This is a genomic window from Ignavibacteriota bacterium (assembly GCA_013285405.1).
Classification (GTDB): domain Bacteria; phylum Bacteroidota; class Ignavibacteria; order Ignavibacteriales; family Ignavibacteriaceae; genus IGN2.
Window position 1 is genome coordinate 57672 of sequence record CP053446.1, and the last position, 57671, is coordinate 115342.

Sequence of the window (57671 nt, forward strand, 5' to 3'; positions counted from 1 at the left end):
ATTAACGTTTCACTTATTTATCAATGTAGAATCAATTATGCCGCAGACAACAGTAGAAACAGTAACAATAATTAAACAACATAATTCTAACGCACAACTTATTGTTGAAACTGCGCTGAAGGATCGAAAGGGTTATAAATATCTTCGCGAACTTTGTGAATTAGGACCAAGACTGAGCGGCTCAGAAAATTCTTTAATTGCAATCAATTGGGCGTATGACAAAATGAAATCGCTTGGATTCGATAAAGTTTGGTTGCAGCCTGTTATGGTTCCTCATTGGGAACGAGGTAATATTCAAAACTGTACAATTCTGGATCAAAATAAAGAACTCGAATTACTTGCTTTGGGTGGAAGCGTTGCAACTCCGGTTGATGGAATAACCGCTGGTGTAATTGAGTTAAAATCTTTTGGTGAACTTGTTCAGCGAAAAGCGGAAGTAAATGGAAAAATTGTTTTCTTCAGTCGCGCTCTTGATGAAAGCAAGATAAATACTTTTGCAGGTTATGGTGGCGCAGTTGATCAAAGAGTTAAAGGTGCTATTGAAGCTTCAAAATACGGAGCTGTTGCAGTTCTGATCAGATCAATAACTACCAAGCATGACAACGTTCCTCATACGGGTGTGATGGATTACAATGATTCAATCCCAAAAATTCCTGCTGCTGCATTGGGTTATCTTGATGCAGATTTTTTAAGCGATGAATTAAATAAAAATCCCGGCTTAAAAATAAATCTCAAGCTGGATTGCAAAACTTTACCTGATGTGGAATCATTTAATGTGATCGGAGAAATTAAGGGAACTGAATTGCCTGATGAAATTGTTTTAGTTGGTGGTCATTTTGATAGCTGGGATGTTGGATGTGGTGCTCACGATAATGGTGCAGGATGTATTCAAACTTTGGAAGCACTCGATCTGATCAATCGGCTTGGTATAAAAACAAAGCGGACAATCAGATGTGTTTTATTTATCAATGAAGAGAATGGAACCCGCGGTGCGATTGAATATGCAAATTTTGCCGATACTTCTTCTGATCTTCATCTGGCAGTTCTTGAATCAGACCGTGGTGCATTTACTCCTATAGGATTTTATGTTGAGACTGATTCAACTGAAATCATCAACAGATTCCAGACCTGGATTCCCGTTTTAGAAAAAGCCAACATTGAATGGATACGAAAAGGCGGAAGTGGTGTTGATGTTCAGAAAATAAAAAATGCAAAACTGCACCTTGGTTACGTTCCGGATGATCAGCGATATATGGATTATCATCACTCAGCTAACGATGTTTTTGATGCCGTTCATCCGCGTGAGTTTGAACTTGGCGCTGCTGCAATTGCGATAATGGCTTACTTACTTAGTGAAGAAGGATTGGAATAATATGCTGAATTTATTTCAGTATCTAATTACTAAATGCATAATATTCTGAAACAAGTTCAGGAGATAAGATCAGCTGCAATTCTCCCGCTTTTAACTGCGCTTTCAATAGTTGATGGCAGACCTGTATCAACCCAATCACCGGCTAATATTAAATTTTTAATTGTATTTTTTTGTGAGGGTCTGTCAGCTATCACATCAATTGATGGAATAAATGTCGCACGTTTTTCTTTTATGATTTTATACCTGGTGATTGATTCCTGGTTCAGATTAAAAAATTTTTTCATTTCATTTTTTACTATCTCAAATAATTCGTCATCCTGTTTATTAACAAGCTCATCTGCATCACTGATAACAATGTTTAAATGACTTCCTTTGTTGAATATCCAATGCAACGGTGAATTGATAAATCCAAAAAATCCTTCGGGAAGATTATTGCTGTCCAGCCAAAGATGAATGTTAAGAATGGAAGAATATTTAAAATCAGGAATCTGGCTTATGTCTTCAATTCCAATAGTTCTTGCAAGTGAAAAAGGAGGGATAGCTGAGACAACAAAATCAAAATCTGAATAATTATTTTTTATTGATTCCAATCCGATGACTTTATTTTCAGAGATAATTATCTTTTCAACTGCTTCCGATGTTTTTATAACTCCCCCATTTTTATGAATAAACTCTTCAGCATTATTGCAATAAGATTCACTCAAACCATACTTCGGTAATATAATAGTTGCTGATTTATTCCCTCGTAAAAATATTTGTTTGAGAACGTCAACAAAAATTTTTGCAGATGCTTTCTCAATACTTGTATTCAATGCACCCACAGCGAGTATTTTCCAGAATGAATCTTGAATATTATTTGACTGACGTTCTGACTCAAGCCATTCGCGAATAGTTATTGTGCTGAATTTATCCGATGATAAGAACGGAAGTTTTAGAAATAATTTTAATAAACTGATTCTTTCATTTATACTCAAAGCTTTGTAATTCAATAAACCGAGCATCAAATTAAAAGGATAAAAATTTGAAATACTTTTTATTTCAGATAGTTCAAATCCTTCCTTCACAAATTTCACTTCCAGTTTTTTTTGAAAGTAAAAATTATCGGTCGCACCTATAAGTGAAAGAAAATTGAGTGTTTCATTATAACAGCCCATCAAAATGTGCTGACCATTATCAATTATGGAATTTGTTTCTTTATCTTTGAAAGAATATGCTCTGCCGCCTAATTTTGGTGAAGCTTCAAGAAGTGTAACTCTGAAATTATTATTTGAGAGATATGCTGCTGCGGAAAGCCCTGCAAAACCACCCCCGATCACGATAACTTTTTTCTGCATCAATCAGAATAATTTTAAATCAATAGACAAGACTATATTTTGCCCAGACTCCAAGTGATATTCCAACTTTTTTCACAGTAGAAATTTTTATTTCTTTATTATAAACATCGTAATCTGCCTCTGCAATTTTATTCAGCATCCTGTAATAAATATGCTGCATGGCTCTGGCTGCAAACATTGTTTTTTTGTCTTCACGATCGAGATAACTTGTGGCAACGTTAAAATAACCTCTTGCACGTTCAACCTGGAATTTCATCATCCGCTGAAAATCATCATTATAATTACAATTCAAAATATCTGATTCATGATAATTGAATTTCAGGAGATCCTCATTTGGAAGATATATCCTTCCTCTTTCGGCATCCTTTTTTACATCACGTAAAATATTTGTAAGCTGAAGTGCTATTCCCAGATTAACAGCAAAATCTTTTGCAGATGGATGACGATATCCAAATATTTCTATACACATTAATCCGACAGTTGATGCAACATTGTAGCAGTAATTTTGTAAATCATTAAATGTCAGATATCGTTTCTGCCGAAGATCCATTTCCATTCCTTTAAGCAGATCAAAAAATGGCTCAAGTGGGATTTTAAATTTCTGAATTGTTCTGGATAGTTTATTAATCAACTGATAATCGGAATGACCATTGAGAGATTTCTCCAGTTCAATTCTCCATTTACGGAGTTTTTCAAATTTAAGATTATCATCAACTGAACCTTCATCAACAATATCATCGGTTTCACGACAGAAAGCATAAACAGTATTCATTGCATCGCGCTTTTCAGCAGGTAAAAGATTAAATGCATAATAGAAACTGCTTTTACTTTTTTTTGCTATTTCTTTTGCGATATCGTTCATATTAAAAACGTTTTTAATAATAATTTCAGATAATCCGACTTCTTTAAAATTGGTCTTTTTGAAATTATATCAAAATCAGCGCCGCGGATTTTAGCAAGAATTTCTTCGCCGCCTTTTATTGTCCAGGCTATTTCATACCTAAATCTACCGGTAAGTAATTTTAGCAAAGCTTTGCCTTCATCAAACATCGTCTGTGTTCTGTTCACAGTGAATTCTATAAGCGACTTCAAGTTATCATTAATTTTTTTCATCTCAAACATTTTTTCATTGACATTAAATTTTAACATTTCATCAAGCGGATAGTAAATTCTACCCTTTTGAAAATCAGTCTTAGTATCCTGAATAAAATTAGTAATTTGAAGTGCTGTACAAATTCTATCCGAATAATATATCGCATCACTTTCAGTTATATTGAAAAGTTCCAATAATATCCTTCCAACAGGATTAGCAGAATTTGAACAGTAATTCAATACCTCATTAAAATTATTATACCGGCTTTTCGTCACATCTTGTTTGAATGCTTTTAAAAGATTAAAAAAATTATCTTGAGTTAATTTTCTTTCTATAATTGAATTTCGAAGTGCCAGTTCTAAATTATTACCAGAAGAATTTTTAAGTACAGAAATTAATCGGTTCTCAAAATCTGAAAGTTTCCGAAGTCGTTCTTGCGTTGTTAAATTTCCTTCATCAGCAATATCATCAGCAGATCTGGCAAACCAATAAATGATTGAAATATCTCTTCTGTATTCTTTAGGAATTAATAAAGAAATGACAGGAAAATTTTCGTAATGTTTCTTTGCAAGTCTGATTGACTCTGAATAACCAGCAGCAATGGAGTCAGATAAATTTATAATAACCTCTAAAGAACTTTATATTCAAAAAAATTTGTTGCTTTAACCTAAGAAATATTTTCATTTAGCAAAAAAGGAGTTTATTTTTGAACAAGATGAATCGCCATTTATAGTAAAATGAGCATCAATTATTTATTTTTTGTCTGAATATTTTGATCCAATTTGTTTGGTAAGTGACAATTATTTTGGATTAAGTAAATATTGAATCTTAATGTTAAGGAATAGTGTTCAATAAAAATGGAGCCTTAATGGATGATTTCGAAAAGAAAATAGAAAACGACGTTGTTGTAGAAGTTGTGAATCTGACACGTGCAACGTTGAAGGAAGCTATTGAATTTAAAAAAATTCTGGATGACAATTTAGAGAAAAAATTCAGAAAGCTGGTGGTAGATATCAGTCAATGTGAATTCCTGGATTCCACTTTCCTGGGAACGCTTGTTTATGCTAAAAGATCTGCAATTAAGATTGGCGGCGATTTGAAAATTGTCGAGCCACCATCAGTATTTAAAGCATTAAGAGAAAAAACTTCAACTCTCCAGGTTTTTGATACTTATAAATCACTTGATGAAGCAATCAAAAGCTTTTAATTACCCGCAAAAGTTAAAATAGAAAAAGTGAATTAAGAATGATGCCCGGAACAGGACTTTCCCGAAGGGATTCCTTCGGAAGAACCTGCAAGTTGCTAGTTGGGAAGAATTTTTTGTGCCCGAAGGGGGACTTGAACCCCCACCCACTTGCGTGGACTAGCTCCTGAAGCTAGCGTGTATACCAATTTCACCATCCGGGCAAAGGAATGTATAATTTATAATGGAGTCTGTAAAATAATTTGTGTAAATGGGAATTAGTATTAAAGAACATTTTTTAATCTCTGGTCAAAAATAATAGATAAATGAGATAAAGCAACAGCCCAGTTCTGCACGGGCATAACAGTCCACTTTTTTGATATATCTCTGTAAGCTAAGTAAAGCATTTTTTTCAGTGCTTCATCATTGGGAAAAATGCTTCTCTGTTTTGTTACCTTTCTAAACTGACGATGCACAGCTTCAACAGCATTGGTAGTGTAAATGATTCTTCTGATTTCATCCGGATACTTGAAAAACGTAGAAGCGTGAACCCAGTTCTGTCTCCAGGTTCTGATTGATAGAGAATATTTCTTGCCCCAGTTTTCTTCCAGATTGTCAAGAGCAATCAGAGCTGCTTCTTCTGTTGGTGCTGAGTAAACTAATCGAAGTTCCTTCCATAAATGATTTCTGATCTTTGCTTGCAATATATCTCAGAGTGTTTCTGATTAGGTGAATGATACAGAGCTGGATTTCTGTTCCCGGAAAAACTGTATTGATTGCTTCAGGAAAACCTTTCAGTCCATCAACACAAGCAATAAGGATATCCTGGAGACCACGATTCTTTAATTCAGTTAAAACACCAAGCCAGAAGTTTGAGCCTTCAGCTTCGCTTACCCATAAGCCCAGAAGATCCTTTTTACCCGTAATATCAAGCGCCAGACAAGTGTAAGCTGCTTTATTAGTTACCTTTCCTTCGCTGGTTACTTTGTAATGGATTGCATCGAAAAATACTATTGGGTAAACCGATTCAAGTGGACGGTTGTGCCATTCTTTGGCAAGGTCAATGATCTTATCGGTTATCTGTGAAACCAGCGATGCACTTATATCCAATCCATAGAACTCCTGAACGTGTGATTGTATATCTCTTGTGGTCATTCCCTTTGCATACATTGAGATAATTTTATCTTCAATCGGTCCCAGGGTTCGCTCATACTTTTTTACTACAATAGGATCAAATGAACCGTTGCGATCTCTGGGTACTGTTAGCTCAATTTCTCCGTTATCATTCTTCAGCGTCTTGTGGGTTTTACCGTTACGACTGTTACCTGTGTTTTTACCAGCAGGTGAGTATTTTTCATAACCCAGGTGTTCGGTAAGTTCAGCATCCAGCATTCCCTCTAAAGAGGCTTTGATGATCTTCTTGATGGCTCCTCCTTCTCCCATCAAGTCTTGATATGTTTTAGCTTTTTTAAGATCGGCTTTTAACTGCTCGATCATCTCTGGAGTAAGTTCCATTCTGTAAATCTCCTTCCTGACTACCAAAAGGTAGTTCGGATAATGGTTAAAAGTAATTAGTTTTTTGTGAAATGAAAACCCCGAAGGATTTTCGCCAAGCTAAGTGCTGCTTCGCTACGCTTCGCAGCACTTAGCTAATTTCTTACTTTAACCATTTACACAGAATTATTTACACTCCCTTATAATGTAAAATTATGAATTAAACCATTCAATTTTGAATTTTAGATTTTAAAGAAATAATTATACATTATACATCGTAAATTATAGATTGGACTCACCATCCGGGCAATTTGATTACATTTTTTTTAAGAACTCTTTTCCAACTCCTGACTTAAAATATTTTTCTCTTTTCCTCGCTTCTTCTCTCGTTGCCTGATCTTCTGTATATATTAATTCAAACGGTCTATATGCTCTTGTTGTTTTTTCGTATCCCCTATTATGTCTCTCAATTCTTTCCTCTATATTCGATGTCATACCTACATAGATATATTTTCTTATCTTACTTTTTATTGCATATACTTTATACATAAGCTAGCGTGCCTGCCTGTCGGCAGACAGGTATTCCAATTTCACCATCCGGGCTTTTTGATTATAATTTTTTTAAGAACTCTTTTCCAATTCCTGACTTAAAATATTTTTCTCTTTTTCTTGCCTCTTCTCTTGTCGCCTGATCTTCTGTATATATTAATTCAAACGGTCTATATGCTCTTGTTGTTTTTTCGTATCCCTTATTATGTCTCTCAATTCTTTCCTCTATATTCGATGTCATACCTACATAGATATATTTTCTTATCTTACTTTTTATTGCATATACTTTATACATAAGCTAGCGTGCCTGCCTGTCGGCAGACAGGTATTCCAATTTCACCATCCGGGCAAAGGAATGTATAATTTATAATGTAAAATTATGAATTAAACCATTCAATTTTGAATTTTAGATTTTAAAGAAATAATTATACATTATACATCGTAAATTATAGATTGGACTCACCATCCGGTTTCACCTGTTCGTTCTTCTTTTATAATCACATTTTTATCTGTGTGAATTTCGCAGGTCATAGGAACATTTTTGCTGTTTACAATATCGTAAACTAATTCAGGACAATATTGATTAGCCACTCTTGTATCACCAAGTTCCATTGTTTTCTTACAAAATGCAATTGTATCAATTCCTTCAACAGAATTAAAATAACCAACGGGTATTTTAATATCTTTGTAAGCAGCTTCCATAAACATTGCCCAAATAGGTAAAGCAGCTCTTGCACCCTGTCCGTACCAATCAGTAAACTTGACTCTGTGATCATCAAAACCAACCCAGCATCCTGCAACGAGTTCAGGAGTATAACCAACAAACCATGCATCTGAAAAATTTTGTGTAGTACCGGTTTTACCGGCTGCAGGATATTGATAGAATCTTCGTACTCCGGCTCCGGTACCGTATGAAACCACATCCGACATCATACTCTGCATGATTGATGCTGTCTGCGGAGAAATCGCCTGAACATATTCAGGAACAAATTGCTCGACTAAAATTCCATTTTTGTCTTCAACTTTTATGATTGAGATTGGTTGAACATGAATACCTTCATTAACAAATGTTCCAAATGCAGAAGTCATTTCCAGCGGAGTAACTTCAGAAGTCCCAAGCGCAATTGCAGGATAAGGATCAATTTTAGATTCTATTCCCATTCGTTTAGCAATTTGAACAACTTGTTTTGGTGGAGCTATATCGCTTATTGTCATTCTACCGGTTACTACATTGAGAGATAATGCTAGAGAATATCTCATTGTTTCGTACGCAGTATATTCGTTATCAGAATTTGACGGACTCCAGCCATTGTAATCAAATTTTTGATTAAGAATTGTATAAGCCGGGAAATATCCGTTCTCAATTGCTGTTGCATAAACCATCGGTTTAAATGAAGAACCTGGTTGTCTTTTTATTCCGGTAACATGATTTAGCCCTCTTCCGAAATCCTGGTTTGTTCCTCCAACCATTGCTTTTATCTGACCGGTAAATGGATCAATAACAACAAAACCAACTTCAATTTTAGTTGCGACAGATTTTACAGAATCAATAAAACCCTCATCCTTTTTTAATCTGTTATATATTGCTGCTTTGTCTTTCGATGTACCTGCATTTTTATATTCATTTGTTTTTTTAATTGCATTGTCAACAAGTTCAGATAACAAATCCTTATTTCGGTTCCAGTTCCAGTTTTTGTCAAATATCTTTTGATAGTCCTGAATATGTTTTGCAGCAACCTCGTTGGCAATTTTTTGCATCCGAGAATCAATTGAAGTGTAAATATTCAATCCATCTCTGTATAAATCGAAACCATGTTTATCTGCAATTTCCGACATCTGAATGCGAATGTATTCCAGGTAGTGAGGGGCGATCGTTCTCATAACACTGGGTTTTTCAGAGGCAAGTGTAATCGGTTCTTCCTTTAATTTATCGTATTCATTTTTATCAAGAAATCCCACCGAAACCATATTATACATTACAAGATTTCTTCTTTGTAAAGCATTATCATAACGATTGACAGGATCAAAATCTCTGGGTGATTTAAGCAATGCTACGAATAAAGCTGCTTCAGGTAATGTTAATTCACTTGCACTTTTACCAAAATAAACGCGACTTGCTGCCTCAATTCCGTACGCACTTCTTCCGAAATATGAAACATTCAGATACAGTTCTATTATTTCATTCTTAGTAAAATTTTTTTCAATCTGAACCGCAGTCAGCCATTCGCGGACTTTTCTTATTGCTTTATCGAATTGTGATTCATGGGTAACTTTAAGATCATACAGATTCCTTGCAAGCTGTTGAGTTATAGTACTCGCACCTTCCGCAAGTGAAAGTGAGAATATATTTTTTATCATTGCTTTGATGAATCTTGTAACATCTACTCCCCAATGGTCATAGAATTTTCTGTCTTCAGTAGCAACCAAGGCTTTTATCAAATAGTCCGGAAGTTTATTTATGTGAGTTTCAATACGATTCTCAATAAAAAACTGCCCCAACAGTTCACCATCGGCGGTGAACACTTTACTGGCGAGTTGTGGTTTTGGATTTTCGAGTTCTTCAAGCGATGGGAGACCGCTAAAAATAAAAGCAATAAGGCTCCCGAGAAGAACGAGAATAACAGCACCAGCTATTAGCCACGTTTTCTTTTTATTATTGGTTGATTTCATCTTCTTATTTCTATAAGCTGAATCGTTAAAATACTTTTCGAAATTTATCTCACCCATAACCCCAATCAATTAAAAATAAATTCTACAAAATTACTATCTCAAAATTTTTATTTTTAAATACACCGTAACACGGTTTATCAATCCACGAACCCAGGTTGATATAATTACCGTGTTTATACTTTTGCCAAATGTGCTTGTGTAAATGCCCGAATAACACGAAGTCATATCCCTGATCAATTTTTTTCTTTGCAGCTTCGTATAATCCATCAACTTCACCGTAATCTTTTTTATCGGTATATGCACGGCTTGATTTACTCGTCCTGCTTGCAATACTTATTCCTAAATCAGGATGAAGTAATGAATAAAGCCACTGAAAAAATTTATTTCTTAAAATCCACTTGAGAATATTATAACCGGTATCATTACTGACTAAACCATCACCGTGTGCGATAAAAAATTTTTTATCATTCAATTCAATTGATAATGGATCATCATACATAGTTGCGTTAAATTCCTTCTCAAAAAAATCACGATGAAGGAAATCATGATTACCAATAAAATAATGAAGTTTGATATTCTTCTCGCTCAGATCCTTTAAAGCTGAAAGCGTTCTGTAAAATCCTTTTTGATAAACCCTTTTGTATTCAAACCAGTAATCAAATAGATCGCCAACTATAAACAATTCATCACAATGAGTTTCTGCATATTTCAGAAAGCTGACAAGTTTTTTTTCTTTTTTCTCCTCTTCGGATTTGCTTTGTAGTCCTAGATGAATATCAGAAATAAAGAAGTAAGTTTTTTCCACAGGTTCAACTAATTAATATTATTCTGAACAAAAGTAATTATATACGAATGGAAATAAAACTCACTCATTTATGTTCCGGGCTAATCTGAGCCAGAAGCCAATTGTCAGGATCAAGGTCAACGGATACAGGAAATTCCTTTACAGGTATTTCCAGAAGAGTATCCTTTGTGGTAATATTATATCTAAATTTATTAAACGTTGAATCAGTATAGCTCAATTTTATTTCCAGTGGAAAGTGAAATACCTCATAATCTTCCTGATTCTGTTCGAGTTGAATCCTGACTAAATAATCATTTCCTGTATTACTGTTTTCTGTTTTGTACTTCAGTTCAATCTGTCCTTCGCCATAAACCCACTGATCAAAAAATTTGTTCAGATTTTTACCAGTTACATTTTCACATACTTGTTTAAAGTCATTAGTTGAAGCATTTGAATATTTAAAAGATTCGTAATAATTTCTTAAAATCTTGAAGAAGGTGGAATCACCAACTTCCCAGCGAAGCATGTGAAGAACCCAGGCACCTTTATCATACATAGTCCGTGTAAATAAAAAAGGTCCGGGTTGTGCTAACGAACCTGAGAAATTATTACTATACTTGCTCAACATTGTAGAACGCAGTGCTTCTTCGCCAGATACTTCTTCATAATAAAGAGCTTCACAATATGATGCAAAACCTTCATTAAGCCAGATATCTTTCCAGCTTTTCGGACCGACTGCATTGCCCCACCACTGATGCGCAAGTTCGTGAACAAAAGTATCTTCAAAAAATTTTTTCCCACTGATCATGTTTGATGAGACGCCGGTGATTGTCTGATGTTCCATTGCGCCAGCATACCAAAGAAATTCTGCGACTCCATATTTTTCTTTTATGAATGGATATTCGCCAAATAATTTTGAAAAAACTTCTAGCATTTTCACTTGATTTGAAAAATCTGCTTTGGCATTATCAAGTTTATCCGGAAGAACATAGTAATCTACATTCATTGTGTCATTACCATCATGAGAAATGTACTTGTCAGAGAAATGTTCATAATTTGAAGAATAAATTGCAACAAGGTATGTTGAGATCGGATATTCTGTTTTCCAATGATATGTTTTTCTGCTTCCTGTTGTTTTTACATCAACCAGTACACCATTTGAAACAGACACCATTCCCGAATCATTTGTAATTTTTATTTCGAGATTTGTTTTATCGTAAGGAGTATCGTTGCACGGAAACCATGAAGATGCAAAAGTAGGCTCGCTCAGATTGTAAACAACTGATGTTCCATTTCTCACTCCGAAAACAAAACCATCCAGACCAGCTTTCTCAGGTGTTCCTTCATAATCAACTACAATTTCAAATTCATTTTGAAAAGTAGAATCATATTTAATTGATAATCTTGTTCCTTCATTTTCATATTCAACAGACTTATCATTTAGAGTAATTTTATTAATCCGGAAATTATCATAAAAATTTAAATCTATGGTTGGTATTGTTTGATCAAGTACTTTTCCTGATAAAACAGCTTGTGCAATGAACATTTTATTTTCAGGATATAGATCAAATGAAAGGTCATATTTTGTAATATCGATTTTTCGTTGGTTCGGGGTTATATAATCTTCGTCGATTTTCTGAAAGTAGGTATAGATATAGGTTAGTTTATAGAATTGTATTTTATAATAAACAGCTCCCGGTAAAATTAGAATAAGAGTTATCAGAAATATTATCAGTATTACTCTTTTCGTTTTCACTTATACAATAATCCGTCCCATCTGCGTTAAAATGAAATAATGACCAATCTGAATTTACAACTTTTATGTATTAACTATTAGAGACTTCTGCAAAATTCTAATTTGTTATATTAAAAGACCAGTCTGCCGGCAAGGCAGGAGTGAAATATCTCGTTTTTAAATTGAAAAGAGACTCTTCATCTGGCAGCTGCCGGACTCAGAGTGACACATCGATAATAATTCGGAAGTCTCTCTTATCTTAAATTGTCAATCAGACCATATTTATATATTTTTACGAAGAAATTAAAGGAGAGAAAATGGCCATTCATGGTTCGTCATTATTAAGAGATACAATAACAATGCTTTTAGCGGGAGGTCAGGGTGAAAGACTTTATCCGTTGACAAAAGTGAGAAGCAAACCTGCAGTAATCTTCAGCGGAAGATACAGGATAATTGATTTCGCACTTTCAAATTGTCTGAACTCAGAGTTAAGAAGAATTTATGTTCTCACACAATACAAATCTGATTCTTTAAATCAACATCTCTTTGAAACCTGGAGCATTTTTAATCCTGAACTTGGTGAATTTGTTTATTCAATTCCACCTCAAAGAAAACTTAACAATGACTGGTATCTTGGAACTGCAAATGCTATTTACCAGAATATGAATCTCTTTTCATCAGAAAGAAAAGCAAAGCAGGTTTTGATTCTCAGTGGAGATCACATTTACAAAATGGATTACCTGAAATTGCTTCAATATCATGTAGATAATAAAGCTCATCTATCAATGGCATGTATTGAAGTTCCCAAGGATGAAGCAACCAGATTTGGAATTGTGAGCGTTAACGCTGAATACAAAGTTGATTCTTTTATCGAGAAACCGAAAAATCCTCCTGGTATTCCTGACAATCCTGATTTTGCTTTTGTGAACATGGGTATATATGTTTTTGATGCCAATACGTTGAGAGAAATATTTAAAGAGATGGAAGAAAAACATATTCCATCAAATGATTTTGGACAGGATGTAATCCCTTACATGGTAATGACCGGAAGAAATGTTTATGCCTATAAGTTTGTTGATGAGAATAAAAAATCGCGGCCTTACTGGAAAGATATCGGAACGATTGATAGCTACTTTTCTGCAAGCATGAATTTACTAAGTGTCAATCCGGACTTCAATATGTACGATGCGAATTGGCCAATAAGAGGATTTCGATATCAATTTCCACCTGCAAAAACTGTATCGCACGAAGGCGAACGTGTTGGGCGAAGTCTCAATTCACTTTTATGTGATGGCTGTATAATTTCCGGCGGTCTTGTCGAACGTTCGATACTTGGACCAAATGTTAAAGTAAACAGTTTCTCGTACGTTACTGATTCAATAATAATGGATAATTGCAACATTGGAAGACATGCAAGAATCAGAAGAGCAATCATAGATAAAAATGTAAATGTTCCCGAAGGATATGAAATAGGATTCGATCTGGAATCTGATAAGAAAAAATTCACAGTAACTGAAAGTGGTATTGTTGTTATTGGTAAAAATGAGATTTTGCCGAAGAAATAACTTTAAGCAAATATTTTGTCATCATATTTTTTTCGATTGAAATAGTCACTAATTTTTTCAAGATTCATCGCAAGAAAAAATTTAATTTGTATTGATGAATCCTGAACTTCAAAATAAATTGTCCAACCTTCCCGGTAAACCCGGCGTTTACCAGTTCTTTAATGACAAGAAGAAAGTGATCTACGTTGGTAAAGCAAGTAATCTACGGAGCAGAGTAAAAAGTTATTTCCATTCGAAAAATCAAAATGCAAAAACTGAAGCGTTAGTTAGAAAGATTTCTGACCTCGAACTGTTTGTTACAGATTCAGAAGTTGAAGCGCTCGTCCTCGAAAATAATCTCATCAAAGAATTAAAACCGAGATACAATGTCAATTTAAAAGATGACAAATCCTTCCCATTCATTAAAGTTACAAATGAACCTTTTCCAAGAATTTTTTCTACAAGAAGAGTAATTCGTGATGGTTCAAAATATTTTGGACCGTACACAAGTGTAAAAAATATGAAATCAGCTTTGAGGATGATCAATCAGGTCTTTAAGATCAGAAGCTGTAAGCTTGACATTACTGCCGAATCAATCGCAAAGAAAAAATTTAAAGTGTGCCTTGATTATCATATAAAAAAATGTGATGGACCGTGTGAAGGTCTCGTAAGTCAAAAAGATTATAACGAAATGGTGGATGAAGTTGTAAAAGTTATCCGTGGACGAACAGATGATCTGATAAAAGAGTTGAATGAAAAGATGAAATCTTCTTCAGTTAATATGGAATTTGAAAAAGCTGCCGAGATTCGCGATAAGATTGAACAGTTGAAAATCATTTCATCAAAACAAAAAGTTGTTAGTAATGACTTTGAAGACAGAGATGTAATTTCTATTGCTTTCGAAGATAAAGATTCTGCGTGTTCAGTTTTTAATATTCGATCAGGAAAGCTTGTCGGGAAGAAACAGCTTCACTTAAGTTTGAATGGTAACGAAGGGATTGAGGAAATCTACAACTCAGCAATAAAATTTTATTACGGCGATCATGTTGAAATTCCAAGGGAAATTCTTATTGAAGCTGAACCAATGGAAAAAAATCTGCTCGAAGAATGGCTGAACCAAAAGGCTGAAAGAAAAGTAAAAATATTTGTTCCTCAGCGTGGTGAATTGAAAGCCCTTGTAATGATGTGCAAAGAAAATGCAAATCTACAACTGAAAGAAATTCAACTGCAAAAAATGAAGAAGGAAGGAAATGTTCCTTTTGCACTTACTGCTTTACAGAGAGATCTTCGACTGAAAATTTTACCAAAAAGAATTGAGTGCTTTGATATTTCCAACATACAAGGATCAGATTCAGTTGCAAGTATGGTTGTTTTCGTTGACGGAAAACCAAAGAAGAGTGAATACAAAAAATTTATAATAAAAGAAGTTGATGGACCTGATGACTTTGCAAGTATGCAGGAAGTGATCAGAAGAAGATACACTCGCTTGCTTGATGACAAAGAATCATTTCCTGAATTAATTATGGTCGATGGTGGTAAAGGACAATTATCAAGTGCGGTTGAAATATTGGACAGTCTCGGAATAAAACAATACAATATAATTGGTCTCGCAAAGAGACTTGAAGAAGTTTTCTTTCCTGAAAATTCAGAACCGGAATCGATTCCAAAAACTTCATCAGGTTTAAAGTTATTACAGCAAATTCGTGATGAAGCACATCGATTTGCAATTACTTTTCACAGGCAAAGAAGATCTAAAAGAACTATAACGACAGAACTGACAGAGATAAAAGGAATTGGAAAAGAGACGGCATATCAGTTGCTTTCGGAGTTGGGCAGTGTTGAAAAAATTAAAAATTCCAACACTGAATCTTTATCAAAAATTATTGGAAATAAGAAAGCCCAGCTTGTCAGAAAGTATTTTGAAAATGAAAAGAACGAATAAAATTTTTTTAGCAGCTTTAGTTGTCATAACAATTCTCCTCTTCAACAGTGCCTACCTGAATAATAAATCTACTTCAGTGAAAGAATTTAATTTTTCAATTAATCCTTTAGTGAATTACGATTTCAAACAACTACGTGATACTCTTTATACTGATAAAGATCATTACATAGAAGTAAACTTATTAACTCAGTATGCAACTCTCTACTCAAGAGATGGATCCGAATTTCATTTTCCAATTTCATCAGGAACAAAACGAGTTGAAAAGGGAATGGAAACGAATACCGGTTTATTTGCAATTCAATGGAAAGCAAAGAAACAATATTCAGTTCAGTTTGACAGTACAGTTATGCTGAACTGGATGGGATTCAATAATGGAATTGGTTTTCATGCATTGCTCGGAAAAAGTTATTATAAATATCTTGGTAAGAAAAATGTTTCTCACGGTTGTGTAAGACTTTCACGAGAAGATGCAGAAATCGTTTTTGAAAAAGTTGTAAAAGGAACTCCAGTACTTGTTCATAAAGGAAACAGCGCAATTAAAATAGCTTTCACAAGTGAGGGTGAAAGCTATAATCAGTATTCGTACAAAGAAACTTACAAATTACTGAAAGAAAGATTTCAATTGATTTATGATGGAGACTATTTGATTTCTTTCAACGAAAATATATTAGTTGATGAAAAAAATATTTACTCTTCCGGATTACCAATTGGTAACTCAGATTTACTTCCATCCAAACAAAATCTCAAACCTTCATATCTCTGGGTTGACAAGAATAAATCTGAAGAAGAAAGATTAGTAGAAATTTTTTCAGGAAAAGAAAAATCTGATTTTACACTTAATCCATTTTTGGATTCGAGGAATTAGGACTTGCTCAATTCTAATCGAGTAATATTACTTTTTATGTTTATCCTGATACGTTAATATTATTATTCTTTAAACAAGTCCTGTTAAAAATTTACTCGCTGAAATCACTCTAATATTATCTTTAATGAAATCTATTCCATCCTGTTTGACAACTTGAAAATTAAATGGGATATTAAGTCTTTCTTTGAAGTATGATAAATTCTTTGCCGGAGATGTTTCAGAAAGTTTTACTTCCACCGCGAACCAAGGTTTGTTATCGACAGTTATCAGAAAATCAACTTCTTTTTTATCAACATTTCTTAAATAAAATAATCCTGTTTTATAACCATCCTTTTCAAAGAGATAATTAGTAAACTTTAATAAATGTGAAGCAACCAGATTTTCAAATTTTGCCCCCTCATTTTCAACTTCAGACCAATCAGTTAAATATAATTTAGGTTCCTTCTTAATAGATCTGATTAGTTTTGATGAGTACGGATAAATTCTGAATTGGTAATAGAACGACTCAAGTATATTTAACCAGCTTGTAATTGCACGGTGACTTATTTCCAGATCTTCTCTTAAATTATTAATTGAGAGACCACTAGCTGCTTTTAATGGAAGTAGATCGCTCAATAATTTCATACTACCTAAATCTCTTATGTTCTCGACGTCTCTTATATCTTCTCTAAAAAGACGTTCCAATTTTTCATTGTGCCATCTTCTTAATACTCTTTCATCCTGTGCGATAAATGCTTCAGGGAAGCCGCCAAATTTAAATAACGATTCAAGTGTCGATTGATAATTTTGGGTTTTAAATTGAAGCTCCTGTAAAGGTTGATAATTATTTGAGAAAGATTCAATTTCTGCTAATGAAAATGGATGTAAAGTATAATAATGATATCGCCCCTGAAGTGAATCTCCGCTTCTCCTATAAATATTCAGTCTGGCTGAACCTGTAACTAAAAGCTGAAATTTGTCTTTATAAGTATCATAAATTCCCTTGATCAAATTTTTCCACTTTTTATATTTATGTACTTCATCAAAAATCAATAATCCTGATTCGGCAGGCATTTCACTTGCAATAATTTTTTTTCTGTCTGGTTGATAATCCCAATTAAAGTAAGTGTAATTCGTAAAAGTTCTTGCAATAATTTCTTTGGCAAGGGTGGTTTAACCCACCTGTCTTGCACCACCTAAAAAGACCATCTTCTTTTTGAGATCATTGATAATGTCGCTTTCTAAATATCTTTCTTTTTGCATTTTTTCAATCTTTTTGGTCTAAAACTACTGTTATTTTCATCTTAGAGCAAAAAAAAACGCTAATATTTTTGCTTTCAGGCAAAAATATGCTTCCAAAATATTGCTTTGTGATTTAGTTACTTAACTTATCATTTGGAAATTCTCAGTAAAACAAAAACCTGATGTAGCTCTTAATCCTTCTCTGGATTCAAGAAATTTAGGATTTTAGTTGACCCTATTCTCTTTAGTCCTATGGGGACAAGTCGCGACTTGTCCATACTTCATTTCAAATTAAAACTAAACCTTTTTCAAACTATCCTTGCATTAATCCCAAAATTTGCTTTGTTTTAGGTCAACAAAATTTTTATTGGAGAATAAAAATGAAAAAGAAAATATTTTCTCTTTGTTTATCTCTGTTCGTTTTTCTCTCAATTCCAACCTTTGCACAAGGACCTGGTGAACCATACAATCCTGAAACTGCTAATGATGCAAAGAATATTCATTCTACAGGACATAGACTTTTATGGAAAAATCCAGATAGTACAATTTTTAACATTATTTATTTTAGCGATGATTCTATTCTCGTCGCTCAAATGAATAATTCAGTGGTACTTTACAATGGATCACCGAACGTAACTTATGATACTATTTACTTAGATTCCGTTGAACCACTTAGTTGGAATACAAAATATTATTGGAAAGTGGTTGAATATTATCAGTCTAATTTGATCGAAGGACCAGTATGGAATTTCAGAACAATGCCAAATCCGATTTGTGAATACGAAGAATTCCAGGATGATTTTGAAAGCGGAGTAAGCAATTGGACAGTTACAAACGATGGCGGTAATTGCGTCTGGGAAGTTTTCTTTCCGCCCTATCCTAATGCTTATCAAATGCCATGGACTTCAAGTGGCGGTTTAATTTCAGCGGATTCAGATGAATGTGGTAATGGCACTTCTGTCATAACGACAATTACTTTGAATGAATCTTTCGGTGGCGGGTATGACTACAAAAGTTTAGAGTTTGATAATGATTGGAATGTTTTAGATTCCGCAGATGAAGCTTATGTCGAAGTAAGTACGAATGGCGGTCAAACCTGGGAAATAATTTGGTCACGAATTGGGGAAGATTTAAGGATGACTCATGAAACTGTTTACATAACACAGGGAGGAGACATCCTTCTTCGATTTAGAGTAATTCAACCGGGCTGGGACTGGTGGTGGGCAATAGATAATGTAAAATTAATTCAGGATTGTCCACTTACACAATATTATCCTCCACATAATCTTAAACTAAATACGATTGCACAACAATCAGCAAGAGTTGATTTAAGTTGGGAAAGACTTGGACCTTTCTATCAACCTTATTTTTACATATTCAGGAAACTTGGATTACCGACCGATCCAACGAATTATTCTTTTGTTGGAATGGTTCCATTTACCATGACTACTTTTTCAGATACTGCTGTAATAATTAATAACATATATACTTACCAGATTAATAATGGTCCTTTTCCTAATGGCTTCAGTAATGAAGCTACTGCCTATGTGCAAAACATTGTTCCGGTAGAATTACAAAGTTTTACTGCAGAGATAATTGGCAGTGATGTTAATCTTCTATGGTCAACAGCAACAGAAACAAACAACTCCGGTTTTGATGTTGAAAAAAAAGCCCTCTCCTTTGGAGAGGGTTTGGGTGAGGCCTGGAAAACGATTGGTTTTGTTCACGGTTTCGGAACAACAACAGAAGTTCATCATTATTTATTTGTTGATGAAAGACTTCAAGCAGGAAATTATCAATACAGATTAAAGCAAATTGACTTTGATGGAACATTTGAATATTCAAACATTATTGAAGTTACAATAGATGCACCGATTGAATTTTCTTTGGAGCAAAATTTTCCAAACCCGTTCAATCCAACAACAAAGATAAAATATACAATACCTGCCTCCCTAAATCCCTCCAAAGGAGGGACTTTAGTGCAATTACAAGTTTTCGATATTTTAGGGAACGCTGTCGCAACACTCGTCAACGAACAAAAACAACCCGGCACTTATGAAGTAGAATTTAACACGGCAAGTCATTCCGGCGAAGTCCGAAACCTGCCTGCCGGTAGGCAAGGTCTACCAAGTGGAATATATTTTTATAAACTTCAAGCTGGCACATTTGTTCAAACAAAGAAAATGATATTAATAAAGTAAATTTTTATTGGAGAATAAAATGAAAATAAAATATTTGCTTTATATTCTAATCTTCTCTAGCACTAGTTTTAGTCAAGGATTCTTTGAAAAAGATTGGGAAACTATCATTGATACAACTTGGGGACCAGGTTTACCATCTTCAGAGAAGTTAGAGATTTTCGATTCAATTTGGACGGTGATTGATCATAAATATGCTTGCTTTCAAAATCTGGATCTAGATTGGAATGCAGTAAGAGACTTGTATAGACCTGAAATTGAAAGTGGAGTTAGCAGGGGTAGATTTGCAGCGATTCTTAATTATATGTGTCTAAAGTTAAATGAAGCACACACCTGGTTTACTGATGTAGAAGTTAATGTAGCTACTCCTCTAATTCCTGGCACACCACTGATACGAGCAGGTGGTTGGGGAGGAGATAATCATTTCGTTGCTGGTTTAATTCCACTTCCCGATAGTACATTGCTTGTTTATTCAGCTCCACAAAATCATCCGATTGGATTAGAACCAGGTGATATTATTTTGGGATACGATGGGTATCCCTGGAAATTTCTTTATAAAGAGTTATTAACACGTGAATTCCCTATTCAATATCAATCCCGCTGCGGTTCGAACGATGAAGCTTTCACACATATTTGGCTAAGCGGAGCAGGTATGAATTGGCATCTTTTTGATACGATAGATGTTAAAAAATATTCGGGTGAAGTGGTTCATTTACCCACAAGTTTATTAAATGTCACTCAAAATTATTTTAATTACACTGAACAGCTACCTGTACCCGGAGTGCCTATGGATACTGCACATTATCAGATGAGTTGGGGAATAGTTGAAGGAACAAACGTTGGTTATATTTATAACTACAGGTGGATTGCAAACGATATATCTGTGAGATTTTATAATGCACTAGATTCATTAATAAATGTCTACAATGTTGACGGATTAATTATCGATTTACGTGTTAATTCTGGGGGCTATTTTGAAAGGACAAATGCGGGAATGAATTTGTTATTTGAAAACGATGTCCCAGATCTTGGTTTGGCTAGAAGAGACGATCCATATAATCATTATTCAATGATCACTTCGAATATATATAATTTAAATCCAGACACTAACACCTCATTTAATAAACCGATTGCAGTATTGTCAGGGCCATTTTGTATTAGTGCGGGGGATTTTCTTATTAAAAGACTTCTGTCGCATCCAAACGTAAAAGTTTTCGGAAAAACATCTTCTACAGCTTTTGCATCTTCAGAACGGGTTCAAATGGGACCATATGTTTTTGATTATGCTTACAAGAATGGATTTAGTGCGGAGGACCCTGATCAATTCCTCACTCATCTTGAACTGCAAGTTGATTATGAAGTTTCATTTACTATAGAGGATGTTCGAAATGGTGATGATACAGTTGTAAAAGAAGCTCTTGAATGGATATTCAATAGTAGTGATTTTCAGAGTGAGCCTTTAAGTGTTATTTCAGAATTCAATCTTTCTCAGAATTTTCCAAATCCATTCAATCCGACAACGATAATCCGTTATCAGTTACCGGTGAGCAGTGATATAAGCTTAAAAGTATATGATATACTCGGGAACGAGGTTGTGACACTGGTTGCCGAATATAAAACAGCAGGAAATTATGAGGTTAAGTTTGATGCCAGGACATTGACAAGCGGAGTATATTTCTATAAGATACAAGCCGGAAATTATACGAACACTAAAAAGATGATACTAATGAAATAACCATTATTCGTTGCACAAGTTAAATATATTGAGCCCCTGCTTGCCTTCCACAAATATTTTGCCTTAGTTTGTGATATGAATTTTGATCAGAGAGACGATAATGAAAAACACAATTAAATATCTACCTCAGCTTATATCAGTAATATTCTTTTTATCCAATCAGACGTTTCCGCAAGCACCTGATACAGTGTGGACAAAAACTTTTGGTGGATCCAATATTGATATTGGACACTGCGTTCAGCAGACTGCTGACAGTGGATACATTATAGCCGGTTACACTCGTTCGTACGGAACAATCAGCGGAAGAAATGTTTGGCTGGTTAAAACAGATAAAAACGGAAATCAACAATGGAATAATACTTTTGGTGGGAACGCTGATGATGAAGGTTATTCTGTTCAACAAACTATTGACGGCGGATACATTATCAGTGGTTATACAAAATCATTCGGTGCTGGTTTAATGGATGTTTTTCTTATTAAAGCAGATCCATCAGGAAACCAGGTTTGGTCAAAAACTTTTGGTGGTGTTCAGGATGATGAAGGTTATTCTGTTCTTGAAACTAATGATGGAGATTACCTTGTCGGTGGTGTCACCTCATCATCCGGAGCAGGTAGCAGAGATATGTGGATGATTAAAACTGATCCATCAGGAAATTTAATATGGCAAAAAACTCATGGTGGAATGAGTTCGGATGGTGCATGGTATGTAGCGCAAACAACTGATGGTGGTTTTATTTTAACAGGATGGACATTGTCTTATGGTCCAGGTGCTTTGGGAAATGCCTGGCTCGTAAAAACAGATTCACTTGGTAATCAACAATGGAATAAATTTTTTGGCGGTGATGATGTTGATCGCGGATATGCTGTTCAACAAACAACTGATGGTGGATATATTCTAACCGGTTACACAGATTCTTTTGGAGCAGGACTTTATGATATGCTCTTAATAAAAACAGATTCTTTAGGATATGCTGGTTGGACAAAAACATTTGGCGGAACCGGAAGAGATTACGGTAATTCAGTTCAGCAGACAAGTGATGGAGGATTTATCGTTCTTGGTTATACTTTATCTTTTGGTGCCGGAGGTGATGATTTCTATCTTGTCAAAACAGATGCAAACGGTAATGAAGAATGGTTTAAAACTTATGGTGGTTCTGCTTCCGATGTTGGATTTTTTATGCGACAGACAAATGACGGTGGATTAATTATGACCGGTCACACTTTATCATTTGGTTCAGGTATTCACGATGTGTGGTTGATAAAGACAGAGAATATTATTCCTGTTGAGATGCTTAGTTTCACATCCAAAGTTACAGGTAACGATGTTAAATTGTTCTGGTCAACTGCAACAGAAACGAATAACTCGGGTTTTGAGATTCTTCGCGGAGTTTATCCCGCAAAAAGTGGGACTCAGAATGACAAGGAGTGGGAATCTATTGGTTTTGTTCCCGGATTCGGAACAACAACAGAAGTTCATCATTATTCTTTTGTTGATGAATCACTCCAATCCGGAAATTATCAATACAGATTAAAGCAAGTTGATTTTGATGGAACATTTGAATATTCAAACATTATTGAAGTTACAATAGATGCACCGATTGAATTTTCTTTGGAACAAAATTTTCCTAACCCATTTAATTCAACAACAAAAATAAAATATACAATTCCTGCCTCCCTAAATCCCTCCAAAGGAGGGACTTTAGTGCAATTACAAGTTTTCGATATTTTAGGGAACGCTGTCGCAACACTTGTCAACGAACAAAAACAACCCGGCACTTATGAAGTAGAATTCAATGGAACTGGACTACCAAGTGGAATATATTTTTATAAACTTAAAGCTGACAATTCTATCGAAACGAAAAAAATGATTTTACTTAAGTAACCGTTATTCTTTTTAGAGGATCGATAAATCAAACCTTTACGAATTCCCACCAATAGCACGAGTCCAAAATAATTATTATTTTTACCTGTAACAGAGAGGACAAATAATGTATAAATTTATTTTTATAATCTTAACTATAACTGCTCTATCAATATTTAACTGCAGTTCTGATGATAATAATATTAGTGAGGATGAACTTCACAACCTTTTTACAGATGCTATCGCAGGCAATTCAGAAGCGAATTTACGACTGCACGGAATTTTTTCAAACAAACATATTGGTAAAACAGATTATAATAGTCTGGCAATTAAAAGTATGAGTATTAATAATAAATTATTCTATTCAGTACTGCTGGAATATAATGATCCGATATTAAATCTTTTTGCAATTTATGATGATCAGCTTAACTTGTATGTGCTCGATAAATCACTAAATGGATACCTTAATGCAGAATGGAATGATATTGGGAATAGGAATTTTGTATTTGTGCAGGAAAGATTTCTGACCAAAGATGTATTGTCTCTTGATCGCCTTTCTATTTACCAAGTATCAACCAATTCAGCGGATCTGGTTTACAGATCACTTAGCAGGTTTGTTAAAGAAAATCATATCTCTTACAACACAGTTGGAAGAATTACAGACGATTTTATTTTAACCAAAGTTAGTGATACAAATGATAAAAGGATAAATGATCAGGTAGATACTTTTTATTTTAATTCTGATTTAAAAAAATATTTAAGCAAATCTAACCTGTTTACTAAATATGTAAGACAGCAGATTAATGACTTTAACTGGACTCTCTTAAAACCAGAGATCCCTGCAGAATTTCTGGATACTGCTGCCGTTTCATCACATAAAGTAAATTAGAAAGTTTAATCCGGAATTTAGGAACATTTTAAAATGAATATTTACTTAATAAGACACGGTGAATCCGAACCTACTTCTGAAAATAAACCTCACGAAGATAGAATGCTGACGGCAAACGGTATTGAAATTATTAAAACCTCGATGATTTTCTGGAAATATTTCATTGACAATTTTGATATCATTCTGACTTCACCATTAAAACGCGCCAAACAAACTGCACAAATAATTAATAGTATGTTTAAATCAGAATTTGAGGTAATTGAAGAAATTTGTTTACTCAACGGAGGCTTGACTGAAGACTTGATTTCAATTGCCAGCGCGATGAATCTGAATGATATCGCAATGGTTGGTCATCAGCCTGATATTGGAATTCATATTGGCTCAATGATAGGAACTGTTGATTCTAATTTTAGAATACTACCTGCATCAATTGCAAAAGTACATTTCGCAGCAAACCCCGGGAAAGGGAAAGGTGTGCTTGAATTTCTTTTTCCACCAATAAACAAAAAAGGGTAACCAGCTACACAAGCTTTTGCTTACCACTGCTTCCTTCCGGACCTGATGGAGTTGGGCATTCACCTGTTAACTGGCACCCGAAAACAATTTATAATTTAGAATTGAAAATGTATAATGAAAGATACGAAAGTATGAACTATTTTTTTTTGAATTTGGACTTTTGACTTTTGGCTTGCTCAGTCAAAGTATTTCTTTCCCAAAAAACTCCATCCTGATAACCTTGTATCTTCGTATCAGTTTCAGCCATATCTAATCGCTTTAATGTAAGTGCACAATAATATTTATCAATTTCTATCCCTAAAAACTTTCTGTTAAGTTTTTTAGAAACGACTGCAGTTGTTCCTGAACCAAGAAATGGATCGAACACAATATCACCTTTGTTTGTGCTTGCAAGAATTATTTTTGCGAGAAGCTTTTCGGGTTTCTGAGTTGGATGATCTGTATTTTCCTGCATTGACCAGAAAGGAACTGTAATATCATTCCAGATATTTGATGGAAATGTATCTCTGAAATTTCCTGAAAAATTCTGATTCCAGTCTTTCGGGTTTCTATTTTCATCTTTATATGGAGCCAAAACTTTTCGTCTGAGTTTTACATCGTTTACGTTAAAAGTAAATTGATTTGAATTAGTAAAAAACCAGATATCCTCGCAGCAATTTTTCCAGTTTGTTTTTGCACCTCTACCCTTTTCTCTTTCCCAGGTAATTCTGTTTCTGACTTTAAAATATTTTGAACCGATGTTAAAAATTGAGGCTGACGACTTCCAATCACCGCAAATATAGATCGATGAATTTTCTTTTAATAATATTTTCATTCTGCTTAACCAAGAATCTAACCAGGATTCATACTCAGCATCCTTCATTTCTTTGAATGATATATCATTAAATTTTTTAGTGAGGTTGTATGGAGGATCAATAAAAAGCAGATCAACAAAATTATCTGGTAAGTATTCAACTGCTTCAAATATATCCTGGTTAATAACTTTGTCAGTAACTGAATTAATCGTCTGTTTTTCGTTCAGTGTAATAACGGATTGAGAATAGTTTTCAATCTCCCATTCAGTAAGCCTGGTAGATCGGTTAAACTTAGCAGGTAATTTCTTCGTCATCAAATCATGAATAAATTAGTTATTGATTGTTACGAGAAACAGGGTACTTCTCTTTTAATTCAAATAATTCATTGACTAATCGTGTGATACTTTTTTTCAGTTCGAAAATCAATAGAGAAACTTCAGGATTAAAATCATTCTTCTTGATTGAAGTCTCAATGCTCCGGCACAATTCAACAAGACTTTCACAGCCTAAATTCAATAAGTTGCCTGAAAGTTTATGAGCATAAAATTTTAAAATCGCTGCATCTTTATTTTCAAAAGCTGTTTCCAATTCTTTAATCATTATTGGTATATCAGTCACATAAACATTTAAAATTTCACCAACAAATTCTTTATCCACATTCCCATCAACATTGAAGTTTGAAACAATCCGTTCTTCATCAATCAATTTTAATATTTTAGGATTTTTATTCAATGTAATAGTTCTTTTGTTGGATTTACACTTTGCATATCTGTTTCTTAGTTAAACTGTTTTTGTTAATGTAAAAATAGGAATTTTAAAAGTAACGATTGCGTTCAATCTTGTTTACCGACAGCCAAATATCTAATTTTAGATATCAATTTTCTCACTTTTTTCAGGATAATTTTTATGAAAAGAACCATCGTTTCAATGCCCGGTGACGGCATTGGTAAAACAGTACTACCCGAAGCAATAAAAGTTTTAAACGCAGTCAAATTTGAAGCAGATTACGTTCACGGAGATATCGGCTGGGATTTTTGGTGCAGCGAAGGAAATGCACTTCCACAGCGTACAATTGAATTACTTCAAAAACACAAAATTGGTTTGTTTGGTGCAATCACTTCCAAACCAAAAGATGCTGCTGATAAAGAACTTGATCCAAAATTAAAAGGAAAAGGTTTCACTTACTTTTCTCCAATTGTTTCAATGCGACAACACTTTAATCTTGATATTTGTATCCGTCCTTGTATTTCATTTAAAGGCAACCCGCTTAATTTTATTAGAAAGGATAGCAAAGGTCATTACGAAGAACCGATAGTAAACTCTGTTATATTCAGACAAAATACAGAAGGACTTTATGCAGGAATTGAATGGACAAATCCTCCCGCAAATGTTCGTGCAGCTTTTGAATCTCATCCGAAGTGGAAAGCATTTAAAGATGTTCCGAATGAAGATTTAGCAATATCAAGCAGGATAATTACAAAGAATGCGGCAACGAGAATTATTCGTGCTGCTTTTGAGTACGCAAAAAAATATGGATACAAAAATGTAACAGTTTGTGAAAAGCCAAATGTACTTCGCGAAACTTCCGGTATGATGCTGAAGATTGGAAAAGAACTTGCAAAAGAATTTCCGGGAATTTCATTATGGGATACAAATATTGATGCACAAATGATGTGGCTTACAAAAAATCCTGAAGATTACGGAGTTGTTGTTGCTGAAAATATGTTCGGTGATATTATTTCTGACGGATTTGCCGGATTAGTTGGCGGACTTGGTTTTGCTTGTAGCGCAAATCTTGGTGAAGAAGTTTCAGTCTTTGAACCAACACACGGCAGTGCTCCAAAATATCAGGAATTAAGTCCATCAATCGTTAATCCGATTGCAATGATTATGAGTGCCTGTATGATGCTCGATCACATTGGTGAAACTGAAAAAGCTAATAAGATTAGAAAAGCAATTGCAAAAGTTATTGAAGAAGGAAAAGTAAAAACTTATGATATGATGAAACTTCGCGGAGGACCTGATGTATTTAAAAACGGAGCCTGCACAACTCAGCAGATGACTGATGAGATAATTGCTAAAATGTGAGAAGCAAAACGCAAGAAGCAAGACGAGAATTGAAATGTTAGAACTGAGTCATAAAAAATTGGATGTGTGGATAAAAAGTATGGAGCTTGTAACTGAAATCTATAAGCTAACAATTAAATTTCCGATACAAGAAAAGTATGGTTTAACTTCACAAATAAGACGTTCCGCTATTTCTGTACCTTCAAATATTTCAGAAGGAAATGCGAGAATTTCGAAACAGGAAAGACTAAGATTTTTAGAAATTGCCAGAGCTTCATTAGTAGAATTAGATACTCAGATTGAAATAGCAATCAAATTAAATTATTTAAATAGTTCTGATACACGTGATATTTCTGAAATGATGAATCATACATTTGCTATGTTATCAAAATTTATTCAAAAAATAAAAAATGACAAGAGAAGTGAATGATCATCTTGCGTCTTGCTTCTCGCGTTTAACGGAGTACAAATGAAAGATAAAGTCTTAAAAATATGGCCAGAAATTAACTGGATCGAAAACAAAGAGCTCAGAGAAAAAGTTTTATACTGCTGGGTTTATGCAATTGAAAATTCTGTTCTCACTCCCGAAGATTTAGAAGTAATTCCGTTTTCACTTCTCATTAAAGATTGCAAAATATCTTTTATGAATCACAAACGTACTGCAGTTCAGCTTTCTGTTGATATTGCAAAACGAATGAAAGAGAACTTTAAAGATGAAATTAAAATTGATATGGATTTTTTAATTGCCGGTGCAATTCTAATTGATATCGGGAAACTGATTGAATACGACAAAGTTGATGGCAAACTTGTTACAAGTAAAGCCGGACATTTGCTTCGCCATCCTTTCAGCGGAGTATCAATTGCGGACAGATTTGGATTACCTTACGAAGTTCAGCATATAATTGCATATCACGCAAAAGAAGGAGATTTAGCAAAACGAAATGTTGAAGCAATAATTGTTCATCATGCGGATTTTGTTTCGTTTGATCCGTTTAAAGCGTGAGAAGTTAGAGGCAAGAGGTAAGAAGTTTTATGCTGGATTTAAGTCATAAAAGGTTAGATATCTGGAAATTCAGTTTGGAGTTAGTTGTAAAGATTTACTCTTTAACTTCAAATTTTCCAAAAGAAGAATTATTCGGATTAACGAGTCAATTAAGAAGAGCATCTGTCTCAGTGAGTTCAAATATTGCTGAGGGATTGTCCAGAACATCCAAACTTGAAAAAGCAAGATTTCTAGAAATTTCAAGATCATCGCTTGTCGAAATAGATACTCAATTAGAAATTGCAACTAAGTTAAATCTTTGTAATAAAAATAATTTAGTTGAAATTGAAAAATTATTAAACAGTTTATTTGCAATGATTACTTCATTAAAAAAGAAAATTAAATAAAAACCTCTTGCTTCTCACCTCTAGCTGAGAACAAGATTACGGAGTAAAAATGAGTCAAACATTAACAGAAAAAATCGCACAAAAATATGCTGTTGGTTTAGATAAAAACCACGAAGTTCACGCTGGTGATTATTTAATGATACAGCCGGCTTATGTAATGACACACGATAATACAGGTGCTGTCATTCCAAAATTTAAATCTATCGGTGCAAAAAAACTTTTTAATCCACGACAAGTTGTAAACACACTTGATCACAATGTTCAGGATACATCTGAAAAAAATTTAGAGAAGTACAAAAAGATAGAAGACTTTGCCAAATCAATGGGTGCTGACTTTTATCCAGCCGGAAGAGGAATCGGACATCAGATTATGTGCGAAGAAGGTTATGCTTTCCCGGGTACAATGGCTGTTGCGTCTGATTCACATTCAAATATGTATGGCGGACTTGGTTGTCTTGGAACTCCAATCGTACGAACTGACGCTGCTGCAATCTGGGCAACCGGAAGAACCTGGTGGAAAGTCCCTCCGATTGCAAAAGTTGAACTTACAGAAAAACTTCAAAAAGGTGTAACAGGAAAAGATGTCATTATCGCTCTCTGCGGATATTTCAACAATGATGAAGTTCTAAATCACGCTATTGAATTTGTTGGTGATGGAGTAAAGCATCTAACAATTGATGAAAGATTAACAATCGCAAATATGACTACTGAATGGGGCGCACTTGTTGGTTTATTCCCTATTGATGAAAAAACAATTCAATGGTTAAAACGTAGAGCAGAATTTATTCTGTCTCGCGGTTTGGAAGGAGTCCCTTCCGATGCTGACGTGCCTGACGGCAAGGCAGGTGGAAATGGAAAACATCCACGAATCAATAAACAAAGAATTTCTGAATTAGAAAAAATTATTATCAGTGCTGACAAAGATGCCTTCTATGCAAAAGAATTAAAGATTGATCTCTCGACAATTGAACCTTTTGTATCCGGTCCTAATTCTGTTAAAGTGATGAACTCAGTTTCAGAACTCAAAAAGAAAAATGTAAAAATCAATAAAGCATATCTTGTCTCGTGTGTTAACAGTCGCCTTGATGATATTAAAGAAGCAGCATCGGTTGTAAAAGATAAAAAAGTTGCAGAGGGAGTTGAATTTTATATAGCTGCTGCATCGAGCGAAGTACAAAAAGAAAGTGAACTTGCAGGATACTGGCAAATATTGATTGATGCTGGCGCAAAACCACTGCCGCCCGGCTGCGGTCCGTGTATAGGACTTGGAACAGGTTTGCTTGAAGATGGTGAAGTTGGAATTTCTGCAACTAACAGAAACTTTAAAGGAAGAATGGGTTCGCCAAGTGCATTTGCATATCTCGCTTCACCTGCCGTAGTTGCTTCTTCTGCAATTGCAGGAAAGATTGACTACAACTTCAGTAACGGAGATAAGAAAATTATTGGTGAGATTAAAATCAATAAAAAATCTTCTGATGCTAAACCTACTATGAAAATTCTACCGAAGTTTCCGTCAGTGATTGAAGGCGATTTACTTTTCTGCCATCAGGATAATTTAAATACAGATGGAATTTATCCCGGGAAGTACACATACATTGATGACTTCACTCCTGAACAGCAAGCTGGAGTTGTGATGGAAAACTATGATCCTGAATTTGGAAAGATCGCAAAGAAAGGTGACGTTGTCGCTGGTGGATTTAATTTCGGAACCGGAAGTTCACGTGAACAGGCAGCAACTGCCTTTAAGTATAAAGGAATTGCTTGTGTAATTGCCGGAACATTCAGCGAAACGTATTCACGTAATGCAATTAACAATGGTTTTTTGGTAATTGAATGTTCAGAACTTGTAAACGATTTGAAATCCAAATACGGGAAGGAAAAGTTTACTATCCAGACAAATAAAAAAGTTAAAATAGATTTTAAAAACTCTTCAATCACTTTTGATGAGAAAAATTATTCAATTGATCCTGTTGGCGAAGCTGCACAGGAATTAATTATTGCCGGCGGATTAGAGGAGTGGGTGAAGAAGAATCTTTGAAACACAATAGAACACAGATGACACAGATTGATTAAGAACAGCGCAGATCGTAATCCTTCATAATAATCAGTGTTCCATTTTTCAAGAAGGAATTTATATGCAAAATTCAATCTCTAGAACAATATCAGTCCCGACTTTTGTCAGGATCCCAATAAATCTCAAATACAAAGATTTACCTCTATATGTAATCTGATTTTTTTATGAAGAGTAAAGGCGAAATAAAAATTTATAAATCCGGGAGAGATGTAAATCTTGAGGTTAAACTTGAGGAAGAAACCGTTTGGCTTAGTCTGAACCAGATGTGCTTACTTTTCGGAAGAGACAAATCTGTAGTTTCAAGACATTTATCTAATATTTTCAGAGAGAAAGAGTTAGAGAAAAATTCAGTTGTTGCAAATTTTGCAACAACTGCCGCAGATGGGAAATTGTATCAAGTTGACTATTACAATCTGGATGTTATAATCTCTGTCGGTTATCGCGTAAAATCAAAACGCGGCACACAGTTCCGCATCTGGGCAAATAAAATATTAAAAGATTATCTTGTAAAAGGATATGCGTTAAATAAAAAACGTCTTACAGAAACAAAAGAAAAACTTAACGAAGTAACCGAAAACCTTAAACTTCTCGGCAAGATTGTTAAGCAACAAAAACTAACTACTGATGAAAATCTTGCATTTCTTAATTTAATCAGTGATTATGCTTTTGCACTTGATCTGCTTGATAAATATGATCATCAAAGAATTGAAGATATCAAAGGAAAGCGAAAAACTTTACACAAAATAGAATTGGATGAAGCTCTTAGTGCTATTTCAAAATTTAAAAAGGAAACCAGAGCATCTGACTTGTTTGCAAGACCAAAGGACAAATCATTCGACAGCACACTTACTTCAATCTATCAAACTTTCGGTGGTAAAGAATTTTATCCTTCACTCGAAGATAAAGCAGCAAATCTCCTTTACTTTACTGTAAAGAATCATTCCTTCATTGATGGCAACAAAAGAATCGGCGCTTTTTTATTCATCTATTTTTTAAATAAAAATAATTTCCTTCTTACTGAAAAAGGAAACCAGAGAATAAGCAATGAAACTCTTGTTGCACTCACTATCATGATTGCCGAAAGCAATCCAAAAGAAAAAGAACTTATTATAAAACTTATTAAACATTTATTAAATAACAGTAGTGACTGATGGGTAATCATTCAGTAATCAAGGACAAAATCACTAATAACAATAACTAAACAATTAAATAATACAACACTATAAACAATTCAATCTCAATAAAACAGTAATCCCGATTAATCTGGATTGCAATAAATCTGAAAAGGTGAACAAATGAACAAATCAATATCAAGAACAATCTCTGAGTTCGCAGTTAACTTGCAGTACAAGGATTTACCAAAGGAAGTAATCCACGAAGTAAAACGCTATCTATATGACTCAATGGGATGTGCATTTGGCGGATATCATACAAAAGATGTTAGAATTATTCGTAACATTTACCACGATATGGGGGGAACTGAAGAAGCAACAGTAATAGGATTTGGAGATAAAATCCCTGCTGTTAATGCAACACTTGTAAACTCGCTTATGATTCGTGCATTAGATTTTAATGACATCTACTGGAAAGAAGATCCTTCGCATCCATCAGACATAATTCCTGCGGCACTTGCAACAGCAGAATTAGTAGGCGCATCTATGGAAGAAGTGATTACAGCAATAGTGCTTGCTTATGAATTTGAACAAAGATTATGTTTGTTTGCATCTCCGGGAATCCGTGAACGCAAATGGCATCACGCAACTTTAACTCAATTTGTTTCACCAATTGTTGCCGGAAAAATGTTAGGACTAAATGTTGATCAGATGGTTAATGCAATTGGTATCAGCGGAAGTCATAATCATACAATCGGCTGTCCAACTGCAGGTAAATTAACAATGATGAAAAACACTGTTGACCCAATGGCAACACAATCTGGTGTTTTCGCTGCTTTAATGGCTCAGCGTGGTTACTCAGGAACAGAAGCTGTGTTTGAAGGTAAAGAAGGTTTTATGGATACTTTCCTCGGATGGAATGCTAAAGAACAAAAAGTTGAACCGGTTAGTATGAAAGGGCGCGATGGTGTTTCTGAATGGAAATGGAATATCGAAAAACTTATCGGCGGACTGGGTGAGAGTTATAAAATTTTGGAATGCAGTATGAAAGCTTTTCCGACAGAAGCATTAACTCACACTCATCTTTCTGCAACATTAAATGCTGTTGTAAAAAATAACATCAGTTATGATCAGATAGAATCTGTTACTCTCACAACTTTAGCTCAAGCTTATGATATTCTTTTCGATCCGCACAAGTATCGTCCGGAATCACGAGAAACTGCTGATCATTCACTCCCCTATTGCATTGCAGCAGCTTTAGTTGATCATAAAATTACAACACAATCTTTCAGTGATGAAAAATTGAAAGACCCAAGAATCTGGGAAGTTATTGATCGTGTTAAAGGCGAACCTTCAATTGAATTTGAAAAGATGTTTCCGGCAAAGCAGCCAAGTAAAGTTGTGGTAAAAACAAAAGACGGCAGAGAATTTTCTGAATATCTCGAATATCCAAAAGGCGATCCAAGAGAACCAATGACGATGGAAGACCTTGAAAATAAATTTGATGGTTTGTCATCACAGTTGTTTGTTTCAGGAAGAAGAAAAGAAATCAAGGAGGCTATCTTCAAAGCTGAATTGATGACTGCAAGAGAGTTTATGAAGAAGATGATTCTTTAACTTAAAGTCATTGATAGTCATTTGTGGTCATTAGGTCATTGATAGTTATTTATTTTAATTGGAGGCAGAATGAAACTTGAAGAATAACAGGTTTATCAGTTATCAATGGCGATTGCTGAAAAGATATGGAATATTGTTATCCGATGGGATTATTTTGCGAAAGATGTTATTGGTAAACAATTGATGAAATCTGCAGACTCGGTAGCTGCAAATTTAAGTGAAGGATTTGGAAGATATTTTTATAAAGAGAATAAACAATTTTGCTATTACTCAAGAGGCTCTCTTCTTGAAACTAAAACCTGGATTAAAAAAGCCAGTGATAGAAAATTAATTGATGAAAAAACATATTTGGAAATATTTAGCGAACTGGAAACGATTGGTGTTAAATTAAATAACTATATTAAAACAATTGGCAAAACACTAAACAACGAATGACCATAAATGACACAAAGTAAATGACAATAAATGACTACTATTGACAAGAAACAAATAACCATAAATGACAAAAAAATAATATGCATAATAATTCAAATAAATAATTGAAAAATAAAATGATAAAAACGATTAAGAAAACATCCGCAGGCAAACAAGGCGATAACATCCGCTCTGATTGCTATTTTGAAATTGAGTTGAAAAATTCTGGTGGAATTAAACTCGACATCAAAAGTAAAGTGCAGTCAATGTATGGAGAATCAATTAAAGAGATGATTCTCGAAATGTCAAAGTTTTTCGGAATTAAAGATGCAAAAATCCTTTGCGAAGATTACGGCGCACTGCCATTTGTTATGGCTGCAAGATTTGAACTTGCGATAAAAAGATTATTCCCTGAAAATAAAAAAGAATATCTGCTTCCTTTTATTAAACAGAATCAATATTCAACAAAGAAAGATCAGTTAAGAAGAAGCAGACTTTATCTGCCGGGGAATGAACCTAAGTTTTTTATGAATGCAGGACTTCATTCACCTGACGGAATAATTCTGGATTTGGAAGACAGCGTTGCACCGACTGAAAAAGATGCTGCTCAACTTCTTGTTCGTAATGTATTACGCTCTGTTGATTTCTATAACGCTGAAAGAATGGTTCGGATAAATCAATTGCCAAAAGGATTAGATGATTTAAAATATATCATTCAGCATAATGTTAATGTTATCCTTGTTCCTAAATGCGAATCAGCAGAACAAATTAAGCAGCTTGAAAAAGAAGTGGATAAATTAAAGAAACAACAAAAGGTTAATAATGCAATCTACTTTATGCCGATTATTGAAAGTGCACTTGGAGTAATTAAAGCTTATGAAATTGCAACTGCATCAAAAAATAATTGTGCTCTTGCAATAGGACTTGAAGATTACACCGCTGATATCGGAACGCAGAGAACCAACGAAGGTCGTGAAAGTATTTACGCAAGACAAACACTGGTTAATGCTGCCAAAGCTGCAGGAATACAAGCGATTGATACTGTCTTTTCTGATGTTTCTGATATGGAAGCGTTACGACAAAGCGTTCTTGAAGCTAAATCACTTGGCTTTGAAGGAAAAGGCTGCATACATCCACGACAGATAAAAGTTGTACACGATGCTTTTGCTCCAACAACAGAAGAAATAGAAAAAGCAAAGAAGATAGTTCTCGCTTTTGAAGAAGCAGAGAAAAAAGGGTTGGGCGTTGTCTCTCTCGGAAGTAAGATGATTGATCCGCCGGTTGTGAAGCGTGCACAGAGAACTATTGAGTTAGCTATCTTAAATAATTTATTAGATAAAAACTGGAAGAAACAATAGGACACGGATAACACTGATTAGTTATGATCAGCACTGAATATAAATCATCATAAAAATAAGTGTTCCTTTTCTTAAAGGATTAAAATGAAACTATTTTTCTTTTTGATAACAGTATTAATATTTTCAGAGAGTAGTTTTAACTACTTGTATTCACAACAAGTGCAGTCAATAAATTCAGATTCATTACGGCAAATCGAATTGGGAAATCTTGCTACCTATTCAATGCCTGATTCTGTTTTGAAATTATTTCCGTTTCAAAGCTTGAACTACTTAAACAGATTTTACCCTGGTGTTGTTTCTTATTTCCAGGATTTTTACATCCGAGACGGTGAAAATTACGAAACTGGTTATTTCATTGATGGAGTAAAATTCAATGATCTGTTTACAGGAAATAATTCATTTTTTCTTAATCCAAGCACATACAAGTCTATTGATTTTTACAATGGTTTTATCACTTCAGATATTGGAAATACATCAAGCGGTTTGTTTAATTACAATTTGAGAACCGGAGGTGATAAGTTGCAATTTAATGCTGAGTACCTTACAGATAATATTACTTTTACAAATGATGCATTTTCAGGAAATAAACGATTAGGCACTTATTTTTATGGTTACAATGAAACTAACCTGAACATTGGTGGTCCACTAATATTGAATAATTTGAAATTTTTTATAAACACAAATTATCTTTTCCAGAGAGATAAAAATCCTCAGAGATATCCTGGTGCAGATAATCTATTTTTCAATGATAGCGTATCTATGGATTCAATTACAATAAATCTCCCTGCCGGTATAGTTCCATTAAACTCATTTGAATCATTCAACTTATTGTCAACTATTTTTTATGATGCTGAAGAAATAAAAATAAAAGTTTATGGAATATACTTTAATGAAAATGAACTTTCAGAACGACATCATTTAATTGATTACCTGAATCCAAGAACAGGTTTGATTAATAATTCAGGCGGAATCATAAACTTAAATCTGCAGCAAGATGTTAATAATGTCTTATCGTATTCAATAAATGGAAATTATTATAACAAGAGTGAAGTAACCGCAGACCCATATCTTGGAAATAATTACTGGACTTATGGAGATAGTGTCGCAAATGCTGAAGCAGGGATTATATGGGAAAGATCAGTAAAAGACATAAACAGTGGTAGGGTCGGAAGGTATGTTTTGCCTTCTTTCAGAGGTGTATTCAATTACAATTTTACTAATGAAAATTATCCTGGCGTTGATCATAAGAAGTTAAATCAGGAAAGGGTTTCATTAGCTGGCAAATTGAGCTTAAATATGTACGGACAATTGATAAGGATCGGCGGAGAGTACTCCTACCACAACTTAATGCAGTGGGAATTAGCTAATCAAAATGCACTTGCTTATATATTTGTTGACTTCAGATCTCAACCGAACTTTGATGATTATAGCGATGAAGAATTAAAGGAGTTTATAGCATTTTATCGTGGTGCTAATAATTTCGGTTATAGTTTATCAGGAGGAGATTTAAATGATGATATTTATAAATCTCCTGAACCTGAATTTTATTCTATCTATATTGATGACAGAATAAATATTGTAAATAACTTATCTGCTTATTTGGGTTTGCGATATGATCATTTTAATTTCAATTTCAAAAAGATGGTGGACCCCACAAATCCTGATAAAACAGTTAACCGATCTACTGGTGAGATTATTGAAAATGGTTTGATTGATACTGACGATTATTCATTTTTTTCTCCCAGAATTGCTCTTGAATTTCTGGTGATAAATAACCTGTCATTTATATCCACGTATTCAGAAAAAGTCCAGAGCCATCCGTTTTCTGATCTGTACCAGGGAATTAACTCAACACTATATATATTAAACACGGGACCTTTTAATCAGGCTTACATTCTAACGGGAGATACAAAACCAATTGAAACAAGTGAATTTGAGTTTGGTATTAAATTTTTACCCTTAAATAATCTTAGAACTGGATTGAAGTATTTTAATAAGAATTCTAAAAACCATTTGTCAATTGATTTACAAGAAGTGAATCCAAGTTCGGCTTTTTCTAGTTATTATTATCTAAATGCCGATCAAACATTTGATATTTGGGGTATAGAGTATATAATAGATTATTATACCAAAGGATTGAAATTTATTTCAAATATTTGTTATCAAAATACTGATGTGGAAATAATAGGAGACAGATCTAATAAAATTATTATAAATGCATTTATGAATTATGACTTTATACACTTCCTAAAGCTTTCAGGAATTTTTAGAGAATTAAATCTGAGTACTCAATTTACTTTTAACAGTGGGCATCCATATTATTATACTGGTTTGCGATACCCCGATATTCCTTATTCTGGTACAACACCTAATGTCTATCAATTTGACCTAAAACTGGAAAAAAGAATCGCAATAACTGAGATTCTTAAGCTAGGTTTTTATATATATGTAATAAATTTGTTCGATGCAAAAAATGTATATGATGTTTTTCCACGAACCGGTTCAGCCGATGATGATGGACTTGCCATTAGTGCAATGATAGAAACATACGGAGAACAATATGCAATTTTACACCAGCTTATGAATCAATATAATCCTCAGGATGAACAACAAACATTTTACGGTCCTCCAAGACAAATTGGATTCGGAATTAAACTCAATTACTAAACACAAGATAAATTATGAAACTAACAAAAAACGCAGCAGGCAGATTTGTCCCTACAGAAGTAAATAGCCAACAACAAATTCCATTCAAGGGTGTCGATAAATACAAACCAACTGGAGTTAAAGCGAAACCAAAAATAAAAACTTGTATTGATTATCCATCCGATGGAAATAAAGTTGTAAATGATTTGAAGACAGCTTTGAAAAAAGCAGGATTGAAAGATGGAATGACAATTTCAACACATCATCATATTCGCAACGGCGATGCTGTTACAAATATTTTGTTTGATACAGTTAAAGAAATGGGAATTAAAAATATCCGCTGGTTCCCTTCTGCTTCTTTTCCGGTTCATTCACACTTAATTAAATATCTTGAAGATGGAACAATTCATCACATCGAACCTAATGTTTTTTCATATTTTTACAGTGCTAGCTATGAAGATAAAAAAGTTGGTTATATAATTTTTGTTCTCTTTAATACTGAAGTTTATACAGCTTACATTCATTAAAAACAATTTAGCACTTAAACAATACAGTAATATGAATAAATCAATTTCACCCAGACAGAGCTAAATAGAGTGAAAACTATAAAGATTAAATCAGATTCATTATTTAAGAGCGTTATCAAACTAATTGAAGAAAGCCGTTCAAGAACGGCTTTGGAAATAAATTCTGAGATTACTTTATTGTATTGGAATATAGGCAAGTATATTAGAGAAGATATATTAAAAAATAACAGAGCTGATTACGGACAGAGAATTGTTGAATCATTATCTGAACGATTGACTAATCAGTACGGCAGGGGTTGGAGCAAGAGACATTTGCACAACTGTTTACGTTTTACAGAAGCTTTCCCCCATGAACAAATTGTGCACGCACTGCGTACACAATTGAGCTGGACTCATATCAGATCACTTATTCCCATTGAAGACGAATTAAAACGCAACTTTTACATTGAGTTAAGCAAGATTGAGAAGTGGAGTACACGCCAGTTGGATGAACGTATCCAATCAATGTTATATGAAAGAACTGCAATCAGCAAAAGATCCGATAAAACTATTCGTCAGGAACTTCAGCATCTTAAAGAGCAGCAGCAAATTACACCTGACATAATATTTCGAGATCCATATATTCTTGACTTTCTTGGATTGAGCGATACATTTTCTGAGACTGATTTAGAAACAGCCATTATTGTTGAATTACAAAGATTCATTATTGAACTTGGAAATGATTTTGCTTTCCTTGCACGACAAAAAAGAATTACTATAGATAACCGCGACTACAAAATTGATCTTCTCTTTTATCACAGGAGATTAAAATGCCTTATTGCCATAGATCTAAAAATTGGAGAGTTCGAAGCCGGTTATAAAGGTCAAATGGAACTCTATCTGCGTTATCTCGAAAAAAATGAATCTTTGGAAGGAGAAAATTCTCCTATTGGACTCATACTCTGCGCAGGCAAAAACGAAGAGCACGTCGAATTGCTTCGATTAGAAAAAAGCAATATTAAAGTTGCTGAGTATATAACAATACTACCTGATAAAAAACTTTTAAAACAAAAACTTCATAAAGCAATAGAAATTGCCAGGCATAGATTAATTGCAGGCAAGAAAGTATGACGATACTTTCATAATTTTAAAATTAGCAATTGAAAAAAACAATAAAAGAATACAACAATGAAATTAACAAAAAACGCAGCAGGCAGATTTGTCCCTACAGAAGTAAATAGCCAACAACAAATTCCATTCAAGGGTGTCGATAAATACAAACCAACTGGAGTTAAAGCGAAACCAAAAATAAAATCTTGTATTGATTATCCATCCGATGGAAATAAAGTTGTAAATGATTTGAAGACAGCTTTGAAAAAAGCAGGATTGAAAGATGGAATGACAATTTCAACACATCATCATCTTCGCAACGGCGATGCTGTTACAAATATTCTTTTCGATACAATTAAAGAGATGGGAATAAAAAATATTCGCTGGTTCCCTTCTGCAAGTTTTCCGGTTCATTCTCACTTGATAAAATATTTGGAGGATGGAACAATTCATCACATCGAAGGAAGTATGAACGGACCACTTGGAAAATTCACTTCTGAAGGAAAGATGAAAGGAGTTGGAGTTCTTCGTTCACACGGAGGAAGATATCAATCAATTCAGGATGGAGAAGTTCATATTGATATTGCAGTTATTGCAGCACCAACCGCTGATCCATTTGGAAATGCAACCGGTGATCGCGGAAAATCTGCCTGCGGATTAATTGGATTTGCTCTTGGCGATTCTGAATATGCAGACAGAACAATTATTGTAACCGATAATCTTGTTCCATTCCCTTGTGTTCCATGGCAGATTCAAGGTAACAATGTTGACTATGTTGTTGAAGTTGAATCACTCGGTGATCCAAAAAAAATTGTAAGCGGAACAACCGAAGTAACAAAATCTCCTGATCGTTTACTAATTGCTGAGTATGTTGCACAATTTCTTGATGAAGCAGGAATAATGAAAGATGGATTTTCATTTCAGGCAGGTGCTGGTGGAACAACACTTGCATTTGCTGTCTATCTGAAAGAAAGAATGAAAAAGAAAAATGTTAAAGCAAGATTTATTCGCGGTGGTTCAACAAAATATTTAGTTCAAATGCTCGAAGAAGGATTGACTGATTATATTCTTGATGGACAGACTTTTGATCTTGAAGGTGTAAGAAGTATGAGAGAAAATTACGGACACGTTAATACTTCACCATTCACAAGCTACAACTTTCATGGCAAAGGAAATTTTGCATCAATAGTTGATGCTGCTGTACTTGGGTGCCACAGAAGTTGACGTAAAGTTTAACGCAAACGTTGTTACTCACAGTGATGGATATTTGCTTCACGGAATCGGCGGATGGCAGAATTGTCTTTATTCAAAATGTACAATACTTGCTATCCCATCTTTCAGAGATCGCATTCCTGTAATAGTTGATGAAATAACAACACTTTGCGGACCCGGTGAGTTGATAGATGTTATTGCAACTGAACGAGGACTTTGCATTAATCCCAAAAGAAAAGATTTATTGAAAGCAATGAAAGGTTCTACAATTCCAATTCTGAATATCAAAGAATTAAAAAAACAAATTGATGAAATCTGCGGTGGCGCCCCGGCAAAGCCAAAAGTAAACAAAGAAAAAGTTGTAGCAATTATAAAATGGGTTGATGGAACTGTACTTGATTCTGTTTTTCAAGTGGAGAAATAATTTATCGGGGAGGTTTGTATTTGTTCAATCCACCAACTGATGTGGTAATCCAGACGATTCCGTTTTCATCGCGTGAAGAAGCTTTTATTATATTCGAAGTGATTAAAGAATTACTTGTTGTGAATGCTGAAAAATTATTTTGTGCATCATACTTAATCAAACCTTCTGAAGCAGCTATCCATTTATTATTTTCATCATCAACAAAAATATTGTTGAATGTGTTTTGTGATGTGCCAGGAAAATAATTTGTAAAATTGCTCATATTGTAATAAGAAACACCAGCTCTGCCCGAAGTATCCGGTAAAAAGCAAAACCAAAAATTATTAAATAAATCTCGATCTATCGAACTGATAGTAAGAGATGGATAGTTATAATTATATTTTGAAACCGATTTAAATATTTCATCCTCAAAAACGAAAATGCCACCAGTTTTTGTTCCTAACCACAATCTCGATTCAGTTTCAACATAAATATCATTTATCCAATCAAGACTGTTTGGTTCGTTGTATGAAGTCCAATTAACACCGTTGAATTTTACCAGGTCAGCCGAAGTTCCTATCCATACATTTCCTGCGTTATCAAATTTTATAGAATTTATTATTTCTGAAGATAGACCGGAGTTTGATCTGTTATAAGTAAACCAGCTGCTGCCGTCAAGAATTCCAATTCCAAAATCGGTCCCGACCCAAATCCGATTCTGATTATCAGCTTGAATACAATTTATTTTGTTAGCAGGAATTGCAGAATTTGTACGATCGTAGTTTGTAAAATTTATTTCATCATATCTTATTAAACCTTTATCAAGCGACCCTATCCATTTTACGTTATTGTTATCAACTAAAACTGCAGTTAAGAAATTAGTAGGAATCCCTGAATTAAAAAACTGATAATCCACCCAGACCGAAGTATCTCTGAGTGCTTCGACATAATTGCTGGTTTTGCTGCTTTGCACTATTGCATTTATTTCTTTGTCTCTGTGGTTCGGTAGTTTGAATTTAACAGAATATTCTCCCGGAAGTAAATTTGAAAAAGTTGCAGGTGTAACCAAACCAGTCGCAGAATCATTAATAAGAATTTCAGCTCCACTAGGCGAAGTGTTCAGGAATAAATTTCCAAGCATTGAGGAATTAGATGCAATATCAACAAATAAATTAATTTTCTCATCCTCACCAAGACTTACAACAATTAAAGTATCTTTAAAATATTTTTTTTTGAATGTTAGTTCATAATCACCTGCTTCTATGTATGAAATACTATCAGGTGTTAATCTGCCGGTATTCCGACCATTCTGGAATATTGTAAATCCAACCGGAGTGGAATTTATATAAATAAAACCATTTGGTGCTTCCGACTCAACAGGCGAACGCGAAACTTCCTTATCACATCCAGGCAGGACAATTAATGATACCAGGAATACCGATACGGTTGTTTTTAAAAAATTTATTTTGATTTTATGAATAAAAGTTATCAATTAATTTTCATCAATAAAATTATAGCCGAATGATTCAATATAGTTTTGCACAAACCTTAACTTTGTATAAGCCTTACTTGAATATGAACCAAATAATCCGAATCCGCCTTCAATATTTGAGTAATCTGAAACATCAACGCTAACTGTCAGGTCATCAATATTTCCGCTTGTTGAAGAAATATACTTTGAAGTCGGTAAATCAAGCGCTGCTACATTAAAAAGTATTTTCTGGTGAATCGAATAGTTATTCTTGTTCGGATCTCCTTCTGAAATTTCTTCAAGAGCTTTAGTAATAGCTGAGAGGTCATATACAATCGTGATTGATGCAGATGCTGCCGGATAAACTGCTGTAAGACCGTTTCCATTAGTCACATACTTAATTGGCACATTTTTCAATTTATCAAAAATCTGTCCGTTAACATTCTGCTTATATCTTATCGTCATTTTTGGTAAAAAAGAATTTCCCTCCTGAAGTTCATTCCAGAAAAATTGTACGAACGGTTTAGTACCGGAAGGAATAATAACATCACTATCATCATCAAAATTAACTTGACCGGGAGAGACTGTAGATGATCGAAGTCTTTTGCCATTTGGAAGTAATACTTCAAGCTCGACAGATTTTTTGCTTCCAACAGAAAATTTATCATTGTAATAATACCTGAACGGAGTTTTATAACGCGATGTATCTATTCTTGCAACAGATGTATCTCTGAAAACAAATACCGAATCATTATACCAGACACGAATATCAGCACCAGCCACAAAAGGATCTTCCGTATAAGTTGACGGATCAAATCCATCAGGTCGGTAACTTCGGAAAAGAGTTGCGGACTGATATTGTTGATCATTTTTCAGAATGCAAGTAAAAGCAAATCGTTCAACATAATCACCATAAGGATTGAAGTCTTCTTCGCAGGAAATAAATAAGAACGAAATAATTATTACAAGCAGTAGTGAGTTTAATCGTTTCATATCTCAACCTTCAGAGTAGCAGTTATCATGAAAGGCAGCATATTAACTATTTCACCTGTGTCCCTGTCGAAGTAAAAAATATTATTTCGATCGTAAACATTTATTGCGCTGGCACCAAGTTCAATATTAACATAAAAAAGAGTAAGTCTTTTTATCAAGCTGAGATCAAGACGATGATATGCAGGTAATCTTCCAAGATTCTTATCGCCTAAATAGGAATATGGATTAAACTCTCCGCTAAATTGTCCGCTGCCATAAAGATTAGTTAAAAAATATTTATCATAAAAACCAATCATCTCGGTAAATGGATAACCGGAACTAAAATTCCAGATTGAACTTGCAATCCAGCCATCACCAAAATTTAATTCAACTATAATATTGCCTGAATGTCTTGCATCATATTTAGGATAATAAAGCCAATCATTAACTTCTTTGTACGCCCAGCTTAATGAATAAGATGCAGTTACATTTAATGGATCAAGACTATAATTCAGTGAAAACTCTGAACCGTAAGCTTCGCCTGTACCGGATAACAAATCAGGATCTGCAACAGTAAATTTCTTATCGTTGACTATAGGGATGTAATGTGTAATCTTATAATAGCCTTCAACAGAAAAATGTATTCCCCTTATTAAATCAAAATCCAATCCGGCGATATAATGAATTGATCTTGCAGGATTCAAATAGTCCGGTGTAATAATCCATGGATCGAATATGGATATAATTTCGCTTTCGTCAGAGACTGTTAACATTTCCTGTTGATAAATTCCCCATGCCGCTTTAAATCCGATTAAAGGATGGAATCTGTAAGTTAAACTGACGCGCGGTTCGAAAACTCCACCGCCCTTACTGCTTAAACCTGTAACATTAAATCTCGTTCCTGCATCTAGCCCGAAATTTTTCCACTGCAGGAATTTATATTTACCATAAAGGCTAAGATTACCGGCAAACTTTTCAAGATTACTTTGAATACCAACAAAGTTTGTTTGCTGGAATTTTGTATCAATCGTTTTTAGTTTAAGTCCCAATCCAATTTCATCACGGTTATCATAAACAGCATTCATGTCAAAAGTGATAGTAAAATCCTTTACTTCATTGTATCGTGGTTTAAGACTGCTGAGGTTTGGTATCACTTCACCTTCAAATGAACTGAGTGAAATACCAAGTCTTGAGAATAATGGTACATCATAAATCTGAAGCCACTCAAATCCGAACACATTATTATTCCATTTGAATTGTTCTCTGAACGGATCCTGGTAATCAACATTATCATTGGACAAAAATCCGAAAACAGCAAATTTTGCATTCTCAAAAATATCTTCGCTGCTATAGTTTAATTTGAATGAAAGATCGTAAAAATCAATCGGGACGGTCTCTTCATTAAAAAATTTTTTAAGCACATCGTTATCATAACTCATTCTTCCAGTAATCATAAAAGAACCATTTGGAATCGGACCCTCCAACAAACCTTTGGCAGTTAGAAAACTAAGACCACCTTTAAATCCGAGTCTGTTTTTATTTCCGTCTTTTGAAACAACATCCATCACAGATGAAACTCTTCCGCTGTATTGAGAAGTAAAACCACCTTTATAAAACTCAATACTGTTTATCATATCAGGATCAATAACGCTGAACAATCCAAGTGAGTGAAATGGATTATAAATCTCAACTCCGTTAAGTAAAATCTGGTTTTGATCTCCACTTCCGCCACGAACATAAAACTTTGCTGTAACATCACCTGTTGTGCTGACTCCGGGAATATATTGGAGCGATCTGAAAATATCTGTTTCAACTCCTTTGGGCTGGATTTCAATTTCTTTTACTGAAATTCTTTCAAGACTAATATCGGTTGAGTTTTCGCGGATAACTTTTTCACCAACCTTTTCTATTGTCTGCAGTTCAACACTTAATGGCTGAAGTTTTACATCTAGTTGGGTGACATCTGTTGGCTCAACAAATATTTTGACAAGTCTGGTTTTATATCCAACATAAGAAACTGTAACTTCATATTCTTTACCGGAAGGAATTGATTTGATCAGATACATTCCTCTTTCATTAGTTGAAGCTCCTAAGTTTATTTCCTTAAGGAAAACATTACAGAAAACAAGAGCTTCGCCATTAGTTGAATCAGTCACAAAACCGCGTAGATTTCCGGTTTGCTGTGGAAGAATTAATCTGGTTGGAATCAGAGTCAGAATTACAATAAGAATAAAGAGATAAGAAAACCCTTGAACCCGCATTAGTCCTGAATATTGAAAGTTAAAATTACGGTTTCAAATATATAGTAAACTTATTTTTGTTTATACACTTGAATTATACTAATTATAGGAGACTTCTGAATTATTATGAATATGTCACTCTGAATCCGGCAACTGCCGGATTTTTTAATTTAAAAACCAGATATTTCACTCCTGCCTTGCCGGCAGGCAGGTCGTTCAATATGACAAATTAGAATTTTTCAGAAGTCTCTATAGATTTATCCGGCCCTCAATGCATCAACAATTTTCAATCTTGATGCTCTGACTGATGGCAAAAATCCACCGACTATCCCCATAAGAATTGCAAAAATAATTGCAGCGATAATGATAACAGGAGAAAGCGCAAATCCAAATTCAAGTTCAGACCAGGAACCCCAGTTTAAAGTTGATATTGAGAAAAATGACAGGAATGATGAAAGAAGAATTCCAATACCGCCGCCAATCAACGCAATAATTAATGACTCCATTAAAAATGCAGCGAGAATACTTCTGCGTTTGAATCCTAATGCTCTCAGTGTCCCGATTTCGACTGTCCGGTTTGCAACCGCTGCATACATTGTAATCATTGCTCCGATAACGGCACCGAAACTAAAAATTATCGTTATAAAAATTCCAAGAATTCTTATAAAACCTGCAAGCAGTTCAGACTGTTCTTCATAAAATTTCTTTTCTGTTTTAACTTCAAATTGTTCCAGCCGTTTATCTGATTCAAAGGCTTTTTTAAATGCCTGAAAATTATTCGCATCGTCAAGTTTTATAGTGATAGAAGAAACACTGCTTCCCCGGTTAAATGCGCTTAAAAGCTGTAAAGCATCGCACCACAATTCTGAATCGAAACCACTGCCGTCTGTAGTAAATTTTCCAACTATCTTCCAATAATCGCCGGCAATTTTAATTGATTCACCAACTTCTGCACCTTTAAATTTCTTTGGAATAGATTCGCCAACAATTAATTCACGCGTACCGAAACTAAAAGTTCTGCCCTCAATAATTTTTATTTGAGGACGCAATTGATAAACTTCAGGTGAAACACCGCGAACAGTAATATTGCTCATTCCACCGGAAAGAATATCGAGTGTAATTACTACCACCGGTTCAGCGGAAATAATATCACTGCCATCAGAAGACTTTGCAATATGAGGAAGCGTACGGATTACATTTTGAGTTTCGCCATCAATTATGCTCATGATTTCACCGACAGCAGATTTTCTAACTATCTTCACATTGTCAGATGATCCGGTAGCAACCAGTGTTTTCTGAACTCCATACGCCATCATCAAGACTGCCGTAAAAACAAGAACTACTAATGCAATACCAGCAATTGTAATAATTGTAGTGAGTTTTCTGGTTTTAAAATTTCTCACAATATATTTTAATGGAATTTTCATTTTATACCATCAGTAAATTATTTCAATAATTTTAACCCACACCTTAATCCCTTCAAGCAAAGAGAATTAAAATCTCAGACATTTATCCAACAAACCTGAAGCCATCAATTATTTTTGTAGTTAATGCACGCTGAATCGGGAAAATTGCAGCAGCGATTCCAATTACTATTGCGGAAGTAACAGCAAGTATTATAGTAATTGGTTCAATCTGAAATACCGGGAACATTCCTTTTGGAATGAACTGCTCGAATATTGCAACAATAGGAAATGTTAAAAACAATCCTAATCCTCCACCAAGTGCAGAGATAAAAAGAGATTCACCCATAATCAATCCTGTAAGATGTTTACCAGAAAAACCAAGCGCTTTAAATACAGCATACTCTCTTGTTCGTTCACGCGCAGACATAATCATAGTGTTTCCAAGAACCAGCATTATTATTCCGATGATAACAAAGGACATAATATTCATTGAAGTTATAATAGCACTTGTTGATGAAAGAAATCCTTGCTGGAATGCTCTTTCAGTTTCAGTTATAGTTTCAGCCGGAGAATTTTTAAACAACGCATCAATCTTTTCAGAAATCATTGCTGATTTAGAAGGGTCATTAATTTTTTCAATATACCAGCCTACATCTCCGGCTCTTGTGGGCATTTCTTCTTTCATTCTTTCATTTACGTAATCCCAATGAAAGATCATCTGTGAAGCATCGGTAGTTTTATCTCTTGGTCTGTATATTCCACGAACCACAAAATCCCAAGTGCCCGGATAAATATCTCCTTCGAGTGTCATTACATCACCGATTTTCAGATTATACTGTTTAGCAATTGCTTCACCGAGTACACAGGCATTTCTTTCCTTCTTAAATGTTTCAAGTTCTTCTTTGCTGATTAAGAATTCCGAATAAACATCAAAAATAGTTTGAGCATCAGCAGCTATTCTTGCGAAGAACTGGTTCTTATCTATATACACTCCGCCGAACCAGTTTGCAAATGTTACTATCTCTATACCATCAACCTGAGCAATTTTATCTCTGTATGAATAAGGGAGAGGAAATATAAAAGATACTGCCTGACGGGTTATTAAACGGTTTGCGGAAGCTCCTTCAACTCCTACATACCAGGCTGTTACAACTGTTCGCAGAAGTCCGAATGCAATCACTGCAATAGCTATTCCGAGAATAGTAAGTACTGTTCTTAGTTTATGCCTGAGAGGATTTTTTAAAATTAATTTTAAAATTTTCATAATATCTCCATTTCAAAATTGTTAAGCAGGAATTAAATCACCTTTTTCGAGATGACGGATTATCCTTGCTCTGGCTGCAGCATGCGGATCATGAGTAACAATCACAATCGTTTTATGAAATTCTTTATTTAATCTTTCCATAAGAGTTAAAATTTCTTCGGCAGAATTTTTATCTAGATCACCAGTCGGTTCATCAGCAACTATTATAACCGGATCGGTAACGATTGCACGAGCAATTGCAACTCGCTGTTCCTGCCCACCTGAAAGTTGTTTAGGTGAATGATGCATCCGATCTCCAAGTCCAACAATTCCCAGTGCAGTTTCAACGTGTTGTTTACGTTCCGCTTTTGAAAGATGAGTGAGTAGTAGAGGAAGTTCAACATTCTCGTATGCGGAAAGAACCGGTATTAGATTACAGAACTGAAATACGAAACCAATCTTTGCTGATCGCCATTTTGCTAATGCTGATTCACCCAAAGTTGAAATATCTGTTCCATCTACTATTATGCTTCCATTTGAAGGTTGATCTATACCTGCAATCAAATTAAGTAATGTAGTTTTTCCTGAACCGGAAGGACCCATCAATGCAAGAAATTCTCCTTGCTCAACATTTATCGAAAGATTGTTAAGAACCGGAACTTCAAAACTATCTCTCCAATATGATTTAGAAACATTTTGAACCTGAATTATCGCTGACATTATTTCTCCAATAATTTTTTATTGCACTATCTTTACTTTAGTTCCCGCTTTTATTTCATCAGTAATTTTTCCAATTACAGAATCACCTGCTTCAAGTCCGGAAATAACCTCAGTATAATTTCCAATACTTCTGCCGGTTTTAATCTCGACTGGTACCGCTGTATCGTTATCAACTTTATAAACTACCGATGAACCATTTTCCTGTCTGATAGTAGATGTTTGAACAACTAAATATTTTTCTTCACTTAACATTTTAGCATCAATCGGTTGAGATAAAAATGAAACTTTTGCACTCATTTCAGGTAAAACTCTGGAGTCGTATTCTTTAAATCCAACTTTAACCATAACAGTAGCTTTTGAACGATCAGCAGTCGGAACGATTTTAAAAACATATCCGGGATAACTTTTTTGTGGGTAAGCATCCAGAACAATTTCACAATCCTGATATGTTTTTATCCGATCAATATTTGATTCAGAAACATCAGCTTCAATCATCAGTGAATTCATATCAGCAATAGTAACCACAGCAGCACGTGAAGTAGTACTTGCACCAAACGGAGCCACGATTTCGCCAACTTCAGCGTTTTTTGTAAGAACAGTTCCATCGAACGGGGCACGGATTATCATATTCTCCAGAGAAACTTCTGCTTCCTGAATTCTGGCTTTAGCAATTTCTATATTTGCCAGCAGCATATTGTAAGTTGTTTCTGCCTGATCAAGATTTTGTTGTGAAGAAAGTCCTCGTGAGAAAAGTTCTTTTTCACGATTGTAACTATTTTGAACTTCATTCAATTGCGCTTGATAAAGCTGGAGACCTGACTTTGCTTCGTCGAGTTGAGCTTGAATATCCCTGTCGTCAAGCCTGGCAATTATTTGTCCTTTTTTTACTTTGTCGCCTTCGACTACTCCCAAATAAACCATAACACCGGTACCTTTTGAACTGACTGAAGCCTGCCGTTGTGCAACAACATAACCGCTGGCAGTTAATACTGCACTCGTCTGTGCGGTTGATTGCAGCATCACAGAAGTTAGTTTAACTTCAATTGTTTTTGAGAAAACGATTGGATATAAAATTATAATTGCTGCAATTATTGCAAGCGCGACTATAATTGTGACAATGTACTTACCTTTGTTTGATGGCTTATCACTTTTGGTTGAACGATCTATTTTTAAGGAAGACAAATCGGCAGTCTTCGTTTCCATTTTCTTACCAATTTTTTTTGTTAAATGACATTCAGGTAGCAGCAGATAAAAATTTCTTTGGAAATATATCGATTTGCAGTTCCTCAGCAAATAAAGATTGTATTATTTTTAAATTGTTGTGATGAACGGTAATATTAAAGTTTGAATTAGAAGATTAGAAATGTATTAAGATATTTCAATGTCTGATTCATCAACAAATAAAAATTATGAAAATTCATTTCGCTTATTTCTTTCGGTAGTATCTATCCATCCTGCCAGAACAACATCACCAGTTACATTCACAACTGTTCGGGACATATCAAGAATTCTATCAACACCAAGAATAATTCCTATTCCTTCTGCAGGAATACCAACTGTAATCAATACCATAATTACTAATGGAAGTGAACCACCGGGAACACCAGCAGTTCCGATTCCGGCTAAGATAGATAAAAACACAACAAGAAGCTGTTGAACAAGTGTTAGTTCAATTCCATAGAATTGTGCAAGAAACAAGACTGTCATTCCTTCATAAAGTGCAGTGCCGTTTTGATTTGCTGTGGAGCCAACTGTTAAAACAAAATTTGCGATGTCTTTATCGATCTTCAGATTATCAATTGAGTTTCTGATTGTTGTTGGTAATGTTGCATTAGATGAACTTGTTGAAAATGCTGTTATCATCACTTCGGAAATTTGTTTGAAGAATTCGACAGGATTTTTCTTAAGTGCATATTTGATTATCACACCATAAGTAACTAAGAAATGGATTGCAAGAGCAGCAAGAACCGCTAAAACATATAAAGAGAGGATTGATACAATTTTAAATCCAAGCTGAGAAGTTGTAGAAAAAATTAATCCGGCAACACCGATTGGTGCTAACTTCATCGCGTAACCAATTATTTTCATAAGTACATCATAAATTCCTTGCAACGTGAAAGTCAATCCCTGGATTTTTTCTTGTGGACTCATCGCCATAGCAATTCCAAATATCAATGAAAAAAACATAAGCGCCAGCAAACCACCTCCGCGGTAATTTGGGTCGAATGCATATACAATATCGACAAAAGGATTTCGAGGGATCAGATCTAAAATAATTTGCACAAAACTTTTTGACTCCTCTGCAGTTTTAATAATAGAGGATACGGATTGATTTGAAGTTAGTGAATTCATTAACTCTGTTCTGCTTTCAGGCGAAATGCCCGTACCTGGCTGAACCAGATTTACAATTACTAATCCGATAATTACAGAGACTGCTGTAATAACAATCGTGAACATAAGAGTTTTTAATCCTACAACACCGATTTTATGTATATCTCTGAAATCTGCCAAACCAAGAACAATAGCAGTAAATATCAAAGGGATGACTATCATAAAAATCATCCTGATAAAAATTTGCCCAATCGGGTACGAAATATTTTCTACAATCCATTTTAACAAGTCTTTATCAGTGACAAAAAGATTGCAGCCCAATCCGAGGATTAATCCAATAAGAAGCCCAAGCAGTATTTTAGAATGAAGTTTCATTTCTGACTTAAATAATGTGATGATTTAATGAAAATTATTAGATAAATTTGCCTCCAATTTAATATATTTTCGTTTTATTTATCCTCATTAAAACTTTAATAAAATATTTTTTTCTGGCAATATCACTCGATGATAAATAATCAATCAATCTTTTCAAAAAATCTGTTTAACACAACAGTTCTGGTTTCTGCACTCGGCTACTTTGTTGATATTTATGATTTGATCTTATTCGGTATTGTAAGAATACCTAGTTTAGTAGATCTGGGAATTAAAGGCGATGGTTTAATAACGACAGGTGTTTTACTCCTGAATATGCAAATGGGTGGAATGCTTATTGGCGGTATTATCTGGGGAATACTTGGAGATAAAAAAGGAAGAATATCCGTTTTATTTGGTTCAATATTCCTTTACTCAATTGCAAATTTTCTGAATGCTTTTGTCAGTTCAACTGAAATGTACGCAGTTTTAAGATTTTTCGCCGGCGTTGGATTAGCTGGTGAACTTGGTGCTGCTATAACACTTGTAAGCGAAGTTATGCCAAAAGAAACAAGAGGCTATGGAACGGCAATAGTTGCTTCGATTGGTGTAAGTGGTGCAATCGCAGCAGCAGTTGTAGGTGAATTATTCAACTGGAAAACTGCTTATATAATCGGTGGTGTACTTGGTTTTCTTTTATTAATTATGCGAATCAAAATGTTTGAATCCGGTCTTTATAAAAATCTTAAGGAAATTAATGTTGGTAAAGGAAAATTCTTCTCTCTCTTTACATCTAAAGACAGATTTTTCAGATATATGAATTGTATTTTAATAGGTATGCCTATATGGTTTGTTGTAGGAGTATTAATTACTTTTTCACCTGAGTTTGGTAAAGTTCTGGGCGTAAGTGAAACAGTCACAGCAGGAAAATCAATTCTGTTTACTTACTTAGGTCTTATTTTTGGAGATTTGGTAAGCGGTTTTCTTAGCCAGTATCTAAAAAGCCGGAAAAAAGTATTTCTTATTTTTTTAACCATGACGGCTATCTTTATTCTGATTTATTTATTTGTTTATGGACTATCACTATTTCAATTTTATTTCCTTTGTACGTTGCTTGGCATATCAATTGGCTACTGGGCTGTTTTTGTAACCACAGCATCCGAAATTTTTGGAACGAATTTACGTTCAACTGTTACTACAACCGTTCCGAACTTTATCAGAGGAACTGTTGTGCCCATCACGCTTTCATTTGAACTCTTAAGAGAATATACAGGGATGATTTATGCAGCCCTTATAGTAGGTTTATTTTGTTTAGTAATAGCTTACTATGCATTAAATAAACTTGAAGAAACTTTTGGTAAAGATTTAAATTATCTGGAAAAAATATAGAAAGAAGAATTATTGGATTTCATTAATCATTTATTCGAACTGTTCCTTAAATTAGTCGATCTGTTCCTTAATCTTGACGCTCATCTTCACGAACTGATTATTTACTACGGTATCTATACTTATATAATTCTATTTATCATAATATTTGCTGAAACCGGTTTTGTGTTTACACCTTTCCTGCCTGGTGATTCATTATTATTCGCGGCAGGAACTTTCGCAGCCACTGGTGCATTTGATATTCGCTTGTTAATTATTCTGTTAACTATTGCGGCTATTTTGGGTGATACAGTTAATTATTGGATCGGGAACCGTATAGGACCAAAGATATTTCAAAAGGAATCAAGATTTATCAAAAAAGAATATCTCCAAAAAACACATAACTTTTATGAAAAGCATGGAGGCAAAACAATAATCATCGCACGTTTTATTCCAATCATCAGAACATTTGCACCTTTTGTTGCTGGAATCGGGACAATGACTTATTCAAAATTTATTCTTTACAATATTGTTGGTGGTGCGGTTTGGGTATTATTGTTTGTTTTGGGTGGTTATTTTTTTGGTAATATTCCTTTGGTGAAAGATAATTTTTCTATCACAATAATAGCCATCATTTTTATCTCAATACTTCCGGGAATAATAGAATATGTCAGGCATCGAAAGAGAAAATTGTTGACTGAGAGTTCTGAGAAATAAATCAGAAAAAATTCTTCTGTTTTTAAAATTATTCCAGTATTTGTAATTTCATTATTTATCATTCACGGCAAGCTTTGTGAAACTTAATTAATTTTTGCTGATATGGAATAAAAGAGACTATTTTCTCAATTGTCAGGTTGATATTTTCTGATAAGAGTTTCCTTAAATAGTGCAAACCTGATTTCGACATTGGTGAAGCTAAATTTTAATACCAAAAAAATCCCAAATTCGCTCTTGACAATACTTTTTCGAATCCATAGGTTTGGAATGATTTAATGACATCTTTAATTTTACAATCATATTATTAACAGTTTTTTATTCCACAAAAATTCCCTGGTAATATCAATCAGTTAAATTTGGGTGGAACTTTCTTGCTATAATAAATGTATAACTTTTAGAATTTTCTGAACTGTTCTGCAACATACGTCATCAGTTGTAAAAAAATGTTGAAAAACGGAAGTTGTTCTAAAAGATTTCAAGAAACTAAATAACTTAAACTATAAATCTAATCAAAGGAGAAAAAGCCTTGAAATCTAAAAATGGTCTTAAAGGTGTATTCACAGGATTTGCAGGTATAGTAATACCTGTATTAATCGTAGTAGCTTTTATTATTTATTATTACGTTATGGGAAATCCTGAAAACTTCCAGGGAAATAATGTTAATAATCTTCCAAAACCAGGTAACTATCTTGGGATTATTTTTAAAGGTGGGATAATTGTTCCGATACTAATGGGAATTTTAATGATGGTTATTACCTTTTCAATTGAAAGATGGATAACTATTACAAAAGCAAAAGGAAAAGGAAGTATTTCAGCTTTTGTGATTCGCGTTTATCAAAAATTATCTCCAAAAGAAATTGACTCTGCAATACAGGAATGTGACAGGCAAAGAGGTTCGGTTGCAAATGTAATTAAGGCAGGTTTATTAAAATATCAGCAGGTATTCGGTGTAAAGGAAATGAATAAGGATCAAAAAATTGTTACCATTAAACAAGAAATTGAGGAAGCAACATCACTTGAGATGCCAATTCTGGAACAAAACCTCGTAATTCTTGCGACTATCGCACCTCTTGCAACCCTTATGGGATTGCTCGGAACAGTGCTTGGAATGATCAGGGCTTTTGCTGCGCTTGCAACTGCTGGTGCACCTGACGCAATTGCACTTGCAACCGGTATTTCGGAAGCACTTATTAATACTGCCTTTGGTATCGGTTCTTCTGCTTTAGCAATTATTTTTTACAATTATTTTACAACCAAGATCGACAAAATGACTTATGCTATTGATGAAGCTGGTGTTGCTATAGTACAGAACTTTTCGTCGCACCATAGTTAAAAAATTTATTAATTATTCAACCGGTTTGTAATTATGCCAAAAGTAAAAGTACCTCGTAAAAGTACATTGATCGATATGACTGCAATGTGTGATGTTGCATTCTTGTTGTTGACATTCTTCATGTTGACTACTCAATTTAAAGCAGATGAATCTGTTATAGTTGATACTCCATCATCAATATCAGAAATTAAACTACCCGATACTGACATTCTCAACATAACCGTTTCCAACGATGGACGTGTTTTTTTCCATATTGATAATAAAAACGATACTCGTGTACGTCTGCTTCAAAGAATAAGCGAAAAATATCCGGAATTAGAATTTACTCCTGAAGAAATCAAAGCATTTGAACTCACAGGAAATGTTGGTGTTCCCCTTTCACAGTTAAAGGGATATTTAGATTTAGAAGATGTTGAAAGAAAAGCTTATAATCAGCCAGGAATACCTGTTGATTCTACAAATAACGAACTCGGTATGTGGATTATGCAAGGCAGACTTACTAATCCAAATGTTCGTATTACAATTAAAGGTGATCAAGCTTGTCCGTGGCCAGTTATGAAAAAAGTAATGGATACACTTCAGGATAAAAACGTAAATAAGTTTAACCTTATTACCGATCTCGAAACTGATCCTAACAAATTGAAAGGGATTTAAGTAATGGCTGAATTAGAACAAAAACAAGGTGGTAAGAAGGGTAAGAAAAAGGGTCGCAAAAAAATGTCCACAAGAATTGACCTAACTCCAATGGTTGATCTTGGATTTCTGCTTGTAACATTTTTTATGTTAACGACCACTTTCAGTAAACCCCAAACGATGGAAATTAATCTACCTGTAAAACCAAAGGGAGAAGTAAAAGAAGAGGAACAAAATGCACTGAAAGCATCAAAAGCTTTTAATATTATAATTGATGGTGAAAACAGACTTTTTTGGTATCGCGGATTGCCACAAGAAGCTGTTGAACCATTGGTTGAAACAAATTACACTGCGGATGGTATAAGGAAAGTACTATTGGAACGAAATAGTTCAATCCCGGATATGGTTGTTCTAATAAAGCCAACAAATGAAGCAAATTATAAAAACGTTGTTGATATCCTGGATGAAATGAATATTTCCAATATAAAGCGATATGCATTAGTTGATATTACACCAGATGATCTTAAAGCACTTCAAAATTATAAAGAAGGTAAGTAATTATGACAGAAGAAAAGAAAAATCAAACTGACATTGAAGAGCTTATCTTTGCTAAAAAGAACAAGGAATATGGAGCTTATAAGTTAAGAAAAGCTTATAAGACATACCTTGCACTTGCAATGTGGATAGCAATTTTTGTTGTTCTAATGGTTACTACAGGTCCAGCTGTTTACAGAATGATAAACCCGGAAACAGTAGAAGTTACTAAAAAGAGAGTAGTACAAATAACTCAGTTGGAACAGCCACCATCAATTGGTGAGCAGAAAGAAATAGAGCAGGTTGAAGCTCCGCCGCCTTTAAAGTCCACTATCAAATTTACTCCACCTGTTGTAAAACCTGATGAACAAGTTAAAGATGAATATATTCCTACTGTTGATGAATTGAAAGAAGTTGATCCGGGAACTGAAACACAGGAAGGTAATCCTGAAGGCGTTGATTACAGTTTAATAGAAGTTGAAGAAAAAGTAGTCGAAAAAGAAGAAGCACCAACCTATTTCGTAGCAGTTGAAGAAATGCCTGAACCAATTGGCGGTATCAAAGCCATTCAGGAAAGAATTTCGTATCCTGAAATTGCTAAGAGAGCCGGTGTTGAAGGAAAGGTTTACATCCTCGCATTTGTGAATGAAAACGGAGACGTTACCAAA

Annotated in this window: 45 protein-coding genes, 1 tRNA gene, 1 other RNA gene and 4 pseudogenes (2 of these 51 cut by a window edge); 29 read left to right on the forward strand and 22 right to left on the reverse strand. The window is 34.4% G+C overall.

The window, feature by feature from the left end; translation table 11 throughout:
- Positions 1-1372, forward strand: the 3' portion of a protein-coding gene (locus HND39_00275; GenBank protein QKJ94830.1) for a M20/M25/M40 family metallo-hydrolase. 26 nt of this gene lie to the left of the window's left edge; only the last 1372 of its 1398 coding nucleotides appear in the window; its start codon lies off the left edge, out of view; its stop codon occupies positions 1370-1372.
- A 56-nt stretch (positions 1373-1428) separates the two neighbouring features.
- Here HND39_00275 and HND39_00280 read toward each other — a convergent pair whose 3' ends face one another.
- The 3 genes from HND39_00280 to hpnC are packed head-to-tail and all read right to left on the reverse strand — an operon-like array spanning position 1429 to position 4422.
- Positions 1429-2706, reverse strand: coding sequence for an NAD(P)-binding protein (locus tag HND39_00280; GenBank protein ID QKJ94831.1), 1278 nt, complete (start codon positions 2704-2706; stop codon positions 1429-1431).
- A gap of 19 nt (positions 2707-2725) precedes the next feature.
- Positions 2726-3568: a presqualene diphosphate synthase HpnD gene (hpnD, locus tag HND39_00285; protein QKJ94832.1), complete on the reverse strand. Its 843-nt coding sequence runs from the start codon at positions 3566-3568 to the stop codon at positions 2726-2728.
- Positions 3565-4422, reverse strand: a complete 858-nt coding sequence (gene hpnC / locus HND39_00290; GenBank protein QKJ97816.1) for a squalene synthase HpnC — start codon at positions 4420-4422, stop codon at positions 3565-3567. The genes hpnD and hpnC overlap by 4 nt, the downstream gene beginning before the upstream one ends.
- Before the next feature lie 245 nt (positions 4423-4667).
- Here hpnC and HND39_00295 point away from each other — a divergent pair, with 245 nt between their 5' ends.
- A complete protein-coding gene (locus HND39_00295; GenBank protein QKJ94833.1) occupies positions 4668-5006 on the forward strand; it encodes an STAS domain-containing protein in 339 nt (112 codons plus the stop codon).
- Positions 5007-5122: 116 nt separating this feature from the next.
- Here the strand turns inward: HND39_00295 and HND39_00300 are convergent.
- The 7 genes and pseudogenes from HND39_00300 to HND39_00330 all read right to left on the reverse strand — a co-directional run bounded on the left by HND39_00300 (position 5123) and on the right by HND39_00330 (position 12235).
- Positions 5123-5206, reverse strand: a tRNA-Leu gene (locus HND39_00300).
- Between the two features lie 60 nt (positions 5207-5266).
- Positions 5267-6479 (reverse strand): annotated as a pseudogene (locus HND39_00305) (IS256 family transposase).
- A gap of 312 nt (positions 6480-6791) precedes the next feature.
- Positions 6792-7025, reverse strand: a complete 234-nt coding sequence (locus tag HND39_00310; protein QKJ94834.1) for a GIY-YIG nuclease family protein — start codon at positions 7023-7025, stop codon at positions 6792-6794.
- Between the two features lie 61 nt (positions 7026-7086).
- A complete protein-coding gene (locus HND39_00315; GenBank protein QKJ94835.1) occupies positions 7087-7320 on the reverse strand; it encodes a GIY-YIG nuclease family protein in 234 nt (77 codons plus the stop codon).
- Between the two features lie 164 nt (positions 7321-7484).
- Entirely contained in the window at positions 7485-9695 is a 2211-nt protein-coding gene (locus HND39_00320) for a PBP1A family penicillin-binding protein (protein ID QKJ97817.1), read from the reverse strand.
- An 82-nt stretch (positions 9696-9777) separates the two neighbouring features.
- Complete coding sequence (locus HND39_00325) at positions 9778-10500, reverse strand: UDP-2,3-diacylglucosamine diphosphatase (GenBank protein QKJ94836.1); 723 nt, start codon at positions 10498-10500, stop codon at positions 9778-9780.
- Positions 10501-10564: 64 nt separating this feature from the next.
- A complete protein-coding gene (locus tag HND39_00330) occupies positions 10565-12235 on the reverse strand; it encodes a M1 family metallopeptidase (protein ID QKJ94837.1) in 1671 nt (556 codons plus the stop codon).
- A gap of 296 nt (positions 12236-12531) precedes the next feature.
- On the opposite strand from HND39_00330, the gene glgC reads away from it, so the two are divergent.
- From glgC to HND39_00345, 3 genes are all read left to right on the forward strand, one after another.
- A complete protein-coding gene (gene glgC, locus HND39_00335) occupies positions 12532-13779 on the forward strand; it encodes a glucose-1-phosphate adenylyltransferase (protein QKJ94838.1) in 1248 nt (415 codons plus the stop codon).
- A gap of 94 nt (positions 13780-13873) precedes the next feature.
- A complete protein-coding gene (locus HND39_00340; GenBank protein QKJ94839.1) occupies positions 13874-15700 on the forward strand; it encodes an excinuclease ABC subunit C in 1827 nt (608 codons plus the stop codon).
- Entirely contained in the window at positions 15684-16565 is an 882-nt protein-coding gene (locus HND39_00345) for a L,D-transpeptidase (GenBank protein ID QKJ94840.1), read from the forward strand. The genes HND39_00340 and HND39_00345 overlap by 17 nt, the downstream gene beginning before the upstream one ends.
- 69 nt (positions 16566-16634) lie before the next feature.
- Here the strand turns inward: HND39_00345 and HND39_00350 are convergent, their stop codons facing one another.
- On the reverse strand, positions 16635-17618 hold the full coding sequence (locus tag HND39_00350) for an ATP-binding protein (protein QKJ94841.1): 984 nt from the start codon (positions 17616-17618) through the stop codon (positions 16635-16637).
- A 1610-nt stretch (positions 17619-19228) separates the two neighbouring features.
- On the opposite strand from HND39_00350, the gene HND39_00355 reads away from it, so the two are divergent.
- The 5 genes from HND39_00355 (at position 19229) to HND39_00375 (ending at position 24985) form a co-directional block, all read left to right on the forward strand.
- The gene (locus HND39_00355) at positions 19229-19987 is read left to right on the forward strand and encodes a T9SS type A sorting domain-containing protein (GenBank protein QKJ97818.1); all 759 of its coding nucleotides are present in this window, start codon (positions 19229-19231) and stop codon (positions 19985-19987) included.
- 19 nt (positions 19988-20006) lie between these two features.
- The gene (locus HND39_00360; protein QKJ94842.1) at positions 20007-21719 is read left to right on the forward strand and encodes a T9SS type A sorting domain-containing protein; all 1713 of its coding nucleotides are present in this window, start codon (positions 20007-20009) and stop codon (positions 21717-21719) included.
- Positions 21720-21819: 100 nt separating this feature from the next.
- Positions 21820-23601: a T9SS type A sorting domain-containing protein gene (locus HND39_00365; protein ID QKJ94843.1), complete on the forward strand. Its 1782-nt coding sequence runs from the start codon at positions 21820-21822 to the stop codon at positions 23599-23601.
- 106 nt (positions 23602-23707) lie between these two features.
- Positions 23708-24469 (forward strand): hypothetical protein, encoded by a 762-nt coding sequence (locus tag HND39_00370; GenBank protein QKJ94844.1) that lies wholly within the window; start codon positions 23708-23710, stop codon positions 24467-24469.
- 33 nt (positions 24470-24502) lie between these two features.
- Positions 24503-24985 carry a histidine phosphatase family protein gene (locus HND39_00375; GenBank protein QKJ94845.1) on the forward strand — a complete coding sequence of 161 codons (483 nt, stop codon included), beginning with the start codon at positions 24503-24505 and terminating at the stop codon, positions 24983-24985.
- Here the strand turns inward: HND39_00375 and ffs are convergent.
- The 3 genes from ffs to HND39_00390 all read right to left on the reverse strand — a co-directional run bounded on the left by ffs (position 24974) and on the right by HND39_00390 (position 26511).
- Positions 24974-25067: signal recognition particle sRNA small type (ffs, locus tag HND39_00380), an RNA gene on the reverse strand. The two genes, HND39_00375 and ffs, sit on opposite strands and share 12 nt — an antisense overlap.
- Before the next feature lie 54 nt (positions 25068-25121).
- The gene (locus HND39_00385) at positions 25122-26093 is read right to left on the reverse strand and encodes a site-specific DNA-methyltransferase (GenBank protein QKJ94846.1); all 972 of its coding nucleotides are present in this window, start codon (positions 26091-26093) and stop codon (positions 25122-25124) included.
- 19 nt (positions 26094-26112) lie between these two features.
- Positions 26113-26511, reverse strand: coding sequence for an Hpt domain-containing protein (locus HND39_00390; GenBank protein ID QKJ94847.1), 399 nt, complete (start codon positions 26509-26511; stop codon positions 26113-26115).
- 174 nt (positions 26512-26685) lie between these two features.
- Between HND39_00390 and HND39_00395 the strand changes: the two genes are divergently transcribed.
- The 13 genes and pseudogenes from HND39_00395 to HND39_00455 all read left to right on the forward strand — a co-directional run bounded on the left by HND39_00395 (position 26686) and on the right by HND39_00455 (position 41708).
- On the forward strand, positions 26686-27867 hold the full coding sequence (locus HND39_00395) for an isocitrate/isopropylmalate dehydrogenase family protein (GenBank protein ID QKJ94848.1): 1182 nt from the start codon (positions 26686-26688) through the stop codon (positions 27865-27867).
- A 34-nt stretch (positions 27868-27901) separates the two neighbouring features.
- The gene (locus HND39_00400) at positions 27902-28276 is read left to right on the forward strand and encodes a four helix bundle protein (protein ID QKJ94849.1); all 375 of its coding nucleotides are present in this window, start codon (positions 27902-27904) and stop codon (positions 28274-28276) included.
- 39 nt (positions 28277-28315) lie between these two features.
- Positions 28316-28849, forward strand: coding sequence for an HDIG domain-containing protein (locus tag HND39_00405; protein QKJ94850.1), 534 nt, complete (start codon positions 28316-28318; stop codon positions 28847-28849).
- Between the two features lie 29 nt (positions 28850-28878).
- A complete protein-coding gene (locus HND39_00410; protein QKJ94851.1) occupies positions 28879-29235 on the forward strand; it encodes a four helix bundle protein in 357 nt (118 codons plus the stop codon).
- 49 nt (positions 29236-29284) lie between these two features.
- On the forward strand, positions 29285-31273 hold the full coding sequence (lysF, locus tag HND39_00415) for a homoaconitase (protein QKJ94852.1): 1989 nt from the start codon (positions 29285-29287) through the stop codon (positions 31271-31273).
- Positions 31274-31473: 200 nt separating this feature from the next.
- Positions 31474-32460 (forward strand): virulence protein RhuM/Fic/DOC family protein, encoded by a 987-nt coding sequence (locus HND39_00420; protein QKJ94853.1) that lies wholly within the window; start codon positions 31474-31476, stop codon positions 32458-32460.
- A gap of 144 nt (positions 32461-32604) precedes the next feature.
- Positions 32605-34038: an MmgE/PrpD family protein gene (locus HND39_00425; GenBank protein QKJ94854.1), complete on the forward strand. Its 1434-nt coding sequence runs from the start codon at positions 32605-32607 to the stop codon at positions 34036-34038.
- A 69-nt stretch (positions 34039-34107) separates the two neighbouring features.
- Positions 34108-34473, forward strand: a pseudogene (locus HND39_00430) (four helix bundle protein).
- 116 nt (positions 34474-34589) lie between these two features.
- A complete protein-coding gene (locus HND39_00435) occupies positions 34590-35810 on the forward strand; it encodes an HpcH/HpaI aldolase/citrate lyase family protein (protein ID QKJ94855.1) in 1221 nt (406 codons plus the stop codon).
- 84 nt (positions 35811-35894) lie between these two features.
- The gene (locus tag HND39_00440) at positions 35895-38477 is read left to right on the forward strand and encodes a TonB-dependent receptor (protein QKJ94856.1); all 2583 of its coding nucleotides are present in this window, start codon (positions 35895-35897) and stop codon (positions 38475-38477) included.
- A gap of 14 nt (positions 38478-38491) precedes the next feature.
- Positions 38492-38983: a hypothetical protein gene (locus tag HND39_00445; protein QKJ94857.1), complete on the forward strand. Its 492-nt coding sequence runs from the start codon at positions 38492-38494 to the stop codon at positions 38981-38983.
- A gap of 78 nt (positions 38984-39061) precedes the next feature.
- Positions 39062-40093 (forward strand): DUF1016 domain-containing protein, encoded by a 1032-nt coding sequence (locus HND39_00450; protein QKJ97819.1) that lies wholly within the window; start codon positions 39062-39064, stop codon positions 40091-40093.
- Positions 40094-40150: 57 nt separating this feature from the next.
- A pseudogene (locus HND39_00455) lies at positions 40151-41708 on the forward strand (citrate lyase subunit alpha).
- Between the two features lies 1 nt (position 41709).
- On the opposite strand, the gene HND39_00460 reads toward HND39_00455, so the two are convergent.
- From HND39_00460 to HND39_00495, 8 genes are all read right to left on the reverse strand, one after another.
- Entirely contained in the window at positions 41710-43179 is a 1470-nt protein-coding gene (locus tag HND39_00460) for a PEGA domain-containing protein (GenBank protein QKJ94858.1), read from the reverse strand.
- Positions 43180-44151: a DUF4249 family protein gene (locus tag HND39_00465; GenBank protein ID QKJ94859.1), complete on the reverse strand. Its 972-nt coding sequence runs from the start codon at positions 44149-44151 to the stop codon at positions 43180-43182.
- Positions 44148-46391 (reverse strand): TonB-dependent receptor, encoded by a 2244-nt coding sequence (locus tag HND39_00470; protein QKJ94860.1) that lies wholly within the window; start codon positions 46389-46391, stop codon positions 44148-44150. The genes HND39_00465 and HND39_00470 overlap by 4 nt, the downstream gene beginning before the upstream one ends.
- A 236-nt stretch (positions 46392-46627) precedes the next feature.
- Complete coding sequence (locus HND39_00475) at positions 46628-47797, reverse strand: FtsX-like permease family protein (protein QKJ94861.1); 1170 nt, start codon at positions 47795-47797, stop codon at positions 46628-46630.
- Between the two features lie 82 nt (positions 47798-47879).
- Positions 47880-49040 (reverse strand): ABC transporter permease, encoded by a 1161-nt coding sequence (locus HND39_00480; protein ID QKJ94862.1) that lies wholly within the window; start codon positions 49038-49040, stop codon positions 47880-47882.
- A 21-nt stretch (positions 49041-49061) separates the two neighbouring features.
- On the reverse strand, positions 49062-49739 hold the full coding sequence (locus HND39_00485) for an ABC transporter ATP-binding protein (GenBank protein QKJ94863.1): 678 nt from the start codon (positions 49737-49739) through the stop codon (positions 49062-49064).
- Positions 49740-49757: 18 nt separating this feature from the next.
- Positions 49758-50942: an efflux RND transporter periplasmic adaptor subunit gene (locus tag HND39_00490; GenBank protein ID QKJ94864.1), complete on the reverse strand. Its 1185-nt coding sequence runs from the start codon at positions 50940-50942 to the stop codon at positions 49758-49760.
- A gap of 204 nt (positions 50943-51146) precedes the next feature.
- Complete coding sequence (locus tag HND39_00495) at positions 51147-52445, reverse strand: dicarboxylate/amino acid:cation symporter (protein QKJ94865.1); 1299 nt, start codon at positions 52443-52445, stop codon at positions 51147-51149.
- A 129-nt stretch (positions 52446-52574) separates the two neighbouring features.
- Here HND39_00495 and HND39_00500 point away from each other — a divergent pair, with 129 nt between their 5' ends.
- From HND39_00500 to HND39_00525, 6 genes and pseudogenes are all read left to right on the forward strand, one after another.
- On the forward strand, positions 52575-53810 hold the full coding sequence (locus tag HND39_00500) for an MFS transporter (protein ID QKJ94866.1): 1236 nt from the start codon (positions 52575-52577) through the stop codon (positions 53808-53810).
- 21 nt (positions 53811-53831) lie between these two features.
- Positions 53832-54503, forward strand: a complete 672-nt coding sequence (locus HND39_00505) for a DedA family protein (protein QKJ97820.1) — start codon at positions 53832-53834, stop codon at positions 54501-54503.
- Positions 54504-55128: 625 nt separating this feature from the next.
- The gene (locus HND39_00510; protein ID QKJ97821.1) at positions 55129-55836 is read left to right on the forward strand and encodes a MotA/TolQ/ExbB proton channel family protein; all 708 of its coding nucleotides are present in this window, start codon (positions 55129-55131) and stop codon (positions 55834-55836) included.
- 33 nt (positions 55837-55869) lie between these two features.
- The gene (locus HND39_00515) at positions 55870-56490 is read left to right on the forward strand and encodes a biopolymer transporter ExbD (GenBank protein ID QKJ94867.1); all 621 of its coding nucleotides are present in this window, start codon (positions 55870-55872) and stop codon (positions 56488-56490) included.
- A gap of 3 nt (positions 56491-56493) precedes the next feature.
- The gene (locus HND39_00520) at positions 56494-57027 is read left to right on the forward strand and encodes a biopolymer transporter ExbD (GenBank protein QKJ94868.1); all 534 of its coding nucleotides are present in this window, start codon (positions 56494-56496) and stop codon (positions 57025-57027) included.
- A 455-nt stretch (positions 57028-57482) separates the two neighbouring features.
- Positions 57483-57671: pseudogene (locus HND39_00525) on the forward strand (energy transducer TonB); it runs 144 nt beyond the window's last position.

Bases quoted from the DNA above. Each gene is read 5' to 3' on its own strand.
- HND39_00280 (QKJ94831.1), bottom strand. From the start codon at position 2,706: ATGCAGAAAAAAGTTATCGTGATCGGGGGTGGTTTTGCAGGGCTTTCC.
- hpnD (QKJ94832.1), bottom strand. From the start codon at position 3,568: ATGAACGATATCGCAAAAGAAATAGCAAAAAAAAGTAAAAGCAGTTTC.
- HND39_00295 (QKJ94833.1), top strand. From the start codon at position 4,668: ATGGATGATTTCGAAAAGAAAATAGAAAACGACGTTGTTGTAGAAGTT.
- HND39_00310 (QKJ94834.1), bottom strand. From the start codon at position 7,025: ATGTATAAAGTATATGCAATAAAAAGTAAGATAAGAAAATATATCTAT.
- HND39_00315 (QKJ94835.1), bottom strand. From the start codon at position 7,320: ATGTATAAAGTATATGCAATAAAAAGTAAGATAAGAAAATATATCTAT.
- HND39_00320 (QKJ97817.1), bottom strand. From the start codon at position 9,695: ATGAAATCAACCAATAATAAAAAGAAAACGTGGCTAATAGCTGGTGCT.
- glgC (QKJ94838.1), top strand. From the start codon at position 12,532: ATGGCCATTCATGGTTCGTCATTATTAAGAGATACAATAACAATGCTT.
- HND39_00340 (QKJ94839.1), top strand. From the start codon at position 13,874: ATGAATCCTGAACTTCAAAATAAATTGTCCAACCTTCCCGGTAAACCC.
- HND39_00345 (QKJ94840.1), top strand. From the start codon at position 15,684: ATGAAAAGAACGAATAAAATTTTTTTAGCAGCTTTAGTTGTCATAACA.
- HND39_00350 (QKJ94841.1), bottom strand. From the start codon at position 17,618: ATGCCTGCCGAATCAGGATTATTGATTTTTGATGAAGTACATAAATAT.
- HND39_00355 (QKJ97818.1), top strand. From the start codon at position 19,229: ATGACTACTTTTTCAGATACTGCTGTAATAATTAATAACATATATACT.
- HND39_00360 (QKJ94842.1), top strand. From the start codon at position 20,007: ATGAAAATAAAATATTTGCTTTATATTCTAATCTTCTCTAGCACTAGT.
- HND39_00365 (QKJ94843.1), top strand. From the start codon at position 21,820: ATGAAAAACACAATTAAATATCTACCTCAGCTTATATCAGTAATATTC.
- HND39_00370 (QKJ94844.1), top strand. From the start codon at position 23,708: ATGTATAAATTTATTTTTATAATCTTAACTATAACTGCTCTATCAATA.
- HND39_00375 (QKJ94845.1), top strand. From the start codon at position 24,503: ATGAATATTTACTTAATAAGACACGGTGAATCCGAACCTACTTCTGAA.
- HND39_00385 (QKJ94846.1), bottom strand. From the start codon at position 26,093: ATGACGAAGAAATTACCTGCTAAGTTTAACCGATCTACCAGGCTTACT.
- HND39_00395 (QKJ94848.1), top strand. From the start codon at position 26,686: ATGAAAAGAACCATCGTTTCAATGCCCGGTGACGGCATTGGTAAAACA.
- HND39_00400 (QKJ94849.1), top strand. From the start codon at position 27,902: ATGTTAGAACTGAGTCATAAAAAATTGGATGTGTGGATAAAAAGTATG.
- HND39_00405 (QKJ94850.1), top strand. From the start codon at position 28,316: ATGAAAGATAAAGTCTTAAAAATATGGCCAGAAATTAACTGGATCGAA.
- HND39_00410 (QKJ94851.1), top strand. From the start codon at position 28,879: ATGCTGGATTTAAGTCATAAAAGGTTAGATATCTGGAAATTCAGTTTG.
- lysF (QKJ94852.1), top strand. From the start codon at position 29,285: ATGAGTCAAACATTAACAGAAAAAATCGCACAAAAATATGCTGTTGGT.
- HND39_00420 (QKJ94853.1), top strand. From the start codon at position 31,474: ATGAAGAGTAAAGGCGAAATAAAAATTTATAAATCCGGGAGAGATGTA.
- HND39_00425 (QKJ94854.1), top strand. From the start codon at position 32,605: ATGAACAAATCAATATCAAGAACAATCTCTGAGTTCGCAGTTAACTTG.
- HND39_00435 (QKJ94855.1), top strand. From the start codon at position 34,590: ATGATAAAAACGATTAAGAAAACATCCGCAGGCAAACAAGGCGATAAC.
- HND39_00440 (QKJ94856.1), top strand. From the start codon at position 35,895: ATGAAACTATTTTTCTTTTTGATAACAGTATTAATATTTTCAGAGAGT.
- HND39_00445 (QKJ94857.1), top strand. From the start codon at position 38,492: ATGAAACTAACAAAAAACGCAGCAGGCAGATTTGTCCCTACAGAAGTA.
- HND39_00465 (QKJ94859.1), bottom strand. From the start codon at position 44,151: ATGAAACGATTAAACTCACTACTGCTTGTAATAATTATTTCGTTCTTA.
- HND39_00470 (QKJ94860.1), bottom strand. From the start codon at position 46,391: ATGCGGGTTCAAGGGTTTTCTTATCTCTTTATTCTTATTGTAATTCTG.
- HND39_00475 (QKJ94861.1), bottom strand. From the start codon at position 47,797: ATGAAAATTCCATTAAAATATATTGTGAGAAATTTTAAAACCAGAAAA.
- HND39_00480 (QKJ94862.1), bottom strand. From the start codon at position 49,040: ATGAAAATTTTAAAATTAATTTTAAAAAATCCTCTCAGGCATAAACTA.
- HND39_00485 (QKJ94863.1), bottom strand. From the start codon at position 49,739: ATGTCAGCGATAATTCAGGTTCAAAATGTTTCTAAATCATATTGGAGA.
- HND39_00490 (QKJ94864.1), bottom strand. From the start codon at position 50,942: ATGGAAACGAAGACTGCCGATTTGTCTTCCTTAAAAATAGATCGTTCA.
- HND39_00495 (QKJ94865.1), bottom strand. From the start codon at position 52,445: ATGAAACTTCATTCTAAAATACTGCTTGGGCTTCTTATTGGATTAATC.
- HND39_00500 (QKJ94866.1), top strand. From the start codon at position 52,575: ATGATAAATAATCAATCAATCTTTTCAAAAAATCTGTTTAACACAACA.
- HND39_00510 (QKJ97821.1), top strand. From the start codon at position 55,129: ATGGGAAATCCTGAAAACTTCCAGGGAAATAATGTTAATAATCTTCCA.
- HND39_00515 (QKJ94867.1), top strand. From the start codon at position 55,870: ATGCCAAAAGTAAAAGTACCTCGTAAAAGTACATTGATCGATATGACT.
- HND39_00520 (QKJ94868.1), top strand. From the start codon at position 56,494: ATGGCTGAATTAGAACAAAAACAAGGTGGTAAGAAGGGTAAGAAAAAG.